The organism is Bifidobacterium sp. LH_389 (assembly GCF_056357235.1).
The window spans coordinates 1-57,122 of the sequence record NZ_JBKEVR010000012.1 but is presented as its reverse complement, the minus strand read 5'-3'; the positions used below and the strand labels follow the sequence as shown (position 1 = coordinate 57,122).

Below are 57,122 nucleotides of genomic sequence, written 5' to 3'. Positions count from 1 at the left end.
GTCGAGGGCGTGCGCGTGGTGCGCGCCCTTGCCCACGTCCAGACCGATCCACACGTCGATGTCTTCCGGAGTCATCGTCGTCCCTCCCGTCATGAAGGTGTCCTCGGCCGCCGTGGAACCCGTGCAATGGGGATCCGGACGTCCGCGCCGCACCCACATTACGGAGAGACCTGCGCCATGCGCCCCGAAGCGTCCGTGCTGCCGGCCTGGTTCCTATCAGCGGTCTGCGAACGTCCCCGTTCCCGGCGACAACACCCCCCGGATCATCAACGACAGGGCGAGAGAGTCATACCGGAACCGGCGACCCGGCCCCGACCATCAGGGCCTACCAAACATGGTAATGGGTGAAGCCGGTGCGCGGTCGGTGTGTGGCTTTGCCGATCGGTGTGAGACACTGCCGGTTCGTGTGTGGCTCTCTCCGACCGGGCGCGGCCTCGGCGGTCGGAGAGGAGCTTCGTGCGGAATGCCGGTTCCGCCTATGCACGGACAGTGATGTGCTTGGCTTTCTCTATGCCTTGCCGCACAGCCAGTCGATGACGTTCAGGATGCGGATGCCTTCGGATGTGATGCCCTCGCTGTACCAGTCCAGTGTCAGTACGAGGCGGGGAAAGGCGTCGTTCAGCTTTTGCAGCGGTGCCAGTTCCCGCTCCCTCGTATGCTCGTCCATCATGTTGAGCGTGACCTGGATGTACTGTCTGCTCGCGTTGTGCCGGGCAATGAAGTCTATCTCGCTGCCCGGCGCCGAGCCGATGGTGACTTTATATCCCCGGCGCTTGAGCTCCATGAATACGATGCCTTCGAGCTGTGCACCCATGTCCGATCCCGAAAAACCCGTGGCAAGGTTGCGGAACCCGTTGTCGACCGGATAGTACTTGCGTTGAGGCCTGAGCATTTCCTTGCCCTGTATACGCTCCTGCTCGGCGCTGTACAGGATGTACGACTTTTCCAGTGCATCGATCTGATTGTCCACGGTCATGTATGATGCGCGTGCCCCGGCACTGTTGAGCGTATTGACCACGTTGCGCACCGAAAACAGATTCGCTGATGTGGCGAACAGGTATCTGGTGAGCTTTTCGAGCGTCGCTATGTCCCGGATGCCATAGCGTCTGGCCACATCCTTGATCATTACGGATTCGTAGACGGCGGAAAGTGTTTCCGTGGCCTTGGCTTCGTCCGGAAGGCCGCTGGCGAACAGACCCGGCATGCCGCCGAACCGCATGTATGAGGCGAACAGCTGATCTGTCGGTTCCGTGGTTCCCTGTTCGATGCGGTGAAACCGGTATTCCTCGAACGAGAGGGGGTAAACGTCAATGGTGACGTACCGGCCGGCAAGATATGTGGCGAGATCTCCGGAGAGCAATCGTGCGTTTGAACCCGTGATGTACACGTCCGTATCCGGGCGCGTATGCAATCGCCGGACTATGGTCTCCCATTCGTCCACGTCTTGGATTTCGTCCAGAAATACGTAGAACAGCCCGGGCTTGGCCGTGCGCATTGCGGCCGACAGATCCTCCTGCAGGTCGTGCACGCTGTAGCCGATGGGAATGTCGAACGAATCGAAGCGTTTGATGAAGATGTTGGTCGTGGGGACTCCGTCCGTGAGCAGGGTTTCGGCGTACTTGGCCAGCAGCGTGCTTTTGCCGCATCGTCGGACGCCGGCGAGCACTTTGATGTCCGGGCTGTTCCGATGCTCGGCTATTCTGCCGATGAGTTTGTCTCTTTTGATGTACATTCGTGCCACTTCTCCTTTGTATTTTTAGTGTACTAGAAATTCAGAGGGATAATGCGGCGGATGTATTGAAATTGGAATATTGCAAGATCCTGTGGATGAACTGGCGAAGGTGTCGGCAATGACAAACTACGCCGTTTGGGAGTGCTGCAGGGCGTTTTCGGACTTGAGCGCCGTGGTATTTCCGATTTGTGTGGTGGTTTTCGGCGGGGGTGCCGGGTATCGCCATTGGCATTTGGCCGCAATGGCGCGGGTGATACTTGGGGTGGTGGCGGAATTCGACCGCACAAATCGGAAGTACGCGCCAAGCGGGCACTACGTAGTGGGCTCGGTGGGGTCTGCACAGGGAATCGGAGACTCCGCAAAGGGTTCGGAGGATTGCCGGGCCGTTGCGGGGCCTCGACCGCTGCAACCGCTGCGACGGCCCGGCGAAATGGGCCTAGAACCCTGTGTTGGTGGGCTTGGGGTAGTATTTGGCGAACTTGCGGTACTGGTTGAGTTCGGATTCCATGAGATGGAACCAACGCTTGAAGCTCATGTCCCGCGGGTTGCGCTGCGGGCTGATGCGCCCGGCCTTCTGCAGTCGGATCACCTGCGCCCTGAGGTCGGGGTCGAGCACGTAGCGGCGGAGCAGACGGTTCGGGATGATGGAATACAGCACCTCGCCGTCGGCCACGCGCGGGGCCATGGGGTGGCCCTCGATCACGTCCGAAACCAGCACCTCCATGGGGTTGATGCCCGCGCCGAGCACGTAGAAGCTGTTGCGGCCGATACGCGGGTTGACCTCGAGGAAATAGAACTTGCCGGTGTGCGGGTCGCGCTTGACGTCGAAGTTCGCGAATCCGCGGTACGGCATGGATTCGAGGAAGCGCCGGGCCGGCTCGAGGATTTCCGGAATCGCTTCGGTGATCATGGCGCAGGGGTTGCCCAGCGTGGCGGGATGATGCTCCTCGAGCAGCACGTGCGCGGAGCACAGCAGCGAGACCGCACCGGTGGTATCCACATAGGCGGTCACCGAATACATCTGGGTGTCGTCGCCCTCCACCAGCTCCTGCGCCACGAACGTGCCGCGGAACCCGGCCTTGGCGAGCGTGGACCACAATGCGTCCAACTTTTCCGGGGTGTCGATGCGGTAGACCTTCTGCCGGCCTTCGAACAGCAGGTTCTCGTACTGCGAGCTATCCGCCGGCTTGGCCACCACCGGGAAGCGCAGGTCCGCAGGGACCGGCTGCGGCGTCCAGCCCGGCTCTCCGGCAGCGGAGAAGTCCTCGTAGAACGACTTCGGCACCGGCATGCCTTGCGCAGTGGCGAGACGCTCGAACTCCTGCTTGTCGCTCACCTGCTCGATCACCTCGAGCGGGGGAATGGACAGCACGTAGTACTGTTCCAGCTCCTCGCGATGCGTGGCGAGCACGTGGATGCGCCAGTCGGTGTTGGCGAGCAGCAGTAGACGGCGGCGCGGATTGCGTGCCTTGAGCTCCTTGCCGAGGTTCAGCAGCTCGTCCACGAGCGGGCCTTCCTCGCTGGCTTGGACGAACGGATGGCGCTCGAGGATTGCGGAATCGCGGATGGCGGACGGATTGTAGGCCGTCACCATGATCGGCTTGACGCCGTATGCCTCGTTGAGCTCCCTCGCCAGCGCGTACGCTCCCAGATCGCCGCCGAGAATCACCGGTTGGAAAGCCGTCATGTATCCGTCTCCTTGCCTTGGGCCGTGTACGTCCAACTGGCACCACTATACGCGCAGCGCTGTGCCGTCTTCCGTGACCGGGGTGCGCCATCCGAATGAGACACTGGCGCGGATGCAGACAGCCGTCTTCCGTGCCAGGGGTGTGCGCGGTCGGGTTCGCCCCGCCGCTCGGCGTCCCGTACGACCATAGGTGCCGTCTGTTCCTTACCATCTTCCGCGTCCGCGAGCTCCGCCGGGTCACGTTCGTGCGCGCGGAGATGGCAAGGGACAGACGGTCTGCCAGCAGAGGGCCCTGTTCGCGTCCACGTGTGCGGAGTTGCCAATGCGTGCCGTCGTGCGGTCCAGCGATACGGGCTGATCTCATGCATGGGGATGGCCGCACTACGGTTCTGGTGCGAAGAAGACGGCGGGCGGCTGGCCGTCCTCAGCGCGGGACTGAAGCCTCTCCTATGCACGAGGACGGTCCGACGGTCCGGAACGCGAAAATACGGGCTGTGCGGGCCGATATTGCCGATTCGCAGCACTATCGGGCCGTTTTTCGGCTGATTTGCGACCCTATTGTGCTGTGAATCGCGGATTTCGGTCCGCACGGCCCGTATTTTTTCACTGACGGGCCCGTTTGCCGCTGTCAGTCGCCGGCAATCGTCCTTCTCAAGCCCCGGCGACGGCCTCGCGCGCTACAGTGGGGCTCAGACACCGACCGTACAAGGCACAGACCGCATACAGGGGAGGACCCATGACCGAAGCAAGCTCGACGACCCGCCTGCGCGAGGCACTGGCGAACCGTACCGGCACCGATCCGGGGGACTGGTACCCCGTGTTCAAGGCACGCTACGGCATGCAGGTGGCGTTCGAAGCCCTGAAGTCGGTGCATGGCGCAGGGGAAGTGCGCACGCAACTGTTCACGTGCTGCACGGCTGTCGACCCGATCATCGCCGCCGGGCTTACTCCGCGCTACGAAGAAGTGAATGCCGGTACATTGGCCATTGACGCGAAGGCACTGCTCCCGGCACACGGCGGTACGGCGACCGGCAATGCAACCGGCGAAGATGCCTCGGCCGAGGCTCCGCTGCCCACGCGCGCCGTGATGCTGCAGCACACGTTCGGCATCGTGGACACGGCGAGCGACCTCGATCTGGCCGAGGCGACCCGGCGCATCGAAGGCGCATTGCTCGTCGAGGATTGCGCCCATTGCGTGTGCCGCATGGCCCGCGGCGACGACGGCTCCCCGCTGGCGGACATCTCCGTGCATTCCTTCGGCGTGGAGAAGATCCTGCCGACCAGATTCGGCGGCGCCATCTGGGTCAATCCGCGCTTGGCCGCATCCGAACCCGTGCTGGACGGGGAACTGCGCGGGCGGCTGGACGCGCTGCCCCGGCCGGACGGGCGCTTGGATGCCGTCACGCGCGTGTACGTGAACGAGAATCGTGTGCTGTCCCGGCTGGGCGGACTGGGCGGCACCCTGCGCGGCGTGCTGACCAAGGCCGGACTGTACGAGCCGCCGATCGCCGAGTCCGAACGGGCGGGCGGCCTGCAATACGAGGCCATGAAGCCGACCGCGTGGATAGAGGAACGGGCCGCGGAAGCCGTCGACGTGCTGGATGCCAATGAGAACGCACGGCGGCATGTGGTGGCCGTGTACCGCGATCGGTTGGGCAAGGAAGCGGACGCGCTAGGCATTCCGGCGGGCGCGCTCGCCGGCCGTCCCCAGCCGCTGCTGAGGTTTCCGCTGTTCCTGCCGGACACGCCGGCTGCGGAACGTGTGCTCGCCGCCGTGCGGGCCGCCGGCGGATATGCGGAGCGCTGGTACCGGCCCGAGCTGTTCCCCGGCGTGACCGATCCGGCCGCCTACGGGGTGACCGACGCGGTGCATGATCGACTGCCCGTCACGGGCAGGCTCGTTGCGGGCGCGGTCTGCCTGCCCACCGAACTGGGGGCCGACGGGGAATCCGCCCGCCGCCGCGCGAACGCCATCTGTGACGCAGTGCTCGGCTGCCTGTGAGCCGCGGCATCCCAGCCACGCACGAATCCAATTACGGCGGATGCGGGATGGGAAAATGGTGGCGATCTGGGACGCAGAACAGGGCAAATGCGTCTCAAATCGCCACCGAAATGGAAGATGGCGGCTACTTCGGACGCATTTACCCCGTGTTACGTCCGAAGTAGCCGCCGAAAGCGGAGCCGGGGCCGTGATCCGGAAGCCAGATGTCCCGGATCACGGCTGACGGCTAGATGCGGTCCTTGACGGCCTTGGCCACCTGCAGGGACTTGTAGAACACCTTCTTGAGCGGAATGTCGTGCCCGGCGGCCACCTCGGTGACCTCCTCGGTGAACTTGGTCTTGAATTCGTTGAGCCCCATGAGGCTCGGCGCGAAGTCGGAGCCGATGCCCATGAGGTCGTACGCGGTGAGCCCCTGCGCGCCCAGCAGGCAGCACTCGGAGTAGAGCAGCTTGTCGGTCACGTGCAGGCGCATTACGTCGTTGCGCATGCCGGCGTAGTAGCGCACGGCGAGCGGGCCGTTGACGGTCACGATCGACCAGGCGACCACCCGGCCCTCGATGCGCGCGGCGAACACGCGGCAGTGCTTGGCGCCGAGCGCGGCGATCATGTCCGAATAGTCGGTGATCGGGGCGGGCGTGAAGCCGTCGCGCTTGCCGGTCTCCACCATCACGTCGTAGTATTCGGCGAAGTCGGCGATGGCCTTGTCGGTCTCGTCGGCGCATTCGGCCGGGCATTCGCGCAGGGCCTTGCGCACGTCGCGGCGGCCGCGGCGCTTCATGCGCGCCAGGATCGCGTCGTCCCCGCCGGTGATGTCGATCACCACGGTCCGGTCGTACGGCACGGTGGACAGCGCCTTCTCGTAGCCGTCCGCGAACCACGTGTCGAGGCGCAGGAACGCCACCTTGGAGTCACGCTCCTTCACGGCCTTGGCGATCGCGTCGATCACCTCGCGTTCCTCGGCGGCGTCGGCGGGCTTGACGGCCCACACCGGCCCGTGCATGGACCTGAGGTAATGGTAGCCGTGCGTGTCCATGTCGATGAGCGAGAGAAACGCCACGGTGTCCCCGTCACGCCGTACGCGGAAGGCGCCCCACGGCGTGCGGCCGGGAATCTCCGACTGGAAGCTGGCCCAGATGCCGGTCTGTTCGATCGGCAGGGTGATGCCGAGCTCGGCGGCCTCGCGCTCGAGATCGGGCAGTTCGATGGGTTCGATGGTGATCATGCGATTGGTTCCTTCGTCACTTTCACTTCTGGTTCAGTCCGAACAGGCGCTCGATCACGTGATCGTCGCCCTCGTACGGCACGTGGCGGTTGCGGTCCTTGATCCAGCGCTCGTTGCCCTTGCCGATGATGAGCAGCACGTTGAAGCGGTCGGCGTGCGCGCGGGCGTCGTATACGGCGTTGGTGACGGCCGTGGTGCGGTCGGAGATGACCGTGGACGCCACGTCCGGAACCGTGATGTAACCCTGCATTTCCATGCAGATGTCGATGAATGGCTCGGTGTTCGTGTCCTCCGCGGTGAACACGAAGTTCGCAACGCGGTGCTCGGCGGCCTCGACGATCTCCTTGCGGCGGTCGAACGCTTTGTCCCCGGCGGATCCGGTGACCAGCGTGATGCGCGGGTTGCGCGTGCCGTAGCGTTCGTCCACGTAGTCGAGCAGCGCGGTGACGGACGCGTAGTTGTGCGCGTAGTCGACGATGGCGACGGTGTTCGACTGCGGATCCTCGAAGCGTTCCATGCGCCCGGCCACGGTGACCGGCTCCAGCGCGTGCAGCGCCTCGGCGTTGTCCAGCGCCACGCCGGCGGCATGCGCGATGGCGATGGCGGCGGCCGCGTTGGCGTAGTTGAAGTCGCCGTCCAGCGCCAAGCGGAACTCGCCCAGCGACGTGCCGTCCGTAACGATCTCATACGCACTGTGGTCCGCGGTGGCGGGTCGGGCCACGACGTCCGCGGGTGCTGCGCCCGCATCCGCGCTGCCGTTCGTATCGCCGTCGCCGTCGCCGTTGCGCAGAGCGAATGTGGTGACCGGCACATGCCCGGCGGCCGCGTCCTCGCGGATCAGGTCCGCATGCGCGCAGTCGGCGCCCAGCACCAGCGCGCGGCTGTTGACCGTGATCTGCCGCTTGCAGTGGAGGTAGTCCTCGAACGTGGGGTGTTCGATGGGGCTGATGTGGTCGGGGGAGATGTTGAGGAACGCGCCCACGTCGAACGTGAGGCCGTACACGCGGTCCACCTTGTACGCCTGCGAGGAGACCTCCATCACGAGGTACTTCATGCCGTTGGCCACGGCCCGGTGCATCATGCGGAAGGCGTCCAGCGATTCGGGCGTGGTGAGGTCGGATTCGGCGTAGGTGTGGCCGTCGAGGCAGTTGTCCACCGAGGAGAACAGTGCGGCGCGGCCTCCGGAGGCGGCGTTGAGGATGGCCTGCGTGAAGTAGGCGGTGGTGGTCTTGCCCTTGGTGCCGGTGATGCCCACCACGGTCAGGGAGTCCTGCGGGCGGCCGAAGAATGCGGCGGAGAGCAGGCTCATGGCGCGGCGCACGTCGTTGACGATGAGACCGGGGGCCTTGGTGGCCGCGGAGAAGTCGGTCTCCGCCACGTAGACCGCCAGACCCCGGTCATCCACGCCGTTCAAGTATTCGGCCTTGAAGTTGCCCTTGCAGAACAGCATCGAACCGGGTGCCACCGTGCGGGTGTCGTACGTGACGTCCGTCACCGGCGCCTCGGCCGCCGGACCGATGCGCTGCGGGTCCAGCGTCCATACGTTCCCGTGGATGATCTCCCGCAGTAGATGGTGTTCGCTCAGCAGCGCCGCCGCCGAAGCCAGGGTCAAAGCCATATGCGTCCTTTCTTCACGTTGTTCCGCCGGCGGACTCCCGCCATCGTTGTCTTCCACAATTCTACGGTGCATGCCGTTTCAGGGCATGCGTTCCACCGGTCAGGCCCCGGTTACAGCCAGCCGCCGCGCACCGGGCTCTTGCCCCGGGATGCGAGCCACTGGTTGAACGAGTCCTTCCATTCGGCGTAGGCGGCGTGCTGCCAGTCCATGAGGTCGCCCAGCGCAATGCCGCCCACCTGCGGGTAGAGCGTGGCCATGGGGGCGATCAGGTCCACCGCGGCGATCGTATCCGCCGTGGCGTCGTGGAAGTCGCCGTGCGGCTCCACGCCGTAGTAGAACGTCGTGTCCGTGAGCGTGCGCTTGCCCTTGCGCTTGGAGACCTTGCGGTCGATCACCAGCGGATCCACCACGAGCAGCGGCATCGGAGCCCGGCCGGCGGCCGCCTGACGCTCATCCAGCGTCTCAAGCTTCCAACGTTTGAGATCGCCCTCGAGCATGTGCACGTCGAACGGAGCGTTGTAGGCGAGCAGCGGAATGCGGCGCGCCTGCGCGGCCGCGATCAGTGCGGCGATGGCCTCAACGGCCACGGTCGGCTCCTCGCCGTGCTCCGCAAGGAACTCGTCGGTGAAGCCGTTCACCTCGCTCGCCCGCGGATTCATGGGCCGGTGCGGGTTGATGATCCACGAGGCGATCGCATCCCCCTCATGGCCCTTCGCCGGGTCGCGCAGCACCAGCGTGGCGGACACGATCGCATCCCGTCCGGCGGCTATGCCCGTCGTTTCCGTATCGAACCCCAGCAGCAGGGAATCCGCCAGCGGCGTGCCCGGATCCTGCTCGCCGGCCGAGTCGATCGCATGCAACAGCTCCTCATTCATAACCTCCCACCATAGCCATCCGGGTAGAATACGGCGGGCCGGTTAGAATACGTGCTGTGAGTGAAAGCATGGAAGACAGACGACGCCGCTTCGAGGCCCTTGCCATGCCGGCCGTGGACGCACTGTACCGTCAGGCCATGCGGCTGACCAACAATCCCGACGACGCCCAGGATCTGGTGCAGGACACGTTCGAGCGTGCCTTCAAGGCGTTCGATACGTTCAAGGAGGGCAGCAACTTCGAGGCGTGGATGACCACGATCGAACGCAACGCCTATTTCAACCAGTATTCCAAGGCCAAGCGCCGCCCGCAGCGCGCCAACGACGAAACCGGCGAATACGACGACTGGGACATCTACGACGCGGCCGAGCATTCCCCGGAGGGCCTGCGTTCCGCCGAGGAGGAGTACCTGGACGCCTTTGCACCGGAGGAGATCCTCGCCGCGCTCAACAAGCTGAGCCCCGAACGCCGGCAGGTGTTCATCGACGCGGCGATCGACGGCAAGTCGTACCAGCAGGTGGCGGACGAGCAGCACGTCAAGATCGGCACGGTGATGAGCCGGCTCAACCGCGCCCGCACGCAGCTCAAGCGCGAACTCGCCTCCTATGCGGCGGCACGCGGCTATCTCGACGCGGATGGCGGCCGGAACGGGAAGAGTGAAAATACGCCCAAGGGTGAATCCGACGAACCGCGCGGAAACGGCGATAATGGGAAGCGCGAGGGAAAGGAGCAGGCATGAGCGAGGAGCATGGGTCCGCGGTATCCGACGCGGCCGCCGGCTGTTGCCGGGCGCACGTGTCGATCACGCGTACCGTGACCGTCAGCGACGACGGCATGACGCGTACGGAAGTGCACATGACCGAGATGCAGGGTTCCCCGGAAGCGGTGGAAGCCGCGAGCGCGGGGTGCGGTTGCGATTGCTTTGACGTGGAATCGAGCTGTGACAAGGGGGAGCGGGCGATGATCGCCGCATTGCGCGCCTACCTCAGGCCCGATCAGGCCCCCGAATGTTTGATGGCCAAGCTCAACGCCGTGCTCGACCGGTGCTGCAAGGAACGGTGAGATAGGAAAAACCCGCATTGCTCGGCTCCGTGCGCACTGCATGTACCGCGTGCGCATCCGCCGAGATGCGGGCTTTTCTATAGGTCTTCGCCGTAGATGACGGCCAAGGATCAGGTGTTCGGCCTCTTGCCGTGGTTGGCGGCCTTCTTACGACGATCCCTGCGCTTGCGTCCGCGCATGCCCATGATGGACTCCTTTGCTAATGAATTAAGCCTACAAAAAAACATATTATGCCACGGTTGAACGGCCATGACAAATCGGCGTGGTGATCCGACCGTATTGCCGGAAGGTCGCCACGCCGCGCGCAGTGTCCGAGGGTCGGGCCGCCGGCGTCAGTCGACGACGCCGATGCGCACGGTGGAGGCCGTCGTCTCGCCGGGCTTGATCACGATGAGGTGCTTGCCGGTGTTGAACGCGTTGGCGTTGCAGGTCATCGGCTCGATGGCCACGCCCGCCGGGTGCTGGTCGTCCGGCATCACGTCGCCGGTGAAGACCTGCCAGCCGTTGATCGTCTTGTCGCCGGTCACCGCCACCTTCATGCCGTCGATGCGGGTGAACGTGGCCGTGGTGCTGCCGTCCGCGGCGCGCTCCACGTCGGTCCAGCCGTCGTCGAAGTTGTGGTCCTTGAGCAGCGGGTTGCCGGTCAGATCGTACTGGCCGGACACCGGCTCCTCGCCGGTGGGCACCAGGTTGCCGTCCACCGTCAGATGCGTGCGGGCCTTGAGCTCCAGACGGCAGCGGTCGTTGTCGGCCGTGACCGCGGCTCCGTACGCATTGCCGCCGTTGGCGATGTAAGGGTGGATGCCGAAGCCCCAGGGGGCGTTCACGTCGCCGTGGTTGGCGGCTTCCACGTGGATCTCCAGACCGGCGTCGGTCAGGGTGTAGGTGACGGTCACGGTCAGATCGAACGGGTAGCTGTTGATGTTCGGCACGCGCCAGGACAGCGTGACGCTCGACTCGGTGAGCTCCTCCAGCGTCCAGTAGTAGCGGTAGCCGAAGCCGTGGAGCGCGGTGTTGCGGGCGTGCTCGTCGATCGGCAGCTCGTAGTGCTTGCCTTCGAAGTCGTACTCGCCGCCCTTGATGCGGTTCGGGTAGGGCACCAGTACGAAGCCTTGGCAGGTGTTCGACTGCTGCATGTTCTCGTCGAACGGGACCACGATGTCCTTGCCGCGGTACTGCACCTTGCGGAACGTGGCTCCGAGCTCGCAGATCACGGCGGAATAGTCGCCGTGGGTGATGGTGAATTGCTTGCCGTAGCGGGCGGCGCGCTGAGTCGTCATGCTGATCACTCCCATTGGGTCTTTCCATGGTGGAACGAAGCGATTGTTACCGCTCACCACCTTACCGCGCGCCCTGCCTCGCAACGGCCGGCATGGCGCTTCGGATCTGGCGGTAGACTGGAAGCGTAAACGGCCCGCATCAGGCAAAGGGGATGATCGACATGGCCGGCAAGAAGGATAAGTCACTCGTCTATTGGTCGATGAACTACAAGGGAAAGCAGCGCCGCACCATGGTGCTGCTGCCGGTGTGCATCGTGCTGTGCATCGTGGCGCCCATCTATACGGCCAACGAATACGGCAGCGTGGTGATCGGCATCGTGTTCGATCTGGTGCTCATGGCCGTCTGGGCGGCGCAGTACCTGTACAACCGCAAGAAGATCGAGGAAGGTGCGGACGACGAGCCTGCCGTGTCCGGTCCCGCCGGTCCTTCCGGCTCCGGCCGACCGTCGCAGCCGCAGGCCTGACCGACCGCCGGGCTTCCGCGGTCCGTGCCGCAGTCCGGCTCTGCCGTCCCGTCATGGCATACTGGACAGTCGGATGCGGGTAGGATGGGAAGCATGACAGCGGCAATCACTTCGGCTGTCCGGACGTGTTCCGGACGAGATGCGGCGGTTCCTTCACCGTCCGAGATCGCCGCGGCCGCCCGGCCGATCGCGCAACGATACGGTATCGACGAATTGTATTTGTTCGGTTCAATGGCCAGCGGAGAGGCTGGCGCCGACTCGGACATCGACTTCATCTACGGCATCGCCGATGACGATATGCGCGGACGACGGGTGGCGAATTTCAGGAATGCGCTGCGCGAAGCGTTTGGCAGGGATATCGATCTCGTGGACGTCGGCTACATGACGCGACCGGCGAAGAAACCGTACGATGAGCTGATCCGGTCATTGTTCGTACGCAACGTGGCGTCCAAGCCAATTCTCCGCATTTTGCCCGTCTTGGAGGAATCCGCATGAGCGGCCGACGATCCGATGTCGATTCCCCGCGGGATCTGGTTCATCTGTTGCAGATCCGCCATGAACTTGAGCTGGCGCTATCGTTTCTGAACGGTGTTACAGCCGAGCAATTCGGTGAGGATGAGCTGCGTCAGCATGCGGTGTCCATGTCCATTGTCCAGGTCGGCGAGCATGTGAAGAAACTCTCGAAGCAGTTCGTTTCGTCCCAGAGGGATGTTGCGTGGAAGGCGATAGCCGGTACCCGAGACTGGATTGTCCATGATTACGGCAATCTTGACTTCGACGAAATATACCGTTCCGTGACCGAAGAGGCGCCTGCCATCGTCGCCATCGTCTCGCAGGCGATCGATCTCATCGGTATACCGGATGCGCCGGCCGAAGACGAAGGCATTCGGGCATTGAAGAATGCGCCGAAGATCTGAACGGTCGATGTGACCGACGCATGGCATACTGGGCAGTCGGATGCCTGCGGCAGGGGCCGGGCATCGCACGCTTGACGGGAAGGACGACGGCATGACGAACACGGCCACGGACGGCAGACGCATCGTATTGGCGGATCCGCGCGGGTTCTGCGCCGGCGTGGACCGGGCCATCCTCACCGTGCAGACCATCCTCAAGGCCGCGGGGAACGCGGGGGAGCGGAGCGCGGGCGGTGCGAACGGCCTGCCTCCGGTGTACGTGCGCAGACAGATCGTGCACAACAGGCACGTGGTGGAGGATCTGGCGTCCCAGGGAGCCGTGTTCGTGCAGGAGCTCGACGAGATCCCGGACGAGGCGGTGGCCGCCGGCGTGCCCGTGGTGTTCTCCGCGCACGGCGTGTCCCCCGCGGTCAAGGAGGAAGCCGCGCGCCGCGGCATGCACATCGTGGACGCCACCTGCCCGCTGGTGAGCAAGGTGCACCGCGAGGTGCTGCGGTTCGTCAAGGAAGGCTACGAGATCGTCTACATCGGGCACAGGGGGCACGACGAGGCGGTCGGCGTGGTGGGGGAGTCCCCCGAGCACGTTCACCTGATCGAGCACGTGGCGGACGTGGACGGGCTGTCGTTCTCCCCGGACGCCAAGCTCGTGCTGCTCACCCAGACCACGCTGAGCGTGGACGAGACCGCGGACACCATCGCCGCGCTCAAGGCCCGCTTTCCGTGGATGACCATGCCGCCCAGCTCGGACATCTGCTACGCCACGTCGAACCGTCAGGCAGCGGTCAAGCTCGTGGCCGAACAGTCCGACTGCGTGGTGATCGTGGGTTCCGCGAACTCGTCCAACTCGGTGCGGCTCGTGGAAGTGGCGCAGGAAGGGCTCGGCGCACGCGGCACGGCCCACCGCGTGGACGACGCCGGAGACCTTGACCCGGCATGGTTCGCGGGCGTGCGGTCCGTGGGCGTCTCCTCCGGGGCCTCGGTGCCGGAGGAGCTGGTCAGCGGGGTGATCGGCGCGCTGCGGGCCTTGGGATACACCGGCATGCACGCGGTGGAGACGATACGGGAGAACATGCATTTCGTATTACCGGCCGAGCTTCGCTCGACCGGTCGTCGCGCCCGTTAGGGGCGCGGTGCAGCCAAAACCGTCACCCGGGACGCGACATGTCGCCCTTGCCCGGCATCCGGGCGGACTACACTACCTTTGCGGAACGATTACATGCCATGATTGTTGCAAAAGGGGTGGTAGCCATGGCCAATGGCAAGTCGATGACGGTCGGTGAAATGATCGCCCTGTTCCTTGATCCTCAGACGCCGCTGCGCGTGGACGCATTCGACGGATCCCACTTCGGACCCGAAACCGCCGGACTGCACCTGCGCATTACCAGTTCCCGCGCCGTCTACCAGCTGCTGTCGCATCCCAACGAGATCGGCGTGGTGCGCGCCTACGTGCTCGGCGACCTCGACGTGGACGGCATCAGCTACGCCAACCCGTACCCGGTGCTGCGCGACCTGTTCTCGCTCGCCCGCTACGTGCGCCGCCCCTCGCCGGTGGACGTGGCGCGCATCGTCGCCGCCGTGCTGAGTCACGGATGGCGCACCCCGGACGTACCGCAGACCGAAGGGCCGAGCAAGTTCGCGCGCATCAAGCGCGGCCTGCTGCCCCACAGCGAAAAGGCCGATTCGGAGACCGTGAGCTTCCACTACGACATGTCCAACGAGTTCTACGCCGACTTCCTCGGCCCCTCCATGACATACACGTGCGCCGTGTTCGAGAACGAGTCCATGAGCCTTGAGGACGCGCAGGCCAACAAGCTGCGTCTGGTGCTCGACAAGCTCGGCCTCAAGCCCGGCGAACGTCTGCTGGACATCGGCTGCGGATGGGGCTCCATGGTCATCGCCGCCGCCCGCCGCGGCATCAAGGCGCTCGGCGTCACGCTCTCGCACGAGCAGGCCGACTGGGCCAACGCGTGGATCCGCCGCGAAGGCCTGCAGGACCTCGCCGAGGTGCGCGTGCAGGACTACCGCGAAGTGCCCGAACACGACTTTGACGGCATCTGCTCCATCGGCATGATGGAACACGTGGGCGTGAAGAACTATCAGAGCTACTTCGAGGAGATGTACCGTCTGCTCAAGCCCATGGGCCGTCTGCTCAACCACCAGATCACCATCAGCCACGACAAGCCGGACGGCACGCCGGGCCAGGACGAATTCCTCGATCGCTACATCTTCCCCGACGGCGATCTGGGCGCCCCCGGATTCATTGAAAGCTGCATCCACGACGCCGGCTTCAACGTGGTGCATCAGGAGAACCTGCGCCAGCATTACGCGCTCACCCTCCACCACTGGTGCGAGAACCTCGAGGCGAACTGGGACGACGCCGTCAGGCAGGTGGGCTTCGAACGCGCCAAGGTGTGGGGCCTGTACATGGCGGCCTGCTCGCTCAACTTCGAGATCGACGGCATTCAGGTCCACCAGTTCCTGGCCGTCAAGCCCGACCGCGTGGGGCACCCGGACGGCAAGTGGTATCCGCTGCGCCCATGGTGGAAGGCCTGACGGCGGCGACGCGCCGCAGGGCATAGCTGCTAGCATGGCACGTGGCGCTCCCGCCCGTGCCGCGCAGGTCAAGGGGCGCTCGCAGGCGCCCCTTCGTCGAACCGTCGGGGGCCGGCGATCACCGTGCGCGGCTATGGGGGATTCAAGGAGCCTGCCATGTCGTCAATCACATCCGTATCACAATCAGTCCGTCCGTCCCTGCGTTGGGGAACGGCGGACATCGCCGTCGGCGCCGCGCTGGGAGCCGGATGCGGCGTCATCCAATGGGGCTTCGACTTCATGTATGCATGGCTGTCCCCCCTCATGGCCGCCATCCTGCCGGGACTCATCAGCCTGACCCATGCGGTGTGGTACTTCTCCGGCACGCTGGGCGTGGTGGTGATCCGCAAGCCGGGCGCCGCCATCTACGTGAACATCGTCGGCGTGGCCGTGCAGATGCTCATCGGCAACCAGTTCTCCATCGGCTTCGTGTTCGTGTCCGCCGCATTGCAGGGCCTGTTCGCCGAGCTGCCGTTCATCGCCACGCGCTATCGCAGGTTCAATCTGCCGCTCACCGTGCTCGCCGGCGCGCTCGTGGCCGTCGAATACGGCTTCTACCTGCTGTTCTTCCGCTATCAGGCCGTGTCCCTGTTCAGCCCCCGCGGCATGATCCACATGACCTGCGAGATCATCAGCGGCATCGTCATCGCCGGCATGTTCAGTTGGTACCTGTTCCGTGCGATCGCCGCGACCGGTGCCCTGGATCGCTTCGCCTCCGGGCGTTCCGTGCGCGGCAACGTGGGCTGAGCGAGGGAAGACAGTGGGGCGGCAGGGGCTTGAACCCTGGACCGGGCGATTATGAGTCGCATGCTCTAACCGACTGAGCTACCGCCCCGCGTCGGCCGTCCGAAAGCGGCCAACTGGTTCAGTCTAGCAAAGCCACGGACCAGCGGATGCCACGGAACTCTCCGGTCCGCGCGGGTTTGCGCAGGCAGCGTTGAGCGGACGGTGGTAAGGTACGCCAAGATGACCCCAGGCCTAAGAGCAAAGGCCGGACGAGGAGTGCGCATGGACAGGAAACACATCGAAAGCGGATTGTCGCAGGAACAGTTGGATGCCGTGGCCGATCTGGCACGCACCAACGAATACGCGAAGCAGTCGAAATGGAAGACGCTCAGGGAACTGCCGAACGGCGAGAAGCTCTCGTTCTTCGTCCAGCACTTCCTCATCGCCACGATCGCCATCGTGGCGGCGATCGCCGTGGTGATCTCGCTCGTCGTGTTCTACCTGACTCGTCCGCCGGACGCCAAGCTCACGGTCGCCACCTTCGGGCTGTCGAACTATGACGAGCAGCTGCAGAGCCTGCGCGCCGACTTCGCCGCAGCGCACCCCGATCAGGACGAGCGCATCTTCGCCGTCGACGCGTTCTCCATCACCTCCCGTGCCAGCGCGGGCGATTCGGCGGGTTCCGTTTCGCCGTCCGCCTCGGCGTCGGCTTCCGCATCGAACGGGACCGGCGACGGGTCCGGCGACATGACGGGCGTGGGCAACTCCGCGATGCTGGGCAACTCCTACCTCGACGATTCGGCCAAGCTGTCCGCGCGCATGGCCGCAGGGGAGATCAACACGCTGGCCGCCACCCGGGACATGTTCGCCGAGCTCAACCGCCGCAACGCCGTCAACGACCTGTCCGCCGTGCTGGACGCCGATCGGATCACCGCGCTCGGGGACGCCGTCGTGTACGCGGATAGTCTCGATCCCACGTTGGATCACACGCCGATCGGTCTTGATCTGGGCCGTTCCGCGACGTGGAAGGCGAAGGGCCTGCCGGACGATGCGATCCTCGGATTCGGCAACGTGACCAAGGGTACCGAATGGCCGCTCGCCTTCGTGGACTTCCTGAAGTTCGCATAGTCCGCCGCGCGGGCCGTGGAAACACCGGCGTGTCGCGCCGATCCAAGCGTCGGCGTATAATCCCATAGGTTCCGGTTCACGTCCGCCACAGGGGCGAACGACCCGGGTCGCCTGAATTCCATAGGAGACAACATGAAGCAGGGTATCCATCCCGATTATCACCCCGTTGAGGTGACTTGCTCTTGCGGCAACACGTTCGTGACCCGCACCGCCGGCAAGGAAGACCACATGTTCGTTGACGTGTGCTCCAACTGCCACCCGTTCTACACCGGCAAGCAGAAGATCCTCGACACCGGTGGCCGCGTGGCTCGCTTCGAGAAGCGCTACGGCAAGAAGACCAAGTAGCATTCTTCAACGCCAGCCCCCGCATACTCTGCGCCGGCTGGCGTTTTCATATCCAACAACGTCGTTCACCTGATTCAGGCAAGGCTCAAGGCAAGGATTTTCATGGCAGACGAACAGTTCCCCGCGGCCGCGACCGCGCTGGAGGAGTACCGGTCCATCGAACGGCAGATGGCCGAACCCGACATCGTATCCAACCCGGACAAACTGCGCAAGCTGGGCCGGCGTCATGCCGAGCTCGGAGCCATCGTGAGCGCCTACCAGGCATACCTGTCCGTGCGCAACGACCTTGCCGCCGCGCAGGAAATGGCTTCCGAGGACCCGGACTTCGCCGAAGAGGCCAAGCAGCTCGAAGCCAAGCTGCCGGCCGTGACCGAAAAGCTCAGGACCGCGCTCATCCCGCGTGACCCGGACGACGCGCGCGACACGATCATGGAAATCAAGGCCGGCACCGGCGGCGAGGAGGCGGCGCTGTTCGCCGGCGACCTCATGCGCATGTACACGCGCTACGCGGAAAAGCGCGGATGGACCGTTACCGTGCAGTCGGAGAACACCACCGAGCTCGGCGGCGTCAAGGACGTGCAGATGGCCATCCGCGCTAAGGGCACGCCCGCGCCGGAGGACGGCGTGTGGGCGTCGCTCAAGTACGAGGGCGGCGTGCACCGCGTGCAGCGCATCCCCGTCACCGAATCGCAGGGGCGCATCCAGACGTCCGCGGCCGGCGTGATCGTGTTCCCCGAAGCCGACGAGGACGACGACGAGATCACCATCGATCCGAAGGACCTCAAGATCGACATCTTCATGAGCTCCGGGCCCGGCGGCCAGTCCGTGAACACCACGTACTCCGCCGTTCGCATGACGCACATCCCCACCGGCATCACCGTGAACATGCAGGACGAAAAGTCGCAGATCCAGAACCGTGCGGCCGCCCTGCGCGTGCTCAAGTCCCGTCTGCTTGCCATGAAGCACGAGCAGGAGGCCGCCGAAGCCGCGGACATGCGCCACTCGCAGGTCCGTTCGCTCGACCGCTCCGAGCGCATCCGCACGTATAATTTCCCGGAGAACCGCATCGTCGACCACCGCACCAACTACAAGGCGTACAACCTCGACGCCGTGCTCGACGGCGACCTGCAGGCCGTGATCGACTCGGACATCCAGGCCGACGAGGCCGAACGCCTCGCCAACCAGCAGTGAGCGGCGGCGAAGGCATTGCCGGGGCCGCCGGCGGTGAACCGCAGGACGTCGCCGCAGTCGTCCGTTCCGCCGCGGCGCGCCTGCGGGGGGCCGGCGTGGACACGCCCGCGCACGACGCCAAGCTCCTGCTCGCCCACGCGGCCGGGCGCGAACTGCGCGACGTGGACAAGGCCATGCTCATGGGGGAGCGGTGGGCCATGCCGGCCGATTTCGACGGACTGGTGGCACGCCGGGCCGCGCGCGAACCGCTGCAGTACATCACCGGCCGTGCGCCGTTCCGCTACCTTGACCTTGAAGTAGGGCCCGGGGTGTTCATTCCGCGGCAGGAAACCGAACTCGTGGTGCAGGAGGGACTCGATTGGCTCGCCGCGCAGCGGCCTGCGTTCCCGGCGGCCGGGCCACGCGTGGCGGACCTGTGCGCCGGGTCCGGGGCGATCGGCCTTGCGGTGGCCAGCGAGGTCCCGGACGCGCAGGTATGGGCCGTGGAACTCGCCGAACGCACGGCCGCATGGACCCGGTGCAATCTGGATGCCGTAGCGCGGGACCATCCGCAAGTGGCTCGCAACTATCATCTGACGATCGGGGACGCCACCTCGCCAGCCACGCTCAGCGAGCTCGACGGCACGATCGACCTCGTGCTGTCCAACCCGCCGTACGTGCCCGAATCCCAGATTCCGCAGCAACCCGAAGTGCGTGACCATGACCCGTCGCTCGCCCTATACGGCGGTTCCGCGGACGGGCTGCTCATTCCCGAGCGCATGGTGCGGCGGGCGTTCTCGCTGCTCCGGCCGGGCGGGCTGCTCGTCATGGAGCATGACATCTCCCAAGGCGAGCAACTGGTACGCTGCGCCCGGGCCGCGGGATTCACCAGTGCCGCCACCAAGCCCGACTACACCGGCAGGCCGCGGTACCTTACGGCGGAAAAGCCGTTCGAGCGGGCGTGAGGGGCGGTAGCGCGCGAGGCGGCAGGTGACCGCAGCTCTTACTGCGCGTAGGCCTGCAGCGCCGAGGCATCCGCCTCGGTGATCTCATGCAACACATGCGCGGGATTGCCCACCGCCACGGTGTGCGGCGGAATGTCGTGCGTGACCACCGCGCCGGCGCCGATCACGCAGCCTTCGCCTATGGTCACGCCTCCGAGCACGGTCACGTTGCCGCCGAACCAACAGTTCGAACCGATCACGATCGGCCTGCCGTACTCGTAGTCATAGGTGGTGCCGTCCGCATGCCGGCGCACGTTGCGGTCCTGCCAGCGAAGCGGGTGCATGGGCGGCAGCAGGGACACGTTCGGGCCGAAGAGCACGTCATCGCCGATGGTCACGGGAGCGCAGTCCAGCACCGTGAAGTTGAAGTTCATGAACACCCGGTCGCCGATCGAGGTATGGCATCCGTAATCGAAGAACACCGGGCCCATCACGTCCATGTTCTTGCCGTGACCGGGCAGCAGTTCGTCCAGCACGGCGGCGCGGCCGGCATGGTCACCGCGTGGCAGGGCGTTGAAACGGGTGCACAGGTCGCCGGCCTTCTCGCGCAGGGCGACGAGTTCCGGGTCGGCGGGGTTGTACAGCTTGCCGGCGAGCATCTCCTCGCGTTCCGAAAGGCGGGGAGTACGTAGTTCCACGGGTGGCAAAGGATTGACGTCTGGAGTGTTGTTGGTCATAGGGGCATTCTAGGCATGAAACTGGTTCACGTGATGACAAGCCGAAAATCTTGTGAACCGGCAAATAGACATCTTCCCACATTGCCGGCACCCGGGAATGGCTTCATTCCAACGAAATGCATGTTCATATGAACACGGTCGCCGGTTCACGAGTTGCCGGGCAAAAAATCTCGTGAACCGGATTGCGGACCCTCAGGCCAAATCCACTACATGAGGTACCTCAATGCCGTGTTCCTCCAGGATCTTCACGGCCTGCATATAGGCATCGGTGGAGGCGGCGGGGTCAAGCAGTGCCGATTGCAGGCCGTTGCCGCCGTCGCGGATGCCCAGCGCCTCGACAAGAGCCTTCCGGATGCCCGCCGCAGTCGGTTGCGGCGCAGTGCCGCCGGACAAGTCGGACAATTCGGGCAAGCCGGAGCCGGACAGGGCCTGTGCCAACGGTTCGAGGTTGCCGCCGGTCACCTCGTCGATCGTGCCGATCTGGTCAAGCAGGGCGAACATCCAGTGCCGTGCGCCCGGCGCGCTCGCTGAACCGGCCTCTGCCAGCACTTCCGCGGTTTTGCGTGCCACCGGGGTCACGTCGATGTGCCCGATCTCGGCGTCCGCACTGGCATGCCCGCGTCGGTCGTCGATGTCGCCGAGCAGATGCTGGATCGTCACCTCGTCGGCCAGCGGGCCGGGCTGTGCGTGCAGGGCGGAGATTGCATCCACGTCCAGTTGCCGGCCACCTGAATTCTGGAAGCGCACCAGCTTGGGAGCATTGAAATAGTGGTCCATCGAATAGGTCACGAACGCCGGGGTCTGCTCCTGCATGTCCCGCATCGCCTCCGCGACCGTCCGCATGGCCAGCAGCGGCTGCTGCACCGCCACGCGCGCCAGCGCCTTCTTGGCGTCGGCCACCGTCAGCGGCCCGCCAATCCTGATCCGGTCGCCCGAGCCATGGCCGGCGAACAGCGACTTCAATCCGTCGAGGAACCCCATCATTGCCTCTTTTCCGGGAGCTTCGCGGGAGAAACTTACGCCCGTTCGCCGTCCCAGTGTAGTCCACGTGCGGCCCGAAAGCGCGAAAGTGAGGCACAATGGGTACAGTATCTACGTTGCGCCGGAAGATCGGCGCGGATGGAGAGGCTGGTGACGATGAGCGACGTGCGGCAAGTGAACGAAGGGTCCTGCGCCCTTGCGGCCGAACTGGTGAAACGGGGTGAACTGATCGTCATCCCCACGGACACCGTGTACGGCGTGGCCTGCGACCCCCGCAACGCCAAGGCGATCGAACGCATCTACGAGCTCAAGCGCCGCCCGCGCTTCAAGGCGCTGCAGGTGCTCGTCTCCTCCGCGGACGAGCTGGATGCGCTCGGGCTCGAGCTGCCGGCGCCCCTCAACCGTCTGGCCGCCGCATTCCTGCCGGGCGCGTTCTCGCCGATCGCCGTGGCCCGCGAGGATTGCGCGCTCGGCACCGTGCGTCGGACCGCCGGCGGTGAGCGCACGCAGGGCATCCGCGTGCCGAATTCGGCGCTGTGCCTGGACATTCTGCGCGCGACCGGCCCGCTGGCCGCGTCCAGCGCGAACCGGTCCGGCGACGAATCGGCGCAGAGCGTGGCCGAGGCCGTCGCGGCGTTCGGCGACGACGTGGCCCTGTATCTGGACGGCGGCTCCACGCCGGGGCACGTGTCCAGCACGGTGGTGGCGGCCGACCCGCACGGGCGCGACGGCATCGAGATTCTGCGCGAGGGCGTGATCCCGCAGTCGGCGATCCGCCGGGCCCTGACCGTCAACGGCGGGGGGCTGGGCGCATGAGGGTCTATCTGCTCATCGCCGCGATCGCGGGCGGCGTCACCTGGCTGGTCACGCCCATCGTGCGTCACATGGCCATCGAGATCGGTGCGGTCGGGGAGGTCCGCGCGCGCGACGTGCACAAGGTCCCCACCCCGCGCATGGGCGGCGTGGCCATGCTCATCGGCTTCGTGACGGCCATGCTGTTCGCCAGCCGCATTCCGTTCATCTCCGGCCTGTTCCGCGAGGACACCACGGCGTGGGTGATCATGATCGGCGCGGCGCTCGTCTGCCTGCTCGGCGTGGCGGACGACGTGTGGGATCTGGACTGGATGCTCAAGCTCGCCGGCCAGTTGCTCATCTCCGTGTTCGTGTCCTGGGGAGGCGTGCAGATCATCTCCCTGCCGTTGGGTTCGCTGGTGGCCGCCTCGCCCAGCCTGTCGATGGCGATTACGGCCATGCTCATCGTGGCGTCCATCAACGCGGTGAACTTTGTGGACGGGCTCGACGGCCTGGCGTCCGGAATCGTGGCGATAGGCGGCGTGGCGTTCGCGATCTACTCGTACATCCTGGCGCGCACGTCGCCTTCGTACGCTTCGATGGCCACGCTCATCGACGTGGCGCTGGTGGGCATCTGCGTGGGGTTCATCCTGCACAACTGGCATCCGGCCAAGCTGTTCATGGGAGACTCCGGGTCCATGCTGCTCGGCTATCTCATCACGTGCGCGTCGATCGTGATGACCGGCCGCCTCGACCCGATGAGCGTGCACACCAGCGTGTACCTGCCGGCGTTCATGCCGATCCTCCTGCCGGTGCTCGTGCTGTTCCTGCCGGTGCTGGACATGTGCTTGGCGATCGTGCGGCGCCTGAGCCACGGGCAGTCGCCGATGCATCCGGACCGCATGCATCTGCATCACCGCATGCTGGGCATCGGCCATGGCGTGCGCGGTGCCGTGTCGATCCTGTGGGGGTGGGCGGCGCTCATCGCGTTCGGCTCGCTCAGCGTGCTGTTCTTCCAGCCGGCGCACGTGGCGATCGGCATGGCCTTGGCCACCGTGGTGCTGACCGTGGCCACCATGTACCCGTACATGAAACACCGGCTGCCGGAGATCCGCGAGGAGAACCTGCGCTACCGTCAGGCCCGGCGCGGCGCCGAGCACACGCGGCACGGCAAGCGCTAAGAGAGGCGAGCGCAGCCGTAGGAGCGGCGATGGTACCGCAGCGCGGCGTGAAACGTCAGACACCGCGCATATAGTGGACACATGGCTACTTTCAATTCAGAAGAACAGTCGGCATTCAACCCGCTTCCCCCGATTTTCGCCAAGCTCGGCCTCGCGTATGACGATGTGCTGCTGCTTCCGAACGAAACGGACGTCATTCCCTCCGAAGTGGACACCACCACCCGCCTGACCCGCAACATCACCATGAAGGCCCCGGTGCTTTCCGCGGCCATGGACACGGTGACCGAGTCCGAGATGGCCATCGCCATGGCCCGCAACGGCGGCATCGGCGTGCTGCACCGCAACCTGTCCATCGACGATCAGGCCTCCCAGGTGGACGTGGTCAAGCGTTCCGAGTCGGGCATGATCACCGACCCGCTGACCGTGCACCCCGAGGTCACACTGGCCGAGCTGGACAAGCTGTGCGGCCGCTTCCACATTTCCGGTCTGCCGGTGGTGGACAACGACAACAAGCTCGTGGGCATCATCACCAATCGCGACATGCGCTTCATCGCCTCCGAGGACTACGACCACCTCAAGGTCAAGGACGTGATGACCAAGGACAACCTCATCACCGGCCCCTCGAACATCTCCAAGGACGACGCTCACCGCCTGCTCGCCCAGCACAAGGTTGAGAAGCTGCCGCTGGTGGACGCTGAGGGCCACCTGACCGGCCTGATCACCGTGAAGGACTTCGTCAAGACCGAGCAATACCCGGATGCCACCAAGGACGAGCAGGGCCGTCTGCGCGTGGCCGCCGGCGTAGGCTTCCTGGGCGACGCCTGGCAGCGCGCCACCGCCCTCATGGAGGCCGGCGTGGACGTGCTCGTGGTGGACACCGCGAACGGCGAGGCCAAGCTGGCGCTCGACATGATCTCCCGTCTGAAGCATGACTCCGCGTTCAACGGCGTGCAGATCATCGGCGGCAACGTCGGCACCCGTTCCGGCGCGCAGGCCATGATCGACGCGGGCGCGGACGCCGTGAAGGTCGGCATCGGCCCCGGCTCCATCTGCACCACGCGCGTGGTGGCCGGCGTGGGCGTCCCGCAGCTCACCGCCGTGTACGACGCCGCCCAGGCCTGCAAGGCCGCCGGCATTCCGTGCATCGCGGACGGCGGCATCCACTACTCCGGCGACATCGCCAAGGCGTTGGTGGCCGGTGCGTCTTCCGTGATGCTCGGCGGCACGCTCGCCGGCTGCGAGGAGGCCCCGGGCGAGAAGGTGCTCCTGCATGGCAAGCAGTACAAGCTGTACCGCGGCATGGGCTCCCTCGGCGCCATGGCTCCGCGCGGCAAGAAGTCCTACTCCAAGGACCGCTACTTCCAGGCGGACGTCACTTCCAACGACAAGGTCGTGCCGGAAGGCGTCGAGGGCGAAGTGCCGTACCGCGGCCCGCTCAACGCCGTGCTCTACCAGATGCTCGGCGGCCTGCACCAGTCGATGTTCTACATCGGTGCGCACAACATTCCGGAGATGAGCGAGAAGGGCCGCTTCATCCGCATCACCGATGCCGGCCTGCGCGAATCCCATCCGCACGACATCGTCATGACCGCGGAGGCCCCGAACTACTCCGGCTTCCACGCCAACTGACGGTCGGTCAAGGCTGTCTGCAAGGCTGGCTGACGGCTGAACGAATGGGGCTCCCCGTGCATTGCCTCGCACGGGGAGCCCCCATTCATTGCCGTCCGCAGTGCCTCGCGGAAACGCTTCGCCCTAGGCGAGCCTGATCCAGACGGACGTGTCCTGCGGGAGCAGACCGTCGCTCGTGAGCGGGCCGGAGGCGAGCAGCACCTCTCCGGCGGGCAGGGCGACCGGAGAGGCGCCGAAGTTGGTGAGGTTCGCCCAGCCGTTGGCGCGACGGTAGGCGATCACGCCGCCCGGCTGGCCGTCCGCGCCGTCCCGCCGTCCGCTCGGGGCGTCCTGAGGCAGCCACGCGCAGCTCGTGTCCGCGGTCTGCAGCTCGTGGCGCAAGGCCAGTGTGCGGCGGTAGAAGTTGAGCATCGAGCCGGCGTCGGCATCCTCCACGTCCACGGCGAAGTCCTTGAACCACTTGGGCTGCGGCAGATGCGGGTCTGTGGTGGCTCCGGCGGGGGAGAAGCCGAAGGATCCGCGCGTGCCGAACTGGTCGGTGGGCTTTTCCAGCGTGGGGGCGTCCGATCCGATCCACGGCAGCGGCACGCGGCAACCGTCGCGGCCCTTGGTGGACTCCTCCCGGTCGCTCCTGAGCGGCCACGGATCCTCCAAGCGGTCCCAGGGAATGTCCGGCACCTCGAACAGGCCGAGCTCCTCGCCCTGATACACGTATGCGGAACCGGGCAGCGCCATCTCCAGCATGAGGGCCGCCTTGGCGCGCTTCGTGCCGAGCGGACGGTCCTCGAAGTACGTGCGGCCCATGCGCAGCGCCCAGTCGGCGGAGATCTGATGGTATTCGGCGGTCGGCACCTGCGGCAGTGCGTACCGGCTCGCATGGCGGTGCACGTCGTGGTTGCTCATCACCCACGTGGAGGTGGAGCCGGAGCGCTCGGCGCAGGCCAGTCCCTCCGCGATCGCCGCGTGCATGGCTTCAAACGTCCAGTCCGCCTTGGCGAACTCGAAGTTGAAGATCTGCCCCAGATCGTCCGGGGAGGCGTACAGGTACTGGCGTTCCGGACGCACCCACGCCTCGGCCACGGCGAAACGCGGCGGATCGTATTTGTTGAACACCTCTCGGCGCCACTCGTGGTAGATCTCGTGCACCTCGTTGCGGTCCAGCACCGGGTGGGAGCCGTCCGCGGGCATGTCGTTGGTGCTCATCACGCCGTAATTGTCCAGATCGTCGCGGTCGAGGTCCTTGGCGAGGGCGTGCGCCACGTCGATGCGGAAGCCGTCCACGCCGTGGTCGCACCAGAAGCGCAGGGTGGTCAGGAAGTCGTCGCGCACCTCGCGGTTGTCCCAGTTGAAGTCCGGCTGCTCCTTGGTGAACATGTGCAGGTACCACTGGCCGTCCGGCACGCGCGTCCACGCCGGGCCTCCGAAGTGGTTCACCCACTTGGTGGGCGGTTCGCTGCCGTCCGGGCCCTTGCCGTCGCGGAAGATGTACCGCGCGCGCTCCGGGGAGCCGGGACCGGCCTTGAGTGCCTCCTGGAACCACGGATGCAGGTGCGAGCTGTGGTTGGGTACGATGTCCACCACCACCTTGATGCCGGCCGCGTGCGCGGTGTCCGCGAGGCGGCTGAAGTCGTCCATGGTGCCGAGCCGCGGGTCCACGTTGCGGTAGTCGGCCACGTCGTAGCCGCCGTCCGCCAGTTCGCTCGGGTAGAACGGGGACAGCCAGATCGCGTCCACGCCGAGCTTCTTCAGGTACGGGATCTGCTCGGTCACGCCGTTGAGATCGCCTAGTCCGGAGCCGGTCGTGTCCTTGAAACTGCGCGGATAGACCTGATAGACCACCGCCTGCCGCCACCACAGCGCCGGATCGCTCGCCGCGTTGGCCGCGCCGTTGTTTGCATCATTCGTCATATGGGCCTCCTGAAGTCGTGCCGTACCTTCGATTATCTGATAAGTTGGCGGCAGAAGTTGCATATTTGCGCGCATGTGGCATCCAATCGACCTTACATGCGCACATATATGCAACTTCTGCGGCGGAGGAGGCAGGTCGCCGGTCGGATCTAGGCTGTAACGTTCGGTGAAGGCAGCATGGAAAGGCGGCACACATGGTAGACAGCCACGACGCGGAAACCTACAGCGCGAAGGACTCGCGCCTCATCTGGATCGACTGCGAGATGACCGGTCTGGACATCTTCGGGGGAGACGAGCTGGTCGAGGTGTCCGTCGTGCCCACCGACTTCGAGCTCAACGTGCTGGACGAGGGCGTGGACTATGTGATCAAGCCGTCCGACGCGGCCGTGGCCCACATGAACGACTTCGTGCGCGCCATGCACACCCGCTCCGGCCTCATCAAGGAGTGGGAGCACGGGCTCACGCTGGCGGATGCGCAGGCCAAGGTGGTCGACTACGTCAAGCGCTTCACCCCGGACGGCGTCAGGCCTCTGCTCGCCGGCAACACCATCGGCTCGGACAAGAAGTTCCTCGACCACTACATGCCCGACCTCATGGCCAACCTGCACTACCGCACCATCGACGTGAGCACCCTCAAGGAGCTCGCCCGCCGCTGGTATCCGGACGTGTACCTCAACCGTCCGGCCAAGCACGGCGGCCACCGCGCGCTCGCGGACATCATCGAATCGCTCGACGAGCTGCGCTACTACCGCAAGGCGTTCATGGCACCCGAGCCCGGGCCGGACGCGGCCGCATCCAAGGCCATCGCCAAGGAGATCACGGCCACCAGCCTGCTCAACCGCTGAGGCGGTCGGCCGGACAGAGATCCCCATGCAGCAATCTGAAGCCCTGGCCATCCTCAACGCCGGCGCCAGCGTGTTCCTCACGGGCGCGCCGGGTGCGGGCAAGACGTACTTGCTGAACGAGTTCATCGTCGCGGCGCGCAAGGCCGGGGCGAGCGTGGCCGTCACCGCGTCCACGGGCATCGCCGCCACGCACGTCAACGGGCAGACCATCCACTCGTGGAGCGGGGTGGGTGTGGCGACCGCACTCACCGCGAACCTGATGAAGCTCATCCGCACCCGGCGCAAGCGGCGCATCCAGGCCGCGGACGTGCTGGTGATCGACGAGGTCTCCATGATGCACGCGTGGCTGTTCGACATGGTCGATCAGGTCTGCCGGGCCGTCCGCCACGATCCGCGCCCCTTCGGCGGTCTGCAGGTGGTGCTCTCCGGTGACTTCTTCCAGCTGCCGCCCGTGTCCGTGTCCGGCCGCAACCGGGACGTGCTTGAACCCAGCCCGGAGTATGTCGCCGCGCGCGAATGGTACGCCAAGGCTGGGCTCAATCCGGAGGGGTTCGTCACCGAATCGCTGGTGTGGAACGAGCTCGACCCGGTCATCTGCTACCTCACCGAGCAGCACCGTCAGGACGACGGCCGGCTGCTCGGCGTGCTCACGGACATCCGCGACGGCGCGGTGTCGCAGGCCGACCGGGACACGCTGGTCACCCGGCTGGGCGTGGCGCCCGAACCCGGCGAAGTGGCCGTGAACCTGTTCCCCGTGAACCGGCAGGCCGATTCGCTCAACGACATGCGGCTGGCGGGAATCGACGAGCCGGAGCATGCGTTCTTCGCCGAGACGGCCGGGCCGGAGCATCTGGTGGAGCGACTCAAGCGCAACATGCTTGCCCCGGAGCGGCTGGTGCTCAAGGCCGGTGCGGCTGTGATGGCTCTGCGCAACGATCAGGAGCACCAGTACGTCAACGGGTCGCTTGGCACTGTGCGCGGCTTCGCGGCCGAGAACAAGGGCGGCTGGCCGATCGTGGAGTTCGAGAACGGCAACATTGTGACCATGCGCCCGGCCGCGTGGGAGCTCACGGACGGGGAAAGCGTGCTTGCCTCCGTCAATCAGGTGCCGCTGCGCTGTGCGTGGGCCATCACCATCCACAAGTCGCAGGGCATGACGCTCGACCGGGCCGTGATGGACCTGAGTCGCACGTTCGCGCCCGGCATGGGCTACGTGGCGCTTTCCCGCGTGGAATCGCTGGACGGTCTGTACCTCAACGGCGTCAACGAGCGCATGTTCCTCGTCTCGCCGGATGCGGTGATGCTCGACGCCGACCTGCGCGAGGCGTCCGACGCGGCGGCCGATTGCCTTACCGCCGAGGGGACGGAGTACTTCGCCAAGCAGGCCCGGGACGCGCAGCCTGCGGCGGACCCGCTGGACGAGTTCGCGCAGGACGCGCTGTTCTAAGTTCTTACGACTGCCGGGCTGAGCCTCCCTCACGCCTTGCGCATGAGCTCGACGGCCTCGGCGTAGCTCGGGCACACCGGTATGCCGTGCACGTTGTTCCGGATGGCCAGCGATGCCGCCGCATTGGCCAGCCGCACCGCATCCGTCAGCGATTCGCCGGCCGCAAGCCGCGCGCACACCACGCCCGTGTGGCAGGACCCGGCCGAACGCGTATGCACGGCCTCGGTGGGAAACCCCGGCAGGTACGCCACGTCCCGCCGAGAACCGTCTGCCGTCCGATCGCGCACCCACGCGCCTTTCGCGCCGGAGCGGATGACGAGCGGGGCGCGCAGCACGTCTCCCAGCCGTGTGGCCAGATCGCACATGGCGGCACCGGCGTCGCCGCCCACGGTGATCTTGCGCGAGTCGAGGGGCGCGATGCCGAGCCGCTTGGCGAGCACGTCCGCCTGCTGGCGGTTGCATGACCACGTGGGCCGGGCGAGCACCAGCGCTTCGAGGAGCTGGTCGCTCACCTGCTGCAGGGCGCTCGTGGGGTTGAGTACGATGCGGAATTCGCGTGCGCCGGCTTCGCTGCCGGGGCGGGTGAGGAACCGGTGCAGGCCGGTGGCGGTCTGGTTGGTCAGGGTGTTGCCGCTGATGTGCACCACGTCGCCGGGCTCGGGCTCGACGCCGTCGAATGCATCCTCGGAGCCGTGGGCCTCCGCTCCGTACGCGGCGATGAGCGTCTTGGCGCCGGCGGAATCGTTCAGCATGATGCGGAAGCCGGAATCCTCGTCCAGTCGGTCCTGCCCAATGTGCTCGATGTTCGCCTCGCTGAATGCCGCATGGATCATGCCGGCGAGCGGTCCGTTGCCGAGGATGCCGCCGTGCTTGGCGGTCGCGCCCATGCTGAGCGCCGCCTTCATCACGCGGTACCCGGCCGCGATGGCGACGTGCGGGGCTCCGGCCACCGCATAGCCGCCCGGAGTGGGGACCTGATCGACCTTGAGCATGATGTCCGGAACGACTTCGCTCAGCGAAATCACTGCATGGGAGCGGCCGCTCGTGCTGTCCTGCGCCATGGTAACCTCCATCCGTCACCGTCCGTCCGCGGGTGCAAGCCTGCCGGAGGGCGTTCTTTCTATCTGTCAGTCATACGCGCTGTTTGGTTGTGATTGTTCGGTTATGCGGTTATGGTCGATGCGCTTCACCGCGCGTCGTATGGCCGATCCTAGGTCCGTTTCCTGAATGTTTGCCGGTAACGGGATGAAGGGCGGCCGGGAGAGGAGCGGTGCGGCGATTGGCTGCGGTCGGCCGGGCAGGGTTTCGCGGAGGCATTTCGCGGCGGAAGCGACACGCCTTGCTTGCCAATGAAACCGGTTTCAAGTTATAGTGTTCGCATCATCCTGACCGCAATGAGGCTTCAGTGAAAGTGAGAGCGACCATTATGACCACAGCGCAAACCACGCCCAATGTCCAAGCCGATCAGCACGCCCTGACCATGCCGGCGACCGCCCCTGTGCAGCCCGGCATGATCGTCAATCCGATCCTGCCCGGATTCCACCCGGATTCCAGCGCCCTCAAGGTGGGCGACGACTACTACATCGCCACCTCCACGTTCGAATGGTGGCCCGGCGTGGACATCTTCCACTCCAGGGACCTGGTGAACTGGGAATGGATCGTCGCCCCGCTCGACCGCCCGGACATCGTGAACCTCAGGGGCAACTACGACTCCGGTTCCATCTGGGCCCCGCACCTGAGCTACGCCAAGGGCAAGTTCTGGCTCGTCTTCACGGACGTGAAGAGCTGGTCGCCCTTCAAGGACACGCTCAACTACGTCATCACCGCGCCGTCCATCACCGGCCCGTGGAGCGAACCGACCTTCGTGACCGCCTCCGGCTTCGATCCGGCCCTCTACCATGACGACGACGGCCGCAGCTACTTCCTCAACATGCTGTTCGATTGGCGCTTCGGCCGCCAGCGCTTCGCCGGCACGGTGATTCAGGAGTTCGACACCGATGCCATGCAGCTCGTGGGGGAGCGCAAGCACTTCTACAAGGGCACCAGGCTCGGCGTGTGCGAAGGCCCGCAGATCCTCAAGCGCAACGGCTACTACTACCTGCTGTGCGCGGCCGGCGGTACCGGCTGGATGCACGCCGCTACCGTGGCCCGCTCCCGCTCGCTCGAAGGCCCGTGGGAGGACTCGCCGTACTTCCCGCTCATGACCACGCGCGACAACCCGACCGCGCCGCTGCAGAAGTCCGGTCACTGCTGCTTCCTCCAGATCGGCGACGAATGGTACGTGACGCAGATCTGCGCCCGTCCGCTCACCGAACGCGGCTACTGCGTGCTCGGCCGCGAAACCTCCATCCAGCCCATCGAATGGACCGAGGACGGCTGGCCGCGCCTGAAGAACCACACCATCACGCCGGACCTCGTGGTGCCTGCGCCCAAGGTTTCGCAGGACGTGGTCCAGAAGCTCGACCACAGCGAGACCGTGGCGTTCGCGCCGGACCGTCCGCTGCCGCCCAGCTTCAAGACCCTGCGCTGCGGGCTCGACGCGGAGGAGGACTATTCGCTCACCGCCCGCCCCGGCTGGCTGCGCCTGTACGGCCGCCAAAGCCTGACGAGCCTGGACAAGCAGACCCTGTTCGCCCGTCGGTGGGAGCACTTCGACTTCGACGCGGAGACCACGCTCGACTTCACGCCGGAGAACTACCAGCAGGACGCCGGCCTGATCCTCTTCTACGACACGGCGAACTGGATCTACGCCATGATGACGTTCGATGACGAGGGTCTGGACCGCCGCGTGCTGCGCATCGTGGTGCTGGACGAGCACGACGGCTCCTACGGCAGCGAGCCGGTGGAGCTCGACGCCTCCACGCCGGTGCGGCTCAAGGTGGAGGTGCGCGGAGCCGAAGCGCGGTTCTACTGGGCGTACGCGGCTGACGCGGCGGCGACGGACACGGATGCGGCGGCCGTCGCTGCCGCGGCGGTCGATTGGCAGCCGCTCGGAGGCCCGCAGCATGCCGACCACATCAGCGACGACTACGTGGAGGAACGCCGCGGCTATTGCGTGTTCACCGGTGCGATGGTGGGCATCTGTGCCCAGGACATGGACGCCCACCGCTCCCACGCCGACTTCCGTGGCTTCGACTACCGCGAGATCCGCTGACCCGCCCGTGCACGCATCTGCGCCCCGCACCGACAGAACGGAAAGACCATCATGCCCAGAACCACTATCTCCCACTACTCCTGCAACGGCACCACCGCCGTCTATCGCCGCGACGACGAAACCGGAATCGTGGAACTGCTGCTCGTGCCCACCGACCTGACCGACGCGATCGTGCGCGACGACTGCGCCGCCGAACCGCTCGTGCAGGCCAAGATCGTCGGCGACGACTACCCGTTCGGCTTCTCGCAGGGCCGCACCATGCGCAACTCCGTCACCGTGGCCGCCATGCGCTTCACCGGGCAGAACGCCATGGAACGCGACGGCGAAACCATCGTCACCAGCACCCTCGAGGACGATCGCGGCTACACGTACACGCACGTGCTGCGCATGGGCGGCGACTCAAGGGCCGTGGAGATCACCACGTCCTTCGCCAACCGGTCCGAAGAGCCGGTCACGCTGGAGATGCTCTCCAGCTTCACGCTCGGATCCCTGTCTCCGCTTTCGAGGGGGCTGGCTCCGGAAACCCTGAAGCTGCACCGCCTGCGCAGCACGTGGAGCGCCGAGGGACGGCTCGTGAGCGAACCCGTGGAGGACGAGCAGCTCGAGCCCAGCTGGCAGCGGTTCTCCGCCAACTCGGTGCGCTACGGGTCCGTCGGCAGCTTCCCCGTGCGCCAGTACGTGCCGTTCGTGGGCGTGGAGGACACGGTCCACGGCGTCACCTGGGCGGCGGCCGCCACGCACGCCTCCAGCTGGCAGATCGAACTGTACCGGCGCGACTACGGGCTCGCGGTGTCCGGCGGCATAGCCGACCGCGAATTCGGCCACTGGACGCGCACGGTCGCCCCCGGCGAGACCTTCGCGGCTCCTATGGCCGTGGCGGCCGTGGTGGCCGGCGGTGTGGATGAGGCCAGTCAGGCGCTCGCGGGCAACGTGCGGCACCGGCTCGACCTGCCCCAGAGCGAAGCCGACATGCCCGTGGTGTTCAACGAATTCTGCACCACGTGGGGTGTGCCCACCGAACGCAGCGTGGACGAGCAGATCGAATTCCTCGACGGGCTCAAGCGCGCCAACGGCGGCAAGGGCATCGAGTACTTCGTGATCGACGCCGGCTGGTTCGACGACAAGGCCTTCGAGGCCGCCAGCCGACTGGGCTCCTGGACCGTGAGCGAGACAGCGTTCCCGCACGGTCTCAAGTCCGTGGTGGACAAGGTGCATGCCGCCGGCATGAAGGCCGGCATATGGTTCGAGTTCGAGATAGCCGGCCGGGATGACGCCGAATGCTTCAACAAACGCGCATGGCTGCTCTCGCGCGACGGCGTGACTCTCACCTCCGGCAACCGCCGCTGGTGGGACATGCGCAATCCCGAGGTGCGGGAGTATCTGGCCGGGAAGGTGATCGACTTCCTCGCCGCCAACGGCTTCGACTACATCAAGGTGGACTACAACGACACCATCGGCATCGGCTGCGAGACGCCGGTCGGGCCTGATGGGGCCGCCTTGGAGCCGGGCGACCCCGCCAGTCTGGGCGACGGCCTGTACGAGCAGATCCAAGCCAGCCAGTCGTTCTTCCGTGAGATGAAGCGCCGCGTGCCGGGGCTCATCGTGGAGATCTGTGCGTCCGGCGGGCACCGGCTCGTGCAGTCGTTCATGGAGATCGGCTCCATGGCCAGCTTCTCTGACGCGCACGAGTGCGACGAGATCCCGGTGATCGCGGCCAACATGCACCGCATGATCCTGCCGCGGCAAAGCCAGATCTGGGCGGTGGTCAAGCATGACCAGCCGCTCGCCAAGCTCTACTACCAGGTGGCGTCCGGTCTGTTGGGGCGGCTGTGCTTCTCCGGCGATACCGGCACGCTGCGGCCCGAGCAGGTCGAGACGATCGCCAAGGCCGTGGCGTGGTACGCCAAGGCCGCGCCGGTGATCGACCATGGCGTGAGTTCGTGGTTCGGGCCGAGGATCGTGAGCTACCGGCATCCGCGCGGCTGGCAGGCCGTGGTTCGCCGGGGCGTCGGTGCGGCTCAGGGCGGCAGCGGGCATGCCGCCGGGCGGGCGCTTGCGGTGCTGCACACGTTCCACGAGGCGCCGCAAAGCGTTGAAATTTCGCTCGGGAGTGGGGAATTCGCGCGGATCGAGGATGTGTGGGCCCGGCCCGGCATCGAGGTGACGTTCGATGCGGATTCCGGCGTGCTGCGCGCCTCCGGATTGGGGGAGTTCGACGGTCTGGCGGTATTGCTGGGCTGAGTTGGGCTGAATTGACGGGGCTCTCCGCGGGTTCCGGTTCACGCGATGAATTCGAGTTCATCGTGTGAACCGGAACCCGCGTTCGTTTTGGGTGCGGAATCGGCGGAATTGCGGTACTGTGCATGGTCGGTTGCGTGCGGTTCCGTGCTCTTTCCGGTTCACAAGATTTTCGGCAAGTCATCGTGTGAACCGAGTTTCCGCTGTGCCCCGTTTTTCAAGAAAGCGCTCCATTTTCTGGAATCGCTATTTTAGTTTTGTGATCAAGCTTACAAAATGCTGGCCAAACTTGCATGAAAGCGATTTCATGGTACAGTTTTGCCCAGCGCGGAGAGAACCCAGGGAGGGGGTCGCCCGCGAGGAAACAGACAACCAAGGAGTGACAATGACGAGCAATGAGGCTTCGGGCGACGCCGTCGTCGGCGTGAGCAATGAGCAACAGCCGAAATTCCCGTGGCGTGCGGGCGTGGGCCTGCTGCTGGGCGGCGCCGGATGGTTCTGGGGATTCCAAGCCCTCAACGCCGTGCTGCTGCCGACCAAGATCCAGATGATCGACCCGGTCAACAAGGTCACCATCGTGGCGATGGTGTCCACGGTGACCATGATTATCTCGCTGGTCGCCGGCATCGTGGGCGGTGCCCTGTCCGACCGTACGCGCAGCCGCTTCGGCGCCCGCACGCCGTGGATCGTGGGCGGCATGGTCATCGGCACGGTGCTGCTGGTCCTCTTCATCACCTTCGAGAACCTGATCGCCGTGCTGATCGTCTGGTGGCTGTACAGCGCCGTGTACAACGCGATGCTCGCCGCCGGATGCGCATGGCAGCCCGATCAGGTGGCCCCGCGCTGGCGCGGCACCGCCTCGTCCATGTACGGCATGGGCCATCAGGCTGCCCTGCTCGGCGCTCAGGTGATCGCCGCCCAGTTCGTCACCAATATCACCATGGGCGTGCTCATCTCGCTGGTCATCTTCGACGTGCTGTCCCTGGCGGCCGTGCTCGTCAATCAGGAAAAGTCCAACAAGGACATGCCCCGCCACCATGCGGCCGGCAGCCTGTTCGAGGGATTCAAGGACTTCCTGCCGCCGTCCCACGCCGGTCGCGACTACTGGCTGGCCGCCCTCGCCCGCTTCCTGTGGATGATGCCCGGCGGCATCGGCACCTACCGCCTGTACACCCTGACGGACTATATGAGTCAGCCGGCCAAGGAGGCCGGCCAGTGGATGAGCCTCATGTCCACGATCGGTCTGGTCGCCGCCGTGTCGTTCTGCGCCGTCGCCGGCCCGATCTCGGACAAGGTGCACAGCGTCAAGATCCCGCTGGCCGTGGCCATCTTCACGGTGGGTCTGCCGTGTTGGCTGCCGTTCTTCGTGCCGACGCCCGTGGCCTATACGGTGTACGTGGGCATCTCCTCGATCGGCAGCGGCATCTTCAGCGCCCTGGACCAGACGATCATGACCTCCGTGCTGCCCGATCCGCGCACGCAGGCCAAGGACCTCGCATTCCTCAACTCCTGCGGCGTGCTCGGCAATCTGGGTGCCCCGCTGCTCGCCGGTGTGGTGGTAAGCGCGTTCGGCTACGCGGGCCTGTTCCCGATGGGCTTCATCGTGCTGACGATGGCGTCCGTGTGCGTGTTCTGCATCAAGACGATCAAGTAGTCCGTATCTGGTAGCCCGTCCGTCCGGTTCGGCGACGGCATGCGGCGTGTCCGCGGTTCTGCAGGGCTTGGTCGTGCCGTTCCGCCGGCGGCGGGCCGGGGAGCTGAAGCGTGTATGTGAGTGACCGGGGACATTGTGCCCACGCTGTGCACACGGCGTGGGCACAATGTCCCCAGCCCTGTTTGGACGTCATTGCGTGTTCCGCTGTCGGCCCTTGCCGACCGGGTTGTGCTGCAGTTGGACACCATTGGCGCGTTGTCGCGGCGTTGTGAAGATGCCGCTGTGCGTGTGCCGGCCTGATCGGACGAGTGCATCCGTCTATCCCATCTGGCCCGGCGACGTTTCGGCCTGGCGAGGGGACGGACTTCGGCTTCCCGCGCTCCGGAGCTGCGGTCTGTGGAACGTCTTACGAATGAAAGCATTTTCATGAGGCGGAACACGCCGAGCCATCTGCTTTGACATAGTCGTCACGTCTGTGATGTAATAGACGGTGAAATCGGTTTCACATTGCGTGGAGTCGAGACCGTACAGAACCCCATATCCCAACGAAGGGACGATCATCATGGCATTTTCCATTCCCGAGGCGCTGCCTGCACAGGATCGGCAGTGGGCCGAATCGCTGCTGCCCAAGCTCGAGGCGAAGTTCGCCGCCGAACGCGACCGCGTCGGCTCGCACGTCCCGTACATCGCCGAGGACGGCGTATACAAGGACTTCAAGGACGTGAGCGATCCGGCCTGGTGGACCAACGGCTTCTGGCCCGGCATCCTGTGGCAGATGTTCCACGCCACCGGCGACGAGGCGTACGTGAAGCCCGCCCGCGAGGTGGAGCAGACCCTCATGGACGTGATCGACACCGACTTCATGGGCCTGCACCACGACGTGGGCTTCATGTGGCTCCTGTCCGCCGTGGCCGACTACCGCCTCACCGGCGACGAGAAGGCCAAGAACCGCGGCCTCGCGGCGGCCACGCTGCTCGCCGGCCGCTTCAACCCGGAAGCCCGCTTCATCCGCGCATGGAACCTGCCCGATTCGGAAGGCTGGGCGATCATCGACTCCATGCTCAACATCCAGATCCTCTTCTGGGCGAGCGACGTGACCGGAGATCCGCGTTTCGCGGACATCGCCCGCATGCACGCGGACACGCTGAGCCACACGGCCGTGCGCCCGGACGGCTCCTGCAACCACATCGTCGATCTGGACACCACCACCGGCGAACTGCTGCACAACCCCGGCGGCCAGGGCTACGAGTCTGGCTCCTCCTGGACCCGCGGCCAGTCGTGGGCCATCTACGGCTACGCGCTCGCCGCGCACCACAGCGGCAAGCAGGAGTATCTGGACGTGGCCAAGAAGGTCGCGCACTACTTCGTGGCCAACGTGGCGCTGGAGAACGACCTGTCCCTCGTGGACTTCCGCGCGCCCGCCGAGCCGAAGTACTGGGACGCGCTGGCGGACGTGATCACCGCGTGCGGCCTGCTGGAGATCGCGGAGCAGGTGTCCGAACTCGAACGCCCGCTCTACCTCAGGTGGGCGGTGCGCCTGCTCAAGGCCGTGGAATCGCACTGGTGCGACTGGGATCCGAGCCGCGACGGTCTGGTGCAGATGTGCACCGGCTGCTACGAGAAGTCCGACGACCGCGAAGTGCCCATGATGTACGCCGACTACTACTTCGTGGAGGCCGTGCTGCGCCTGCAGGACAAGGCTGCGCGCCTGTGGTGAGAGCGGCAAGGGGAGTGTGAACGGCATGGCACGGTTCGATCCGCGTGATTTCGGTGCTAGGGCGGACGGCGTCTCCAACGACGCCTCCGCCATTCAGGCCGCCATCGACGCCTGCACGGCCAACGGCGGCGGCACGGTGCTGCTCTCCGGCGGCACGTTCCTCACGGGCACGATCCGACTCAAGTCCGGCGTGACGATTGAAGTGGACGGTTCGGCCACGCTGCTCGCCAGCCCGGACATCGCCGACTACGCCGAGAACGTGCATCACAACCGGTACCGCAACGAGCCGGAGCTCGACCGCTGCCTCATCTACGCCGAGGATGCGCACGACGTGGCGCTCGCCGGGCGCGGACGGATCGTCGGCAGCGCGGAGTCGTTCCCCAACAAGGGGTCCATCTACCGGCCCATGATGATCCGCATGCTGCGCTGCACCAACGTGCATGTGACCGACCTGCGTCTGTATGACGCTGCGGCGTGGACCACCGCGTTCCTGGACAGCGAGTACATCTGGGTGCGCGGCGTGGACGTCAAGAACGATAAGCGCTACAACGGCGACGGCCTTGACTTCGACGGCTGCGCGCACGTGTTCGTTTCCGACTGCTACGTGCGTGGCACCGACGACAACTTCTGCCTGCAGGCCAGCAGCCGGGACTACCCGGTGCACGACGTGCACATCGCCAACTGCGAGTTCACGGGCGTGTGCGCCGGTCTGCGCTTCGGGCTCAAGTCCATCGGGGACATCTATAACGTCACCGTAGCCAACTGCACGCTCAACCGCGTGTGGCGCGAAGGCATCAAGCTCGAATGCACCGAGGGCGGGTCCATCACGGACATCGCGTTCAGCAACATCGTGATGCGCAACGTGACGCGGCCCGTGTTCGCCATCCTCAACAACCGCTTCGAGCCGGATGACCTGGGATCCTCCCTCGAACTCGACCACATGCCGCAGATCGGTGCCATGGCAAGGATTTCCTTCCATGGTCTTATTGCCACGGACGATGACGAAATGGCTAACGTGCACCGGCGCTTCACCGACGACGTGATGGGAGAACCGCGGTTCAACGGCTTCCGCTTCGATGCGGCGGACGGCCACCCCATCGAGGACGTGACCCTGCGCGACGTGCGCTACACGGCCATCGGGGGAGTGAAGCTCTCCGACATTCCGCCGCTCGAAGAATACCCGCGTCTGGTGGACCGGCTGGCGGAACCGGACGTGAAGTCCAGCGAGAACTACTGGCCCGACTGGTCGCGCACGGCCTTCATGGACCTGCGCAACGTGCACGGGCTCGACATGACCGGCGTGCGGCTGCGCGCCCTGCGCCCGGACGAGCGGCCCGCCGTGCTGCTCGACGGCTGCGAGACGCTGGACGAGCCGGAGTATCGGGTGCTGTAAGGCGGGAGTTCATGGTGCATGGCCTCCGAACGATCGAATGATTCGGTCGTTCGGAGGCCATTCGCATATGCGGCATAGGTTGCGACGGAATCGTTGGCGATGCAGGGCGGTACCGATTGCAAAGCACCCAAAACGACACGCCGATGATGTGCGGTTTCAGGGCAAACAATGTCAACGTTTGCAATGGTTTCGAGACTATATGTAATTGGTTACAACGCTGATTTGACACCGGTTTCACGGCGATGTTATAGTTCAATCAGTTTCAGCGATGAAACTAGTTACAAAAAAGCCAAGGAGGGTTTCATGAAAGCTTCGAATCGTTGGGTGAAGACCGCGATCACCGCCGTCGCCGCAATGGGTATGGTCATCCCGATGGCCGCCTGCGGCGGAGAGACCGCGGGCAACACCGCGTCCACCACCTCGAACGGTCCGGTCACCATCGAGTGGTGGGGCGCCACCCAGGGTCTGCAGGAGCAGGCCGATCTGTTCAACAAGTCGCAGGACAAGATCAAGGTCGAGTTCAAGAAGCAGGCCAGCAAGGCCAAGACCGAGGAGGGCGTGGTCAACGCCGTCAAGGCCGGCAACGCGCCGGACCTCTTCGAGGCCGACATGGATTCCTCCATCTCCCTGCTCGTGGACGGCACCACCCAGAACATCGCCCAGTACAACCCGGACCTGTCCAAGTTGAACCCGGAGGTCGTCAACTCCTTCAAGGTGGGCGACCAGCTGGCCGTCATCCCGACCCAGGCCAGCCCGCAGTTCATCGTCGCCAACCAGAAGACCTTCGACGACAACGGCGTCAAGGTTCCCACCACGTGGGACGAGGTGATCCAGGCCGGCAAGGACCTCAAGGCCAAGAACCCGGACGTCAAGATCCTCAACCTGCCCGGCGAGGATCCATCCACGCTGGTGCTGCTCGCCCAGCAGTTCGGCGCCAAGTGGTACTCCATCGAGGGTGACACCTGGGTGGTGGACATCAACGGCCCGGAGACCAAGAAGGCCGTGAACTACCTGCAGCAGATCGTGGACAACGACATGTTCAGCCAGAAGACCTACATCGAGTGGGATGCCCTCATGCAGTTCTTCCAGTCCGGCAACCTCGCGCTGATCGGCACCTCCACCTGGCAGCTGTCCGCCTACCAGTCCAACTTCCAGAAGTCCCTGGGCGATTGGCAGGCCTACGCATGGCCCAAGGAGTCCGCAAGCTCCAAGGTCGTCTCCCCGCTGAACGCGGCCGGCAACGCCATCCCGACTGGCGCCAAGCACCCGCAGGAGGCCGCTGAGTTCGCCGCCTGGCTGGCCACCAACGATGACGCCCTGAAGATCGCCGCCAACGCCCAGACCGGTTCCGGCGCGTTCCCGGCCCTCAAGGAAGTGGGCGACTTCCCGTCCGCCTCCCTGCCCGACAAGCTGCTCAAGGACAACGCCCAGGCCGCCGAAGTGGTCAAGCAGGCCGCCGACACCGTCACTCCGTACTCCACCGGCGCCAACTGGAGCCAGATGTTCAAGCAGCTGCAGGACCAGTGGGCCAAGTTCCTCAACAAGCAGGTCACCGGCGAGCAGATGCTCGACACCGTCCAGCAGTACACCGTCAACGATCTCCAGCAGAAGGGAATCAACGTCAAGTCCGCCAACTGATCCCATCCGAATCATTCCGGTTCCGCCGGGGCCTTCCGGCCCGTCTCCCTACGGCGGGAGGCCTTGACGGAACCGATGACCCCCCATCCTCTGTTTCCTCCCGGGCCGCGTCCTGCTTTGCCACATCGCGGGGCGCGGCTCTTCCCTTGCCCGAAAACATTTGTCCACCATCCATTGCTAGTGATTGGAGAGAATCGTGAGTGCTGCCACCGATTCCGCATCATCGGCCGTGTCCGGCGCGCAGGCGCGCGTCAACGCCACGCCGAAATGGAAGAAGCTCATCGGCCTGAAGGGATTCGCCTTCAGCGTGCCCTTCTTTGCCCTGTTCCTGTTCTCGTTCATCATTCCGTTCTTCTACGCGCTGTGGGAGAGCCTGTACGTCAAGAAGTCCAGCGGTCTGGGCATCGGCGGTGCCAAGCGGTCCTTCGCCGGCCTGTCCCAGTACGTGCGCGTGTTCCACGACCCCTCGTTCTGGCAGGGCATGCTGCGCGTGGCCATCTTCACCTGCGTGGTGATGCCGCTCATCATGGTCTTCGCCCTCGTGGAGGCCCTGCTGCTCGACTCCGCCCGCCAGAAGGCCAAGCGCGCCTACCGTTTCCTGCTGCTCGTTCCGTACATGGTCCCGTCCATCGTGGCCACTCTGGTGTGGGTGTACATGTACTCGCCGGACATCGGCCCGCTCAAGAAGTTCTTCGAGCTGTTCGGCCTTGAAGTCAACTTCTTCAGCCCCGCCATGGTGTGGGTGTCCATGGCCAACCTGCTGCTGTGGATCAACATCGGCTTCAACATGCTGATCCTCTACGGCTCCCTGACCGCCATCGACCCGTCCCTGTACGAGAGCGCCAAGGTGGACGGCGCCGGCGAGTTCCGCATCGCCTGGTCCATCAAGATCCCAATGATCCGCGGCACGCTCGTGCTCACCTGCCTGCTGTCCATGATCGGCATGCTCCAGCTCTTCGACCAGCCGCTGCTCTTCCGCTCGGCATCCCCCGAGACCGTGACGGCCAACTTCACGCCGATCATGGCCATCTACAACTACACGTTCACCGCGGGCGGCGACTACAACTACGCGGCGGCCCTCTCGGTGGTGCTCGCCATCGTGATCGGCATCATTTCCGCCATCGTCTACGGCGTTTCCAACAGGAAGGACAAGTGAGATGAGCACCGCGATCATGCAACCCAAGACCCGTCCGGCACGCAAGTCCAAGTGGACGCGCCCCGGCATCATTGTCGCCCTGGTGGTGCTGACCTTCTACTCCATCGCCCCGCTGTGGTGGCTCGTGGTCTCCGTGACCAAGAACCGCGTGGAGCTCTACAACACCAACGGCCTGTGGTTCGGTCAGGAGAACCACCTTCTGGAGAACTTCCAGCAGCTGTTCACCTACGAGAACGGCGTGTTCTTCAAGTGGATGCTCAACTCCATCCTGTACGCCGGCGTCGGCTCGCTGGTGTGCATGGTGATCTCCCTGATGGCCGGATACGCGCTGAGCAAGTTCGAGTTCCGCGGACGCGGCCTGGAGATGGGTCTGGTGATGTTCTCCTTCCTCATCCCCACCGCCCTGCTCACCCTGCCGCTCTACCTGCTGTTCGCCGGGCTCCACCTGACGGACACCGTGTGGGCCGTGCTCATCCCCTCGTTCGTCAACGCGTTCGACGTGTACCTCGCCAAGGAGTACATCGACGGTTCCGTGCCTGACGAGCTGCTCGAGGCCGCGCGCATCGACGGCGCCGGCGAGACCCGCATCTTCACGAGGATCGTGATGCCGCTGCTGCCCACGCCGGCCGCCACCATCTTCATCCTCACCTTCGTGATGCAGTGGAACAACTTCTACCTGCCCATCACCATGCTGCGCGGCGCCGACAAGTGGACCTTGTCCCTGGGCCTCTACAGCTTCATGCAGACCAAGCAGTCCACCCTGTTCGACCCGACCACCATCGCCCTCGCCGGCTCGGTGCTGTCCATCATCCCGCTCGCCGTGGTAATGATCGCCATGCAGCGCTTCTGGAGGACCGGCGTGGCCCTCGGCGGCGTCAAGGGCTGATGCCTCAAAGCGGCCTGCATCCGTTCGGCCGTCCGTGTGCCGTTCCCGATTCCGTGTATTCCCGCGTCCGCGGGCGTCGCGTGCGGGGTGGCGGACGGCGGGACGGATGCAGGTCGGGCCCATCGCAAGTCAGGGCATGTTCTTCCGGCGCTGCGGTCTTCCGACAAGGCAGCGGTCTGGAAGACCGCGGCCGGAGGATGGCTTGCCCCTGCGATGGGCCTTTCCTGTCTCAATTCACCCGGTCACGTTTGTGATCGTCTGATCGTCTGATCGTTGCCATTCGTTAGGAGAACACGCTATGCCAAGTGCGGTTGAGGAATGTGGGGACCGTCGAACGCTGCAGGCCTGCGACAAGGCCAACGTAGTGCTGGTCCATGGCTGGGGAGGATCGGCCCGTGCATGGGACGGCGTCCGCTGGCCGGAGAGCTGGCATACGTTCGCCTTTGAACTGCCCGGGCATGGGGCCCACCGCAACGAGGAGCCCTTCACCATCCGGCATGCCACCGACGCGCTCGTGGAATACATCCGCACTGTGGTGGCGGGGGAGGGGGATCCCGACGCGCCCACCATCGTGGTGGCGCATTCCATGGGCGGTCAGCTCTCGCTGCTGCTCAATGCGGAACACTCGGAGCTACTGGACGGCGAGGTGGTGATCGACCCGGCCTACGGTGCGCCGGATACCCCCGAGGAAGTGGCGCAGCACCGGGCTGATTTTGCCGGCCTGCGCGAGCACCCGTACGAGACGATGAACCGGTTCCTCCAGGGGGCGTTCTCCTCGTACCTGCCGGATGCGGCGCGGGAGGCGGTGCTGGCGGATGTGAAGCGTACCAACCCGTTCTCGCTGGCCGATTACTATTTTGACGAATATCTGTCCGCCGTGCAGATAGGTCTCTGCCCGGCCACACGGCTCGTGGCGGCGAAGCGCACCCGGCCTGTGCTGGGCATCTACCGCACCGAGGACCGTGCGGCCATGGAGCGGGAACTGAACCTGAACGTTGTGCCGTGCCGCGCCGAGGCGTGGGGCGGCGAGCACGGGCATTACCTGCAGCTTGAGTTGCCGGAGCGGCTGGTGGAAAGTGTGGCGGCATGGGCGGAGGAGTTCGTGCCGGTCGTCAGGGTGCCTGTTGGGGCCTGAAAGAAGATAACCGGTTCACACGATGAATTCGCGTTCATCGTGTGAGCCGGAAGCCATGTGCGAATTGCATCGTTTGACTTGAGCAATGAGGCCGTTGACGATGTGTGGTGACGTTCATATTTGTATGGTTTCCCGGTTCACAAGTTGGCGTTGAAATCATCGTGTGAACCGGAAATATGCCGGGCGGCATGTCCCGTGCCTGTTGTAATCAGTTTCATAACAACGGCGGCAATCATTGCGTCGCCGTGAACGACCCGTGAGGTGCTCCATGTCCATGCCTGAGTCCGAAGCCGTGCCGGTGCCGGCCTCTGAGCCGTCCCATCGTGCCAGACGAGGACCCGCCAAGACCGGGCAGACGAACATCGCGGACATCGCCCGGCTTTCCGGTGTCTCCACCGCGACCGTCTCGCGCGTCATGCGTGGCAACGGCAGCGTCTCCAAGGCTACGCGCGAGAAGGTGCTCAAGGTGGTGAACGATCTGGGCTACGTGCCCAACGCTCACGCCTTGGCCCTGACTACGCCGCCCAATTCGGTGACCATGGTGGTGCGCGTCATCACCGGCGGCACCTACGCGAACATCATGTCCGGCGTGGAGAGGGAGTCCAGCGAACGGGACATGACCTTCCGCCTCATCTCCACCGGCCGAAAGACTGGAGGTCTGGCACGCGTGGTGAGCGATCTGGTCTCCCAGCGTCCCAAGATCGCGGTGATGCTGGCCGATGCCGCCACCGACCGCGAGCAGGACGAAGTGCTCAACGCCTCGATCGATCAGCTTTCCAGCGTGGGCACCAAGGTGGTGGTCGCCGGTCGTCCCAGACTTATGCTCGCGCCGGAGATCGGCGTGGTCGACTATGCCAACGAGCAGGGCATCCACGACATGACCGCGTACATGATCGCGCAGGGGCATCGGCGTTTCCTGTTCGCCGGCAAGGCGGAGATGTCCAGCGTGTTCGCCGCGCGCTACCGGGGATTCCGGCGCGCGCTCGAGGAGGCGGGACTGGAACACGATCCGCGGTTCGACATCGACCGCAGCGATGACCGGCAAGAAAACGTGAACGCACTGATCGGCATGTACACGGCCGGCGCCCGGTTCACCGCGATCGTGGCGTCCACGGATGCCCTTGCGCTGGACATGATCGTCGGCCTGCGCACGCTGGGCCTGAGCGTGCCCGGGCAGGTCTCGGTGAGCGGCTTCGACGACATGCCCTACGCCGAGGATCTCATCGTGCCGCTGAGCACCGTGCACGTGCCGTTCACCGAACTGGGACAGACGGCCGTGCGCATGGGCTTGGGGGAGTGTTCCGCCGACTGCACGCTGCCCACGCATCTGACGGTCAGACAGTCGATCCTGCCGCCGGGTGCGGATGCATTGGTTGGTGCTGGTGGTGGGGCGTCGCGCTGAGCTGCCGTGATTTGCGGGTTGCGGGGGGGGTGCGCGAACTTGGCTGGCGGCATGGCTGGCAGGCTGTTTCACGGCATTGTTGCCATGGCGCGACAGGTTGTGCTGACTGGGCTGGCGGTCTTTCTCTCCGGACTGGCCGCCGGGTGCACCTCGTCGGGCCGTTGTCCGGAGTTGCCAGAACGCGACGGTTGTCGTTGTCATGGCTGTACGGATTCGAGGATGTCTCGGTGAGATGAGGCTGTGCGAACGGCCCTGCCGCTGCTTTCGCTTTCGTTTCGCCTTCGCATGATCGGTCCAACCTGTGCGCGCGAATGTGCAGGTTGGACCGATCGTGTGATTTTTGGGCTCTAAAGCGGCTGTTTTTTCGCATGATCGGTCCAACCTGCGATTTGGAAGGCACAGGTTGGACCGATCATGCGAGGCGGTGAGCTGAAGGCGGCGGTCCGGAGACTGCGGGCTGCATGGTTGTGCTGCGCGCTGTGCTGCTGTGCTGCACGCTGTGTTGCTGTGCTGCGCGCTGTGCCGCGGTGCTGGCTGTTCATTCTTTCCAATCTGCGTGCCCTGCGATGCAGATTGGAAAGAATGACCGGGAAACGGGCTCGTTCGAGGCCGGAATGGCGGTCATTCTTTCCAGTTTGCGAGATTGGGGGTGCAGGTTGGAAGGATTGGATAGAGAGAGGGCGCGCCGCGCGCGGGCCGTGCAGTTCATGCTGTTGCTCGGAGTTGGAGTATCGGGAGTTGGGTTGGCATTCGGGCTGGCATGAACATGAGGGGAGCCGGACTGGGGCGGGCGGTCGGATGTACGGCCGGCCGGACGGTCGGGTGCGCATCCGTGCAAACGGTCGGATGCATGGTCAGTGAGGCATGCGACCGGAATGCGACGATGCCCGGAACAGTCGGCGAACCGTGATCGGAGCGGGACGGCTGTGAAACGGGCTAGCTGCGGAATGGGACGGTTGCGGATGGGCTGGAGCGGACTGGCGACGGAACGGGACGGTTGCGGAAGCGGGACAGCGACGGACGGGGGACGGTGACGGGATCGTGGTGGCCGCGGGCGAAGGCAAACGAGTGCGACACGCCGAGGTAAGAAATCGATTTCATGAAAATGAGGCCTTGTTGTGGGTGAAAAATGCCTCATGGAAAGGTAATTATGAAATTAGTTACATCGATGATTTTTCAATAAGTTTAGCGTTGTATTAAATTTCGTTCCACGGCATACGGCCCTTGGGTGGACAGGCTTCGGTCGCCGCTTTGAAAGTTGCTTGAAACCCCTTTCATAGGGTATAGTGAAGTCATCCGGTTCGATGAGGGGCCGGCAAGAAGATTCAAAGAAGATCTTTGGATTTATTGTCCCAAGCAGTCTCGGGGCGGTAAGCAAAGAAAGTAGGAGGAACGACAATGTTGTCCAATACTTGGTTCAATCGTCTGACGAAGGGTGTGGCCGTGGTCGCCGCCCTGTCCGCCACCGTCGGTCTGGCCGCATGCGGTTCGTCCCGCGCCGCGACCGCGGGCGGCAAGGACAGCGCCCGTTTCCTGTACGCCACCGGCGATGAAACCTGGAACGCCACCGTCAAGGCGGTCGTGGACGCCTACAACAAGCTGCCCAACAAGGTGGGCACCGTGGTGGCCGAGCCGATCCCGTCCGGCTCCGACTACGCCACCGCCATGAAGACCATGGACGCCACCGGCAACTGGCCGGCCATCGTGGACATGCGCGACACCGTCACCTACATCGAGGCCGGCAAGCTCGCCCCGATCCCCGAGGAGGTCACCTCCCTGGTGGACAGCGATGCCTACAGCAAGTACAAGGACGGCAACGTCTACCTGACCCCGTCCACCGCCAACAACGGCGAGCTGGGCTTCGGCATCGTCTACAACAAGCAGTACTTCAAGGACAACAACCTGTCCGTGCCCACCACGTGGGACGAGTTCGTCAACCTGCTCAAGGCCGTCAAGGCCAAGGGGCAGACGCCGCTCGCCACCGCCGCGGGCGAGGTGTGGCCGTCCGATCAGCTGTGGAAGCCGATCGCCTCCGAGACCTTCGCCAAGCACTCCGCCAAGGACGGCGGCTTCTGGGCCGACGTAAAGGACGGCAAGGCCTCCGTATCCGACCTCAAGGAGGACCTGCAGACGCTCAAGGACATTACCGACAACTACGTGCTCAAGGGCTGGCAGTCCACGCTCGACGCCCAGACCACCACGCTGCTGGTGAACAACCAGACCGTCATGGCCACCACGTCCTCCGGCCTCGGCCGTCTGCGCGACATCAACAAGGTCAAGCCCGATTTCCAGGCCGGTTACTTCGTGATCCCGGACAAGGACGGTAACCTCAACGTGCTGAAGAACTCCGTGGGCGATTCCAGCCAGGGCCTTGCCATCTCCAAGCAGGCCAAGGACAACGGCAAGCAGTACGACATCGCCGTGGACTTCCTCAAGTACTACTACTCCGTGGACGGCGCCAACACCATCGAGAAGGCCGGCACCATGTCCCCGCAGATCAAGGACGCCAGCAAGGTCACCCGGAACACCGAGATCCCCGGCTCCACCGACTACTACGCCCTGCTCGACAACCCGAAGCTCAAGTGGTACGTGAATGAGCAGCCGTGGAAGTCCTTCTCCACCTTCAACACGTTCTTCCGTCAGTCCCGCATCGCCATGCAGGACGGCCAGGCCTCCATCGACGACACCATCGCCAAGGTGCAGGCCGAGTTCGACAAGGACATCAAGGGCTGATCGGGCGATAACCCCGAACCGGCAGGCGAACCGATGAGTGAACGGGTCCGCGCCCCAGCGGGCCGGGCCCGTTCCCATGGCCGCCCCGAACGAGAAAGGATCCAAGACCGTGAGCCATTCCACCGAGAGCGCATCCAAGGTGGCGGCCAAGGAAGCCGCCGGGCTGCACGCACAGCAGCGTCGCAACCGCTGGATGATGTTCCTGTTCATCCTCCCGATGCTGATCGTGTTCCTTGCGATCGTCATCATCCCGTCGCTGCAGTCCATCCAGCTGAGCTTCACCGACTACGACGGCATCTCCCCGACCTACAACTGGGTCGGCATCGATAACTACCACGAAATCATCACCTCCGGGCGCTTCTGGAACGCCGTGAAGAACACGCTGATCCTGGGCATCGGCTCGGCGTTCATCATCAACGTGATCTCGCTGGTGATGGCACTCCTGCTCGACCACATCCACCACTTCTCCGGCTTCTTCCGCACCATCGTGTACCTGCCCTCGCTGGTGAGCGCGTTCATCGCCTCCACCATCTGGAAGTACATGCTCAACTACAACTTCGGCGCCGTCAACTCCATCCTGAAGAAGATCGGCCTCGAAGGCTGGGTGCATGACTGGCTCGGCGATTCGCACATTGTGGTCTGGGTGCTGCTGTTCCTCATCTGCTTCACGCTGGGCGGCAACACCACACTCATCTACCTGTCCAACCTGCAGTCCGTGCCGCAGGAGCTTGTGGAGGCGGCCGAGGTGGACGGCGCCAGCGGCTGGCAGGTGTTCCGCCATGTGACCTGGCCCATGCTGGCCGGTTCCGTGACCGTGAACTTCACGCTGTCGCTCATCGGCGGCTGGGTCATCTTCGACCAGATCCAGGTCTTGACCGGCGGCGGCCCGGGCTTCGTGTCCGAGACCATGGCGTTCTTCATCTACCGACTCGGCTTCGGCGAATACCGCGCCGGCTTCGGTTCGGCGGCCGCGGTGCTGCTGTTCATCATCGTCATGATCACCACCGTGATCACCAACAAGTACATGCGCGGAAGGGAGATCCAGGCATGAGCGCGTCAATCGCAGCGGCCAAGCCCGCCAACGCCAAGAAGAAGGCAAAGAAGCAGAAGGAATCCTGGAAGGTCAGCGAGATCGTCTGCATGGTCGTCACGGCCATCCTGTTCTGCATCGTCGCCTACCCGGTGTTCTACGCGTTCCTGCAGTCGTTCCGCAGCTACTCGGAGATCACCATCGACCCGATGGGCATGCCCACCCACTACAACCTCGACAACTATGTGCGCCTGTTCCAGGAGACCGACTTCCTCGCGGCCACCATGAACACCGTGATCATCACCGTGGTGACCTTGCTCATCCTGTGCGTGATCCTGCCCATGGCCGCGTACGGCGTGGAGCGCATCGGTGGCAGGCTCTCCGGGTTCTTCTACCTGCTGTTCATCTCCGGCCTCATGATCCCGTTCCAGGTGCGCATGATCCCGCTGGTGCGCATGTTCGACATGATGGGCCTGTACTCCACGCTCGCGGCCGTGATCCTGGTGCACCTCGGCGGTGCGGCCGGCTTCGGCATCCTGCTGTACTGCTCGTTCATCAAGGGCGTGCCGATCGAGGTGGAGGAGGCTGCGTCCATCGACGGTGCCGGCAAGCTGCGCACCTTCTGGCAGGTGGTGTTCCCGATGCTCATGCCCGTGACCTCGGCGTTCATCATCACCAACGCACTGACCTTCTGGAACGACTTCTTCATTCCGCTGGTCATGCTCGATTCCACGTCCGCCGGCACGATCAACGTGGCCATCAACCGCATGGTGGGCCTGCTCACCTCCCAGTGGGAGCTCATCTACACCGGTGCGATCATCTCCCTCATCCCGTCCATCATCATCTTCGCCGCCTTCCAGCGCTACTTCATCAAGGGCATGGCGGTCGGAGCCGTCAAGGGCTGAGGCGTTAAGCGAAAAGCCCTGTGGGCTTTTCGTAGCCTTGGCCTGAGCGGCCGTTGTGGGCCGCGAAGGTCGGTCTGGGTCTCGCCCGTAGGGCGAGTCCATGATTGCAGGGCCGAAGGCGGAGCCGTCAAGGGCTGAGGCACTCTCTGCAAGTCCGGTTATTGTCGTCTCGTGCGTGCGTTCGTTCGCGCGGGACGACAATAACTATCGCCTGACATCGTTCGCTCCCGCGTCCCCTCCCTAACGCGGGGCGGACGCACATACCACGAACGTAAGAATCCGCAGGAAAGGAGTCGTCATGAACATCTTCGCCAAGGCAGGGCAGGCCGTGCGGCGTTTCGTCGCGTACGATTCGCCGGTCTCCCAGACCGTCCTCACCGTGTGGGGCGTGTTCGTGACGGCCGTATGCGCCTGGCTCCTCCTGCTGCCGCAGCTCGCCTTCGAACTGCTGGTCGGCTGGCAGTCCACGCATCTGGCCATCTGGCTGGGTGTGGCGAGCCTCGTCACGGTAGGCCCCATGCTGCGCGGTCTCATGACTGCATCCACGGACATCCTTGCAGAGAAGGGCTATCCGAGCCATCTGGCCCGCGGCTTCTTCTCCTCCATCCGCAACGCTCCCCGGGCGCTGTGGATGCTGTGGGCGTTGGCGTTCCCGGTCGGCCTGTTCGTGGCATACGACGTTGCGCTGGCCGGTGGCTCGGTGTCCCGCATGGTTCCGGCGATCGTGCTCGGTGTGCTGCTGGCCCTGCTGCTCACGGCGGCGGGCGTGCTTGCGCAGGATGGCCGGCATGGGGATCAGGGGCTGATCGGGCTGGTCACCGCATCTCTCATGGCGATGGTCCGCCGCATCTGGCTGCCGCTGACGTGGCTGTTCCTGCTGGCGGTCTGCCTGCTGCTCACGCGCATTCCGCTGATCGGACCCACCGTTGCGCTGTTCGTCCCGGCCCTGTGGGGGCTTGGCGTGGCGCTGGTCAACGGCATGTGGCGCTTCGGCCAGTGAGCGGAGGGGCTGGAACCAATCGCGTCTGGTCCAGGCGTTGGCTATCATGAACTTCCGTCATCGCAAGAAAGCGGTTTCAGCATACGGGATTTCAACGGTTCAAGGAGTCATTCGTGAACGGTCATGCGACGGGGTGGTCTGCGACGCAGAAGCCTGAAACCGAACGGTTCCCATGGCGACCGGGCCTGAGCCTCATGGTGGGCGGCGCCGGCTGGATGTGGGCGTTCACCTCGCTGCATGCGGTGCTGCTGCCGGCCAAGATCCAGCTCATCGACCCGGCGAACAAGATCTCCATCGTGGCCATGGTCTCCACGGTCACCATGCTCATCTCGCTCGTCGCCGGCATGGCGGGCGGCATGTTCTCCGACCGCACGCGCAGCCGCATCGGCGCACGTTCACCTTGGCTCGTGGGCGGTGTGGTGCTCGGAACCATGCTGCTTGCGGTGTTCGCCTTTTCCGACAGCCTGCCGGTGGTGCTCGCCGTGTGGTGGGCGTACGGAGCCGTCTACAACGTGATGCTGTCCGCCGGGTGCGCGTGGCAGCCCGATCAGGTCTCCCCTCGCTGGCGCGGCACGGTCTCCTCCATGTACGGCGTGGGCCGGCAGTTCGGCCTGCAGGGGGCGCAGATCGTGGCGGCCATGTTCGTCACGAACATCAGCCTCGGCGTGGTCGTGGCCCTGTGCGTGTTCGACGTGCTGTCGCTGGCCGCCGTGCTCATCAACGGTGAACGTTCCAACCGGGATGTGCCGTGGCCCGCGAGAAGCGCCGGGGGAGTGCAGGCGCGCCTGAGGGCGTTCCTGCCTCCCGCGCACGCCGGCCGCGACTACTGGCTGGCCGCCGTGCTGCTGTTCCTGTGGATGCTGCCCGGTGGCATAGGCCTGTACCGGCTGTACACGCTCACCGACTACATGGGTCAGTCGGACGAGTCTGCGGGCTGGTGGATCGGCGTCATGTCCGTGCCGGGACTGGTGCTGTCCATCGGGTTCTGCGCGCTGTCCGGGCCGATAGCCGATCGGTTCAGCAGCGTGAAGATTCCCCTGGCCGTGGCCATCTTCACCGTGGGTCTGCCGTGCTGGCTGCCATTCTTCGCGCCCACGCCGCTGGCGTACGCGGTGTACTTCGTGCTCTCGTCGTTCGGTGGCGGCGTGTTCAGTTCGCTCGATCAGGCGATCATGATCTCCGTGCTGCCCAATCCCACCGCGCGGGCGCATGATCTGGCGTTCCTCAACGCCTGCGGTTCGCTGGGCAACCTGTGCGCCCCGCTGCTCGCCGGTGCGCTGGTGAAGGCATTCGGCTATGCGAGCCTGTTCCCCATGGGATTCGTGGTGCTGACCGCCGCAGCCGTGTGCGTACTGTGCTTCCGCACGGTGCGGTGACGATGCGGTGACGGTGCTGGGAAAGAAAGGATGCAAGGATGCGTATCGAGACCTATCCCGTGCCTGTCGGTGCGATGCTGCAGCAGGACTGGCGGGTGCGCGTGCGACCGGCCGATGCGGATGCAGCCGGAGGCGAGGGCGGCGAATCCGCGTGGCACGAGGTACCCACGTACCGCGTCAAGGTGGACATGCATGACGTGCACGCCGCGTCCATGGTGTACTTCGACGCCGATTTCTCCGCGGGGGCCGTGGAGGTGGAGGTCACGCCTGTCGGCTGGAACGCGTTCTACACGGCCGAGGTGCGTCCGCTGAGTCTGGGCATTGCGACCGTCGTGGAGCAGCGTGCCGTGCGCTTCACGCTCGACCGTCCCGTGAACTGCTCGGTGGAGATCAACTGCAATCGCATGGGCAACCTGCACCTGTTCGCCGGCGACCTTGCCGAAATGGACCGACTGCCGAGCCCGGGCCCGGACGGGGAATCCAGAGGCTTCGACGTGACCGTGGAAGGCAATCCGAACAGGGCGAACACCTTCGGCCGGGATGTGCTGTGGCGCATCGAAGCGGCCCGAGGCGCGGACCCGGACCGCAGGGTGAACGTGCTCGTCAGGCGCGCGCACTACTGCATCGAGGACTGCGTGATGGACCTGCCCGGCAACGTGGAGATCGTGCTCGAAGGCGGCGTGATCCTTGACGGCGCCTTCCGCATCCGCGGGCAGTGCAACGTGGCCATCCGCGGACGCGGCGTGTTCTATCAGGCCGATTTCAAACGGTTCAGCGGACTGAGCGGCGTGACCATCGCGCACTCCAGCGGCGTCACCATCGACGGTCCCGTCTTCGTCAATCCGCCGCACTACACGGTCATGCTCGGCGCCAGCGAGGATGTGACGATCCGCAACGTCAAGTCGTTCAGCTGCGAAGGCTGGAGCGACGGCGTGGACATGATGGCCTGCCGGCGCGTGACCGTGGACGGCGTGTTCCTGAGGACCTCCGACGACTGCATTGCCGTGTACGGCTCGCGTTGGGACTACCGCGGCGGCACCTCGGACGTGAACGTGCGCAACGCCGTGCTGTGGGCGGACGTGGCGCACCCCATGATGATCGGCACGCACGGCGACCACGAACACGACGGCGACGTGATCGAGCGCATCGCCTTCGAGAACGTGGACGTGCTCGAACACAACGAATACCAGACCAACTATCTGGGCGTGATGGCCATCAACGCCGGGGATGCCAATACCGTGAGGGACGTGACATGGCGGGGCATCCGCATCGAGCGCTTCAGCCACGGGCGCGTGCTGGACGTGGAAACCAAGCGGAACAGGGACTACAACCCACGGCCCGGGCGGCTCGTGGAACGTGTACTCGTTGAGGATGTGAACGTTCAGGGCGGGTCCGGTGAGGAATTGTCGATCATTGCCGGGTACGACGCCGACCACCCCGTGCGGGACGTGATCGTTCGCGGTCTGACGCGGGACGGCGTGCCATGCGCGGACGCCGAGGCCGCCGGCATCCGGATAGGCCCTAACGCGGAGAACGTGCGCATCGAGTCCTGACGCCGGATCGCCCGGCATGTCCTGCCTGTCCGGTCCGGTCTGTTCAGGCAGGCTGACCAATCAGTCTCGTTCCGGTGGACAAACCGCTATGAAACTGACCGATGAAATCGCTATCACATATGAAAAGCCCTATAATGCAAGGAGTTAGACGATCGCCATGAAACACGTAAAGGAGCGTCCCTATGGAGCAGGGCAGGGTGATGACGATGCCTCCCAGCGGTAAGCGCAGCACGCCGGTCATCAAGGACGTGGCCCAACTCGCCGGCGTGTCCGTGCCCACGGTGTCGCGCTACCTCAACGGCACCGCCAAGGTCAGTGCGGAAAAGCGCGAGAAGATTGCGCAGGCCATCAAACTGCTCGACTACAAGCCCAGCTTTGTGGCCAGGGCACTCGCCAACAAGGTCATGGACTCGGTCACCATGCTCACCTCCCTGAGCACGTACTGGGCCACCACGGAGATCAACGGCGGCGCCGAGCACGCCGCGCGCGACCACGGCTTCCTGTTTGGCGTCACCTCGCTGGACGGCATTTCCGACGACGAGATCGAAAGCACCATCAGCCGCGTGCTGTCCGCCAATCCGGCCGGCGTGATCGTGAGCGAATCCGACGAGATTGCCATCCAGGTGCTCCACCAGATCCCCAAGGATGTGCCGATGGTGCTTGTCGGCGGTTCGCGCGGCGACGCCCCCTATCAGGTCATTCCCTCCGAACGCGAGGGCGGCCGGCTCATCACCGAGCATCTGTTCGGCCTCGGCCACCGCAATGTGGTGCACGTGCACCGCCCGGAAGGCCCCAACAACAACACGCGAACCATGGGTTGGCGGGACGCCATGCGCAACGCTGGCATTCAGGCCGTAGAAGCGTATCAGGTGGGCACCGATCTGGAGGAGTCCGTGGCGCTCGGCCGCAGGCTGGCGCACGATCCGTCCCTCACCGCGATCTTCGCCGGCAACGACGAAACCGCCATCTCGCTCATCAAGGGCTTGAGGGACGAGGGCGTGCGCGTGCCCGAGGACGTGTCCGTGGCGGGGTACAACGACCAGACGTTCTCCCGCATGTGGGACCCGCCGCTGACCACGTACAGCCAGAACTTCGTGGAGCTGGGCGCGACGGCGTTCGAGATGCTGTATGCGCAGATCGAGGCCAAGCGGGCCGGCGAGGAGATGCCCGAACCGGAATGCCGGGTGGTGGAGGGCAGGCTCATCCTGCGCGAATCCACGACCGCGCCTGCCGCCGGGAAGTCCGTTGCATCGCAGACGATGGGCGTCGCCGCGGCACCCGTGGCCTGACGACGGTACGGCTGCGGGCGCCGGCATCGCGGCATCCGCCGGGAGCACTAGGAGCACTGCGCGTGTCGTGAGGGATGCCGGGGCGCCGGGGGATATCGCGGAGAATGTCGAACGGACTGTGCCTGTCGTCTCCCGTAGGTGCGATCGACCGGCCGTATGGGCTAGGCGAATTCCAGCACCCGGTCCACCGCGATGCGCAGCAGCTCGGAGCGCGTATGACCGTGCGCCTTGGCCACGCGGTCCAGCTTGGCCAGTTGCTCTCGGGGCAGTTTGAAGGATACGGTCTGGGCGGGGTCCTCCTCCTTGGGATCGATCTTCGGCCGGCCGCGGACCTTGACGAACTCGACCGGGCCCCGGGCCTCCGGCGGCAATCCGTCGAATATCGGTCCGGATTCGCCCGGCTTCGACCATGGGCGGTGTCCGAAGGCTTCGGCATCCGCCTCGATCTGCTCCTCGGTCATCACCGATCCGTCGGGATTGTGCAGGACGGTGCCGTCCTCCAACACGATCGGCGTGCCTTGCGTTGGACGGTCGGCTGGTTCTTCGTTGCTGCCGTGCGCTGTGGTCATGATGCTCTCCTTGCTGCGTGATGCGGCGGTATGATGCCGAGCTCTAGCATCGTTTTCCGGGTGCATCGCATGGCGTGGTACACCAGCCAGTCGGTGCCGTCCTGCGAGGGGTGGGCCGTGAACTCCAACAGCCGCCCACTGAGGTCGTAGCCGACCCCGATCAGATTGTGTGTGTTCGGACGCATGAGCGACTTGATGCAACTGATCCAAGCCGCATAGACGTCCTCGTCGGTAACGTCAGGATGGCGTTGATGAACCCGGGGGTGAACCATGACCTTCATGACGTAGCCGATGCTTCTATTGTATGATGATATTTCCCAACAATCAATGTAATGTTGGAGAATGTCCCTAATTTCGTAATATGAAAATAAAGATCGTCCGGTGCGATGGGCGTCGTTGCCATGTCGGTTCCCTTCTCGTGGGCCGCATTGTTGGGTGCGGATGCGTCCATGGTGAAGGAGCGGGAAGCGTGGGTCAATTCCGTCGAGGGGTGTGGTCGAACGTTGGCGTGTCGAGGTGGGCTGGGCTGTTCGGGTGGCAAACTTTCTGGGGGATTTCGGGGCCCGATGGCGGAATTTCGCCGGTTTGCGTGGAGATGGGGCCGATTGTTTGTCGGACTGGGCCGGGTGGCTGGGGCGGGACTGGGGTGGGCCGGGGTGAGTCACGTTGGGCCGCATCAGGCCGGACCAAGCCGGCGCGACAGGCCGACTTGCATTCATGAAAGCGGTTTCATATACTGATGTCAACGCGGGGCCGATAAGGTTCCGCCCGTAACGGTTGCAATGTGACATGTTTCGGTGACATTCCATGGCATTCAATGAGGAAGGACGTGCAATGGCTGTTGAGCATCAGACGGATCCTGCGGCGTATGTGTTGGGTTCGGTGCAGAACGATGCGTTTTTGCGGGCGGTGGGGGATGACCTGCTGGCGTTCGGCAGGGGTTTCCCGGCGCCGTGCGGGGGTTCGCTGTGGCTGAACTCGGATGGTTCGACGGATCCGTCGCATGGGGTGGAGA

48 protein-coding genes, 1 tRNA gene and 1 pseudogene are annotated in these 57,122 nt (G+C 64.9%); 36 read left to right on the top strand and 14 right to left on the bottom strand.

Features of this window, described 5'->3' with window-relative positions:
• Positions 1-508 precede the first annotated feature (508 nt).
• Positions 509-1,732 (bottom strand): ATP-binding protein, encoded by a 1,224-nt coding sequence (locus AC1AZA_RS09655; protein WP_476514448.1) that lies wholly within the window; start codon positions 1,730-1,732, stop codon positions 509-511.
• A gap of 436 nt (positions 1,733-2,168) precedes the next feature.
• Entirely contained in the window at positions 2,169-3,419 is a 1,251-nt protein-coding gene (locus tag AC1AZA_RS09650; RefSeq protein WP_476514447.1) for a carboxylate--amine ligase, read from the bottom strand.
• 736 nt (positions 3,420-4,155) lie between these two features.
• On the opposite strand from AC1AZA_RS09650, the gene AC1AZA_RS09645 reads away from it, so the two are divergent.
• Complete coding sequence (locus tag AC1AZA_RS09645; RefSeq protein WP_476514446.1) at positions 4,156-5,421, top strand: DegT/DnrJ/EryC1/StrS family aminotransferase; 1,266 nt, start codon at positions 4,156-4,158, stop codon at positions 5,419-5,421.
• 226 nt (positions 5,422-5,647) lie between these two features.
• Here the strand turns inward: AC1AZA_RS09645 and AC1AZA_RS09640 are convergent, their stop codons facing one another.
• From AC1AZA_RS09640 to AC1AZA_RS09630, 3 genes are all read right to left on the bottom strand, one after another.
• Positions 5,648-6,643 (bottom strand): lipid II:glycine glycyltransferase FemX, encoded by a 996-nt coding sequence (locus AC1AZA_RS09640; protein ID WP_476514445.1) that lies wholly within the window; start codon positions 6,641-6,643, stop codon positions 5,648-5,650.
• A 22-nt stretch (positions 6,644-6,665) separates the two neighbouring features.
• Complete coding sequence (locus AC1AZA_RS09635; protein ID WP_476514444.1) at positions 6,666-8,261, bottom strand: UDP-N-acetylmuramoyl-L-alanyl-D-glutamate--2,6-diaminopimelate ligase; 1,596 nt, start codon at positions 8,259-8,261, stop codon at positions 6,666-6,668.
• 110 nt (positions 8,262-8,371) lie between these two features.
• Entirely contained in the window at positions 8,372-9,136 is a 765-nt protein-coding gene (locus AC1AZA_RS09630; protein WP_476514443.1) for an exonuclease domain-containing protein, read from the bottom strand.
• A 68-nt stretch (positions 9,137-9,204) separates the two neighbouring features.
• Here AC1AZA_RS09630 and AC1AZA_RS09625 point away from each other — a divergent pair, with 68 nt between their 5' ends.
• Together AC1AZA_RS09625 and AC1AZA_RS09620 are read left to right on the top strand one after the other, a co-directional pair.
• Positions 9,205-9,873, top strand: coding sequence for a sigma-70 family RNA polymerase sigma factor (locus AC1AZA_RS09625; RefSeq protein ID WP_476514450.1), 669 nt, complete (start codon positions 9,205-9,207; stop codon positions 9,871-9,873).
• Positions 9,870-10,196 (top strand): hypothetical protein, encoded by a 327-nt coding sequence (locus tag AC1AZA_RS09620; protein WP_476514442.1) that lies wholly within the window; start codon positions 9,870-9,872, stop codon positions 10,194-10,196. Before AC1AZA_RS09625 ends, AC1AZA_RS09620 begins: the two co-directional genes overlap by 4 nt.
• Before the next feature lie 110 nt (positions 10,197-10,306).
• Here the strand turns inward: AC1AZA_RS09620 and AC1AZA_RS09615 are convergent, their stop codons facing one another.
• Positions 10,307-10,381 carry a 50S ribosomal protein bL37 gene (locus AC1AZA_RS09615; RefSeq protein ID WP_099327425.1) on the bottom strand — a complete coding sequence of 25 codons (75 nt, stop codon included), beginning with the start codon at positions 10,379-10,381 and terminating at the stop codon, positions 10,307-10,309.
• A gap of 147 nt (positions 10,382-10,528) precedes the next feature.
• Complete coding sequence (locus tag AC1AZA_RS09610; RefSeq protein WP_476514441.1) at positions 10,529-11,476, bottom strand: aldose 1-epimerase family protein; 948 nt, start codon at positions 11,474-11,476, stop codon at positions 10,529-10,531.
• Between the two features lie 161 nt (positions 11,477-11,637).
• On the opposite strand from AC1AZA_RS09610, the gene AC1AZA_RS09605 reads away from it, so the two are divergent.
• The 6 genes from AC1AZA_RS09605 to AC1AZA_RS09580 all read left to right on the top strand — a co-directional run bounded on the left by AC1AZA_RS09605 (position 11,638) and on the right by AC1AZA_RS09580 (position 16,193).
• A complete protein-coding gene (locus tag AC1AZA_RS09605) occupies positions 11,638-11,940 on the top strand; it encodes a hypothetical protein (RefSeq protein WP_476514440.1) in 303 nt (100 codons plus the stop codon).
• Between the two features lie 93 nt (positions 11,941-12,033).
• Positions 12,034-12,435 carry a nucleotidyltransferase family protein gene (locus AC1AZA_RS09600; RefSeq protein ID WP_476514439.1) on the top strand — a complete coding sequence of 134 codons (402 nt, stop codon included), beginning with the start codon at positions 12,034-12,036 and terminating at the stop codon, positions 12,433-12,435.
• On the top strand, positions 12,432-12,857 hold the full coding sequence (locus AC1AZA_RS09595; protein ID WP_476514438.1) for a HepT-like ribonuclease domain-containing protein: 426 nt from the start codon (positions 12,432-12,434) through the stop codon (positions 12,855-12,857). The genes AC1AZA_RS09600 and AC1AZA_RS09595 overlap by 4 nt, the downstream gene beginning before the upstream one ends.
• A gap of 91 nt (positions 12,858-12,948) precedes the next feature.
• Positions 12,949-13,977 carry a 4-hydroxy-3-methylbut-2-enyl diphosphate reductase gene (locus AC1AZA_RS09590; RefSeq protein WP_476514437.1) on the top strand — a complete coding sequence of 343 codons (1,029 nt, stop codon included), beginning with the start codon at positions 12,949-12,951 and terminating at the stop codon, positions 13,975-13,977.
• A gap of 125 nt (positions 13,978-14,102) precedes the next feature.
• Entirely contained in the window at positions 14,103-15,407 is a 1,305-nt protein-coding gene (locus AC1AZA_RS09585; RefSeq protein WP_476514436.1) for a class I SAM-dependent methyltransferase, read from the top strand.
• 156 nt (positions 15,408-15,563) lie between these two features.
• Positions 15,564-16,193 (top strand): ECF transporter S component, encoded by a 630-nt coding sequence (locus tag AC1AZA_RS09580; protein ID WP_476514435.1) that lies wholly within the window; start codon positions 15,564-15,566, stop codon positions 16,191-16,193.
• 14 nt (positions 16,194-16,207) lie between these two features.
• Here AC1AZA_RS09580 and AC1AZA_RS09575 read toward each other — a convergent pair.
• Positions 16,208-16,281, bottom strand: a tRNA-Ile gene (locus AC1AZA_RS09575).
• A 173-nt stretch (positions 16,282-16,454) separates the two neighbouring features.
• Here AC1AZA_RS09575 and AC1AZA_RS09570 point away from each other — a divergent pair.
• The 4 genes from AC1AZA_RS09570 (at position 16,455) to prmC (ending at position 19,780) form a co-directional block, all read left to right on the top strand.
• Positions 16,455-17,300 (top strand): hypothetical protein, encoded by an 846-nt coding sequence (locus AC1AZA_RS09570; RefSeq protein ID WP_476514434.1) that lies wholly within the window; start codon positions 16,455-16,457, stop codon positions 17,298-17,300.
• A 132-nt stretch (positions 17,301-17,432) separates the two neighbouring features.
• The gene (gene rpmE, locus AC1AZA_RS09565; RefSeq protein ID WP_476514433.1) at positions 17,433-17,645 is read left to right on the top strand and encodes a 50S ribosomal protein L31; all 213 of its coding nucleotides are present in this window, start codon (positions 17,433-17,435) and stop codon (positions 17,643-17,645) included.
• Positions 17,646-17,747: 102 nt separating this feature from the next.
• Complete coding sequence (prfA, locus tag AC1AZA_RS09560) at positions 17,748-18,836, top strand: peptide chain release factor 1 (protein WP_476514432.1); 1,089 nt, start codon at positions 17,748-17,750, stop codon at positions 18,834-18,836.
• The gene (prmC, locus tag AC1AZA_RS09555; protein ID WP_476514431.1) at positions 18,833-19,780 is read left to right on the top strand and encodes a peptide chain release factor N(5)-glutamine methyltransferase; all 948 of its coding nucleotides are present in this window, start codon (positions 18,833-18,835) and stop codon (positions 19,778-19,780) included. Before prfA ends, prmC begins: the two co-directional genes overlap by 4 nt.
• Before the next feature lie 38 nt (positions 19,781-19,818).
• Here prmC and AC1AZA_RS09550 read toward each other — a convergent pair whose 3' ends face one another.
• Together AC1AZA_RS09550 and AC1AZA_RS09545 are read right to left on the bottom strand one after the other, a co-directional pair.
• On the bottom strand, positions 19,819-20,496 hold the full coding sequence (locus tag AC1AZA_RS09550) for a sugar O-acetyltransferase (RefSeq protein WP_476514430.1): 678 nt from the start codon (positions 20,494-20,496) through the stop codon (positions 19,819-19,821).
• Positions 20,497-20,688: 192 nt separating this feature from the next.
• The gene (locus tag AC1AZA_RS09545) at positions 20,689-21,480 is read right to left on the bottom strand and encodes a hypothetical protein (protein WP_476514429.1); all 792 of its coding nucleotides are present in this window, start codon (positions 21,478-21,480) and stop codon (positions 20,689-20,691) included.
• Between the two features lie 153 nt (positions 21,481-21,633).
• Here AC1AZA_RS09545 and AC1AZA_RS09540 point away from each other — a divergent pair, with 153 nt between their 5' ends.
• The 3 genes from AC1AZA_RS09540 (at position 21,634) to guaB (ending at position 25,079) form a co-directional block, all read left to right on the top strand.
• The gene (locus AC1AZA_RS09540) at positions 21,634-22,293 is read left to right on the top strand and encodes an L-threonylcarbamoyladenylate synthase (protein ID WP_476514428.1); all 660 of its coding nucleotides are present in this window, start codon (positions 21,634-21,636) and stop codon (positions 22,291-22,293) included.
• Entirely contained in the window at positions 22,290-23,450 is a 1,161-nt protein-coding gene (locus tag AC1AZA_RS09535) for an MraY family glycosyltransferase (protein ID WP_476514427.1), read from the top strand. Before AC1AZA_RS09540 ends, AC1AZA_RS09535 begins: the two co-directional genes overlap by 4 nt.
• Before the next feature lie 81 nt (positions 23,451-23,531).
• Entirely contained in the window at positions 23,532-25,079 is a 1,548-nt protein-coding gene (gene guaB / locus AC1AZA_RS09530; protein ID WP_476514426.1) for an IMP dehydrogenase, read from the top strand.
• Between the two features lie 123 nt (positions 25,080-25,202).
• Here guaB and AC1AZA_RS09525 read toward each other — a convergent pair whose 3' ends face one another.
• Entirely contained in the window at positions 25,203-26,987 is a 1,785-nt protein-coding gene (locus AC1AZA_RS09525; protein ID WP_476514425.1) for a glycoside hydrolase family 13 protein, read from the bottom strand.
• Between the two features lie 194 nt (positions 26,988-27,181).
• On the opposite strand from AC1AZA_RS09525, the gene orn reads away from it, so the two are divergent.
• Together orn and AC1AZA_RS09515 are read left to right on the top strand one after the other, a co-directional pair.
• The gene (gene orn / locus AC1AZA_RS09520) at positions 27,182-27,832 is read left to right on the top strand and encodes an oligoribonuclease (protein ID WP_476514424.1); all 651 of its coding nucleotides are present in this window, start codon (positions 27,182-27,184) and stop codon (positions 27,830-27,832) included.
• Positions 27,833-27,857: 25 nt separating this feature from the next.
• On the top strand, positions 27,858-29,279 hold the full coding sequence (locus tag AC1AZA_RS09515) for a DEAD/DEAH box helicase (protein WP_476514423.1): 1,422 nt from the start codon (positions 27,858-27,860) through the stop codon (positions 29,277-29,279).
• Between the two features lie 29 nt (positions 29,280-29,308).
• Here the strand turns inward: AC1AZA_RS09515 and AC1AZA_RS09510 are convergent, their stop codons facing one another.
• Complete coding sequence (locus AC1AZA_RS09510) at positions 29,309-30,340, bottom strand: PfkB family carbohydrate kinase (RefSeq protein ID WP_476514422.1); 1,032 nt, start codon at positions 30,338-30,340, stop codon at positions 29,309-29,311.
• A 365-nt stretch (positions 30,341-30,705) separates the two neighbouring features.
• Between AC1AZA_RS09510 and AC1AZA_RS09505 the strand changes: the two genes are divergently transcribed.
• From AC1AZA_RS09505 to AC1AZA_RS09425, 17 genes are all read left to right on the top strand, one after another.
• Positions 30,706-32,433: a glycoside hydrolase family 43 protein gene (locus AC1AZA_RS09505; protein WP_476514421.1), complete on the top strand. Its 1,728-nt coding sequence runs from the start codon at positions 30,706-30,708 to the stop codon at positions 32,431-32,433.
• A gap of 51 nt (positions 32,434-32,484) precedes the next feature.
• A complete protein-coding gene (locus tag AC1AZA_RS09500; RefSeq protein WP_476514420.1) occupies positions 32,485-34,674 on the top strand; it encodes a glycoside hydrolase family 36 protein in 2,190 nt (729 codons plus the stop codon).
• Between the two features lie 382 nt (positions 34,675-35,056).
• The gene (locus tag AC1AZA_RS09495; protein WP_476514419.1) at positions 35,057-36,325 is read left to right on the top strand and encodes an MFS transporter; all 1,269 of its coding nucleotides are present in this window, start codon (positions 35,057-35,059) and stop codon (positions 36,323-36,325) included.
• A 562-nt stretch (positions 36,326-36,887) separates the two neighbouring features.
• The gene (locus tag AC1AZA_RS09490; RefSeq protein WP_476514418.1) at positions 36,888-38,042 is read left to right on the top strand and encodes a glycoside hydrolase family 88 protein; all 1,155 of its coding nucleotides are present in this window, start codon (positions 36,888-36,890) and stop codon (positions 38,040-38,042) included.
• 25 nt (positions 38,043-38,067) lie between these two features.
• Positions 38,068-39,435 (top strand): glycoside hydrolase family 28 protein, encoded by a 1,368-nt coding sequence (locus tag AC1AZA_RS09485; protein ID WP_476514417.1) that lies wholly within the window; start codon positions 38,068-38,070, stop codon positions 39,433-39,435.
• Between the two features lie 303 nt (positions 39,436-39,738).
• A complete protein-coding gene (locus tag AC1AZA_RS09480) occupies positions 39,739-41,073 on the top strand; it encodes an ABC transporter substrate-binding protein (protein ID WP_476514416.1) in 1,335 nt (444 codons plus the stop codon).
• A gap of 196 nt (positions 41,074-41,269) precedes the next feature.
• Complete coding sequence (locus AC1AZA_RS09475) at positions 41,270-42,229, top strand: carbohydrate ABC transporter permease (RefSeq protein WP_476514415.1); 960 nt, start codon at positions 41,270-41,272, stop codon at positions 42,227-42,229.
• A 1-nt stretch (position 42,230) separates the two neighbouring features.
• Positions 42,231-43,115, top strand: a complete 885-nt coding sequence (locus AC1AZA_RS09470; protein WP_476514414.1) for a carbohydrate ABC transporter permease — start codon at positions 42,231-42,233, stop codon at positions 43,113-43,115.
• Positions 43,116-43,413: 298 nt separating this feature from the next.
• Entirely contained in the window at positions 43,414-44,250 is an 837-nt protein-coding gene (locus AC1AZA_RS09465) for an alpha/beta fold hydrolase (protein ID WP_476514413.1), read from the top strand.
• 274 nt (positions 44,251-44,524) lie between these two features.
• Positions 44,525-45,652, top strand: a complete 1,128-nt coding sequence (locus tag AC1AZA_RS09460; RefSeq protein ID WP_476514412.1) for a LacI family DNA-binding transcriptional regulator — start codon at positions 44,525-44,527, stop codon at positions 45,650-45,652.
• Positions 45,653-47,050: 1,398 nt separating this feature from the next.
• Positions 47,051-48,385 (top strand): ABC transporter substrate-binding protein, encoded by a 1,335-nt coding sequence (locus AC1AZA_RS09455; RefSeq protein WP_476514411.1) that lies wholly within the window; start codon positions 47,051-47,053, stop codon positions 48,383-48,385.
• Between the two features lie 109 nt (positions 48,386-48,494).
• Positions 48,495-49,436 carry a carbohydrate ABC transporter permease gene (locus AC1AZA_RS09450; RefSeq protein WP_476514410.1) on the top strand — a complete coding sequence of 314 codons (942 nt, stop codon included), beginning with the start codon at positions 48,495-48,497 and terminating at the stop codon, positions 49,434-49,436.
• Positions 49,433-50,320, top strand: a complete 888-nt coding sequence (locus AC1AZA_RS09445) for a carbohydrate ABC transporter permease (protein WP_476514409.1) — start codon at positions 49,433-49,435, stop codon at positions 50,318-50,320. The genes AC1AZA_RS09450 and AC1AZA_RS09445 overlap by 4 nt, the downstream gene beginning before the upstream one ends.
• A gap of 298 nt (positions 50,321-50,618) precedes the next feature.
• The gene (locus AC1AZA_RS09440) at positions 50,619-51,320 is read left to right on the top strand and encodes a hypothetical protein (RefSeq protein ID WP_476514408.1); all 702 of its coding nucleotides are present in this window, start codon (positions 50,619-50,621) and stop codon (positions 51,318-51,320) included.
• A 113-nt stretch (positions 51,321-51,433) separates the two neighbouring features.
• Positions 51,434-52,696 (top strand): MFS transporter, encoded by a 1,263-nt coding sequence (locus AC1AZA_RS09435; RefSeq protein WP_476514407.1) that lies wholly within the window; start codon positions 51,434-51,436, stop codon positions 52,694-52,696.
• A 38-nt stretch (positions 52,697-52,734) separates the two neighbouring features.
• Positions 52,735-54,249 (top strand): glycosyl hydrolase family 28 protein, encoded by a 1,515-nt coding sequence (locus tag AC1AZA_RS09430; RefSeq protein ID WP_476514406.1) that lies wholly within the window; start codon positions 52,735-52,737, stop codon positions 54,247-54,249.
• Positions 54,250-54,455: 206 nt separating this feature from the next.
• Positions 54,456-55,538 carry a LacI family DNA-binding transcriptional regulator gene (locus AC1AZA_RS09425; RefSeq protein WP_476514449.1) on the top strand — a complete coding sequence of 361 codons (1,083 nt, stop codon included), beginning with the start codon at positions 54,456-54,458 and terminating at the stop codon, positions 55,536-55,538.
• Between the two features lie 161 nt (positions 55,539-55,699).
• Here AC1AZA_RS09425 and AC1AZA_RS09420 read toward each other — a convergent pair whose 3' ends face one another.
• Both AC1AZA_RS09420 and AC1AZA_RS09415 read right to left on the bottom strand, forming a co-directional pair.
• Entirely contained in the window at positions 55,700-56,107 is a 408-nt protein-coding gene (locus tag AC1AZA_RS09420) for a ribbon-helix-helix protein, CopG family (protein WP_476514405.1), read from the bottom strand.
• Positions 56,104-56,388: a hypothetical protein gene (locus AC1AZA_RS09415; protein WP_476514404.1), complete on the bottom strand. Its 285-nt coding sequence runs from the start codon at positions 56,386-56,388 to the stop codon at positions 56,104-56,106. Before AC1AZA_RS09415 ends, AC1AZA_RS09420 begins: the two co-directional genes overlap by 4 nt.
• 553 nt (positions 56,389-56,941) lie before the next feature.
• On the opposite strand from AC1AZA_RS09415, the pseudogene AC1AZA_RS09410 reads away from it, so the two are divergent.
• A pseudogene (locus AC1AZA_RS09410) lies at positions 56,942-57,122 on the top strand (AGE family epimerase/isomerase); the annotation flags it as partial.

What these genes read in the sequence shown, in the direction of transcription:
- AC1AZA_RS09655 (WP_476514448.1), bottom strand. Translation starts at nt 1,732, where the DNA reads ATGTACATCAAAAGAGACAAACTCATCGGCAGAATAGCCGAGCATCGG.
- AC1AZA_RS09650 (WP_476514447.1), bottom strand. Translation starts at nt 3,419, where the DNA reads ATGACGGCTTTCCAACCGGTGATTCTCGGCGGCGATCTGGGAGCGTAC.
- AC1AZA_RS09645 (WP_476514446.1), top strand. Translation starts at nt 4,156, where the DNA reads ATGACCGAAGCAAGCTCGACGACCCGCCTGCGCGAGGCACTGGCGAAC.
- AC1AZA_RS09640 (WP_476514445.1), bottom strand. Translation starts at nt 6,643, where the DNA reads ATGATCACCATCGAACCCATCGAACTGCCCGATCTCGAGCGCGAGGCC.
- AC1AZA_RS09635 (WP_476514444.1), bottom strand. Translation starts at nt 8,261, where the DNA reads ATGGCTTTGACCCTGGCTTCGGCGGCGGCGCTGCTGAGCGAACACCAT.
- AC1AZA_RS09630 (WP_476514443.1), bottom strand. Translation starts at nt 9,136, where the DNA reads ATGAATGAGGAGCTGTTGCATGCGATCGACTCGGCCGGCGAGCAGGAT.
- AC1AZA_RS09625 (WP_476514450.1), top strand. Translation starts at nt 9,205, where the DNA reads ATGGAAGACAGACGACGCCGCTTCGAGGCCCTTGCCATGCCGGCCGTG.
- AC1AZA_RS09620 (WP_476514442.1), top strand. Translation starts at nt 9,870, where the DNA reads ATGAGCGAGGAGCATGGGTCCGCGGTATCCGACGCGGCCGCCGGCTGT.
- AC1AZA_RS09610 (WP_476514441.1), bottom strand. Translation starts at nt 11,476, where the DNA reads ATGACGACTCAGCGCGCCGCCCGCTACGGCAAGCAATTCACCATCACC.
- AC1AZA_RS09605 (WP_476514440.1), top strand. Translation starts at nt 11,638, where the DNA reads ATGGCCGGCAAGAAGGATAAGTCACTCGTCTATTGGTCGATGAACTAC.
- AC1AZA_RS09600 (WP_476514439.1), top strand. Translation starts at nt 12,034, where the DNA reads ATGACAGCGGCAATCACTTCGGCTGTCCGGACGTGTTCCGGACGAGAT.
- AC1AZA_RS09595 (WP_476514438.1), top strand. Translation starts at nt 12,432, where the DNA reads ATGAGCGGCCGACGATCCGATGTCGATTCCCCGCGGGATCTGGTTCAT.
- AC1AZA_RS09590 (WP_476514437.1), top strand. Translation starts at nt 12,949, where the DNA reads ATGACGAACACGGCCACGGACGGCAGACGCATCGTATTGGCGGATCCG.
- AC1AZA_RS09585 (WP_476514436.1), top strand. Translation starts at nt 14,103, where the DNA reads ATGGCCAATGGCAAGTCGATGACGGTCGGTGAAATGATCGCCCTGTTC.
- AC1AZA_RS09580 (WP_476514435.1), top strand. Translation starts at nt 15,564, where the DNA reads ATGTCGTCAATCACATCCGTATCACAATCAGTCCGTCCGTCCCTGCGT.
- AC1AZA_RS09570 (WP_476514434.1), top strand. Translation starts at nt 16,455, where the DNA reads ATGGACAGGAAACACATCGAAAGCGGATTGTCGCAGGAACAGTTGGAT.
- rpmE (WP_476514433.1), top strand. Translation starts at nt 17,433, where the DNA reads ATGAAGCAGGGTATCCATCCCGATTATCACCCCGTTGAGGTGACTTGC.
- prfA (WP_476514432.1), top strand. Translation starts at nt 17,748, where the DNA reads ATGGCAGACGAACAGTTCCCCGCGGCCGCGACCGCGCTGGAGGAGTAC.
- AC1AZA_RS09550 (WP_476514430.1), bottom strand. Translation starts at nt 20,496, where the DNA reads ATGACCAACAACACTCCAGACGTCAATCCTTTGCCACCCGTGGAACTA.
- AC1AZA_RS09545 (WP_476514429.1), bottom strand. Translation starts at nt 21,480, where the DNA reads ATGATGGGGTTCCTCGACGGATTGAAGTCGCTGTTCGCCGGCCATGGC.
- AC1AZA_RS09540 (WP_476514428.1), top strand. Translation starts at nt 21,634, where the DNA reads ATGAGCGACGTGCGGCAAGTGAACGAAGGGTCCTGCGCCCTTGCGGCC.
- AC1AZA_RS09535 (WP_476514427.1), top strand. Translation starts at nt 22,290, where the DNA reads ATGAGGGTCTATCTGCTCATCGCCGCGATCGCGGGCGGCGTCACCTGG.
- guaB (WP_476514426.1), top strand. Translation starts at nt 23,532, where the DNA reads ATGGCTACTTTCAATTCAGAAGAACAGTCGGCATTCAACCCGCTTCCC.
- AC1AZA_RS09525 (WP_476514425.1), bottom strand. Translation starts at nt 26,987, where the DNA reads ATGACGAATGATGCAAACAACGGCGCGGCCAACGCGGCGAGCGATCCG.
- orn (WP_476514424.1), top strand. Translation starts at nt 27,182, where the DNA reads ATGGTAGACAGCCACGACGCGGAAACCTACAGCGCGAAGGACTCGCGC.
- AC1AZA_RS09515 (WP_476514423.1), top strand. Translation starts at nt 27,858, where the DNA reads ATGCAGCAATCTGAAGCCCTGGCCATCCTCAACGCCGGCGCCAGCGTG.
- AC1AZA_RS09510 (WP_476514422.1), bottom strand. Translation starts at nt 30,340, where the DNA reads ATGGCGCAGGACAGCACGAGCGGCCGCTCCCATGCAGTGATTTCGCTG.
- AC1AZA_RS09505 (WP_476514421.1), top strand. Translation starts at nt 30,706, where the DNA reads ATGACCACAGCGCAAACCACGCCCAATGTCCAAGCCGATCAGCACGCC.
- AC1AZA_RS09500 (WP_476514420.1), top strand. Translation starts at nt 32,485, where the DNA reads ATGCCCAGAACCACTATCTCCCACTACTCCTGCAACGGCACCACCGCC.
- AC1AZA_RS09495 (WP_476514419.1), top strand. Translation starts at nt 35,057, where the DNA reads ATGACGAGCAATGAGGCTTCGGGCGACGCCGTCGTCGGCGTGAGCAAT.
- AC1AZA_RS09490 (WP_476514418.1), top strand. Translation starts at nt 36,888, where the DNA reads ATGGCATTTTCCATTCCCGAGGCGCTGCCTGCACAGGATCGGCAGTGG.
- AC1AZA_RS09485 (WP_476514417.1), top strand. Translation starts at nt 38,068, where the DNA reads ATGGCACGGTTCGATCCGCGTGATTTCGGTGCTAGGGCGGACGGCGTC.
- AC1AZA_RS09480 (WP_476514416.1), top strand. Translation starts at nt 39,739, where the DNA reads ATGAAAGCTTCGAATCGTTGGGTGAAGACCGCGATCACCGCCGTCGCC.
- AC1AZA_RS09470 (WP_476514414.1), top strand. Translation starts at nt 42,231, where the DNA reads ATGAGCACCGCGATCATGCAACCCAAGACCCGTCCGGCACGCAAGTCC.
- AC1AZA_RS09465 (WP_476514413.1), top strand. Translation starts at nt 43,414, where the DNA reads ATGCCAAGTGCGGTTGAGGAATGTGGGGACCGTCGAACGCTGCAGGCC.
- AC1AZA_RS09460 (WP_476514412.1), top strand. Translation starts at nt 44,525, where the DNA reads ATGCCTGAGTCCGAAGCCGTGCCGGTGCCGGCCTCTGAGCCGTCCCAT.
- AC1AZA_RS09455 (WP_476514411.1), top strand. Translation starts at nt 47,051, where the DNA reads ATGTTGTCCAATACTTGGTTCAATCGTCTGACGAAGGGTGTGGCCGTG.
- AC1AZA_RS09445 (WP_476514409.1), top strand. Translation starts at nt 49,433, where the DNA reads ATGAGCGCGTCAATCGCAGCGGCCAAGCCCGCCAACGCCAAGAAGAAG.
- AC1AZA_RS09440 (WP_476514408.1), top strand. Translation starts at nt 50,619, where the DNA reads ATGAACATCTTCGCCAAGGCAGGGCAGGCCGTGCGGCGTTTCGTCGCG.
- AC1AZA_RS09430 (WP_476514406.1), top strand. Translation starts at nt 52,735, where the DNA reads ATGCGTATCGAGACCTATCCCGTGCCTGTCGGTGCGATGCTGCAGCAG.
- AC1AZA_RS09425 (WP_476514449.1), top strand. Translation starts at nt 54,456, where the DNA reads ATGCCTCCCAGCGGTAAGCGCAGCACGCCGGTCATCAAGGACGTGGCC.
- AC1AZA_RS09420 (WP_476514405.1), bottom strand. Translation starts at nt 56,107, where the DNA reads ATGACCACAGCGCACGGCAGCAACGAAGAACCAGCCGACCGTCCAACG.
- AC1AZA_RS09415 (WP_476514404.1), bottom strand. Translation starts at nt 56,388, where the DNA reads ATGAAGGTCATGGTTCACCCCCGGGTTCATCAACGCCATCCTGACGTT.